Source organism: Corallococcus exiguus (assembly GCF_009909105.1).
GTDB lineage: Bacteria > Myxococcota > Myxococcia > Myxococcales > Myxococcaceae > Corallococcus > Corallococcus exiguus.
In genome coordinates this window covers 1,081,700-1,137,719 of the sequence record NZ_JAAAPK010000001.1, presented here as the reverse complement: position 1 = coordinate 1,137,719, position 56,020 = coordinate 1,081,700, and the positions used below count along the sequence as shown (strand labels likewise).

Here is a 56,020-nt window from a genome sequence, read left to right as displayed (position 1 = left end):
TCCACCGGTGCCTCCCTCCGTTACCGCTTCGACACCGCACCTCTCCTCCGGGGTCACCGGGCGCCGCCTGCTGGCGCTCGCCCGCCCTGAGCTGGGCACGCTGCTGGTCGCCACCGTCTTCCTGTTCATCAGCAGCGGCGCCAGCCTGGTCTACCCCCAGGGCGTCCGCATCCTCATCGACGAGGCCCTCAACGCGAAGAACCGCGGCCTCATCGACAAGGCCGCGCTCGTCATGCTGGCCGTCTTCCTGGTCCAGGGCGTGGCCACCGCCGTGCGCTTCTACCTCTTCACCAATGCCGGCGAGCGCGTGGTCATGCGCCTGCGCCATGACTTCTTCCGGCGCCTCATGGACCAGGAGGTGGCCTTCTTCGACACGCACCGCACCGGAGAGCTCACCAGCCGGCTCGCCTCCGACACCACGGTGCTCCAGAACACGGTGAGCGCGAACATCTCCATGGGGCTGCGCAACGCCGTGCAGGCCCTGGGCGGCATCGTGCTGCTCTTCTACACCTCGCCCTCGCTCACCTTCCTGATGCTCGCCATCGTGCCCGTCGTCGCCGTGGGCGGCATGGTCTACGGCCGCCGCGTGCGCGGGCTGTCGCGCAACGTGCAGGACGCGCTCGCCAAGGCCAGCGAGGTCGCCGAGGAGAGCCTGTCCGGCATGCGCACCGTGCGCTCCTTCGCGGCGGAACCCTCGGAGGTGGCGCGCTACGGCAACTCCGTGCGCAACGCCTACGAGGTCGCCCGCAACCGCGCGCGCCAGTCCGCCGCCTTCATGGGTGGCGCCTCCAGCGCGGGCTACATCGCCGCGGTGGTGGTGTTCTGGTACGGCGGCCGGCTGGTGGTGGACGGCGAGCTCTCCGTGGGCGCCCTCACCTCGTTCCTCATCTACACGATGCTCGTGGCCGTCTCCCTGGGCTCCCTGGCGGACCTCTGGGCGGACTTCATGCGCGCCTCCGGCGCCGCCGAGCGCGTCTTCGAGCTGATGGACCGCGCGCCCTCCATCCCCGCCAACGAGGGCGAGCGCCCCGCCACCGTCGAAGGCCGCGTGGAGCTGCACGGCGTGCACTTCGCCTACCCCACGCGTCCGGACGTGCCGGTGCTCCAGGGCATCGACCTCACCGTCAACGCGGGCGAGGTCGTCGCCGTGGTGGGCTCCTCCGGCGCCGGCAAGTCCACCCTCGCCGCCCTCCTGTCGCGCTTCTATGATCCGCTCCAGGGCGAGCTGCGCCTGGACGGCCGCCCCCTGAAGTCCCTGGACCCCAGCTGGCTGCGGCGCCACGTGGGCATGGTCGCCCAGGAGCCCCTGCTCTTCTCCTGCTCCATCGCGGACAACATCCGCTACGGCCGCCCGGACGCCACCGACGCGGAGGTGGAGGCCGCCGCCCGCGCCGCGAACGCACACGACTTCATCCAGCGCTTCCCGGACGGCTACCGCACGGAGGTGGGCGAGCGCGGCGTGCAGCTGTCCGGCGGCCAGAAGCAGCGCGTGGCCATCGCGCGGGCCGTGCTCAAGGACCCGCGCATCCTCATCCTGGACGAGGCCACGTCCGCCCTGGATTCAGAGAGCGAGCACCTGGTGAAGGACGCCCTGGACCGGCTGATGCAGGGCCGCACCACGCTCATCATCGCCCACCGCCTGTCCACCGTGGCCAACGCCCAGCGCGTGCTGGTGATGGAGCACGGCCGCGTGGTGCAGAGCGGCACCCACTCCACCCTCATGACGCAGGACGGCTTGTACCGCCGCCTCGTGGAGCGCCAGGTCGTCGCCGCCTGAACGCTCGTTCCTCGGACGACCCCCGCCCACCTCGCGGTCTTCATGGCGGGAAATGAGGGCGCGCATTATCTCTGCTGCCGCAAGAAAGGAGGTGATGCCTTGAACGACAGCAAGATCAAGGCGTCCACCTCCGTCGCGGTGGCCTGCTAACGCGGGTTGTCCCCGGCGGAAGTGACGCCTGCGGTAACGAGTCGCCCCCGTCCTTGCCGACGGGGGCGACTTTTTTCGTCCCCCTCCCTACCGGGAATGTCCTGTCCACCCACCGGTTCGTGGCCGCCGGGGGGAAGTGCCATCCACGACCGTAGGGGTCGCCTGCCGGAGAACTTCCGTGTCCATCACGCCATGTCCCATCCCGCTGCCCTCTGCCCTCCGTGACGAGGAGACGGTGGATGACCAGCGCAATCTTTTTTGTCCCAACTACGATGCCTGCCTGCACCAGGTCGTGAAGAAAGGCTGGGAAGGCTGGAGTTGCCGGGGGTGCGACCTGCGCCATTTCCGCGTCGGCCAGCCCACCGCCCAGCAGTTCGCCGTGGCCCGTCCGGGTGGTTGGGACGCGCAGTGAAGGGCTGACCCTGCGGGTCGGGGCCAGCCGGCCGTCCGTGCGTCAGAGAATATTTGACGCCCCCTGGCCCTCTTGGCAGGAAGGGACATGCGCTCCAAGAAAACCAAGTTCATCTTCGTGACGGGCGGCGTGGTCAGCTCGCTGGGGAAGGGACTGGCCTCCGCATCCATTGGCGCCCTCCTTGAGAACCGCGGGCTGGACATCACGCTCATCAAGCTGGATCCCTACATCAACGTGGATCCGGGCACGATGAGCCCCTTCCAGCACGGCGAAGTGTTCGTCACCGAGGACGGTGGCGAGACCGACATGGACCTGGGCCACTACGAGCGGTTCACCCACGCCCGGATGAGCCGCCTCAACAACTTCACCTCCGGCCGCATCTACAACGCGGTCATCACCAAGGAACGCCGTGGCGAGTACCTGGGCAAGACCGTCCAGGTGATTCCGCACATCACGGATGAGATCAAGGCCAGCATCCGCCAGGCCGCCCAGGACGTGGACGTCGTCATCGTGGAGGTCGGCGGAACGGTGGGCGACATCGAGTCCCTGCCCTTCCTCGAGGCCATCCGCCAGATGCGCTACGACGTGGGCAGCCAGAACGCCGTCTACATCCACCTGACGCTGCTGCCGTACATCGGCGCCGCGGGTGAAGTGAAGACCAAGCCCACGCAGCACTCGGTGATGAAGCTGCGCGAAATCGGCATCCAGCCGGACTTCCTCCTGTGCCGCACGGACCGGGAGATTTCGCGCGAGCTGAAGGACAAGATCGCCATGTTCTGCAACGTGGACAACGGCAACGTGTTCACGTCCCCGGACGTGCGCAGCATCTACGAGCTGCCCCTGGAGCTGCACCGCCAGGGCCTGGATGAGCGGCTGGCGGAGGTGCTCAACATCTGGAGCCGCGCCCCCCACCTGGAGAAGTGGGAAACCATCGTCCGCAAAATCTACGAGCCCGCGCGCGGTGAAATCACCGTCGGCATCGTGGGCAAGTACGTGAACCTCACGGAGAGCTACAAGAGCCTCAACGAGTCCCTGCTCCACGGCGGCATCGCCAACGACGTGCGAGTGAAGCTGCGCTTCGTGGACAGCCAGGACGTGGAGGCTCAAGGGCCGGAGAAGACGCTCGAGGGCGTGGACGCGGTGCTCGTGCCCGGCGGCTTCGGCGTGCGCGGCACCGAAGGGAAGATCGCCGCGGTCCGCTACGCGCGTGAGAACAAGATTCCCTTCTTCGGCATCTGCCTGGGCCTCCAGATGGCCGTGGTGGAGTTCAGCCGCACCGTGCTGGGCTTGAAGGGCGCCAACAGCCTGGAGTTCGACGAGCACACCGCGCACCCCGTGGTGACGCTCATGGAGAGCCAGGTGAAGGTGCAGGACAAGGGCGGCACCATGCGCCTGGGCAGCTACGCCTGCGCGCTCAAGCCCGGCAGCGTCGCGCACAAGCTCTACGGCCAGGAGGCCATCCAGGAGCGCCACCGCCACCGCTACGAGGTCAACAACTCCTACCGCGGCCGGCTCCAGGAGGCCGGGCTCGTCATCTCCGGCCACAACCCGGAGCTGAACCTGGTGGAGATGATTGAGCTCGCGGACCACCCGTACTTCGTGGGCTGCCAGTTCCACCCTGAGTTCAAGAGCAAGCCCTTCGCCCCCCACCCCCTGTTCTCCGGCTTCATCGGCGCGGCGCTCGCCCAGCGGGACGCCCACCGGACCCCGGCCCCCCCGGTGCGCTCATGAGCAACACCCCCTCCATCGAGCTGTGCGGCCACAAGGTCGGCCCCGGCCAGCGCCTCTTCGTCATCGCCGGCCCGGACAGCATCGAGTCCGAGGAGATGGCCCTGAGACACGCCCACCTGCTCAAGGGCATCACGTCCCGGCTGGGCGTTCCGTATGCCTTCAAATGTTCCTATGACAAAGCCAACCGGACCAGCGGGAAGTCCTTCCGCGGACCGGGTTTGAAGGAAGGTCTGAGAATCCTGGACCGTGTCCGTCGGGAGGTGGGAGTGCCCGTTCTCACGGACGTCCATGAAACCAGCCACGTCGGGCCTGCCGCTGAAGTCGTGGATATCATCCAGATACCCGCCTTCCTCTGCCGGCAGACGGACCTCGTGGAGGCGGTGGCCCGCTCGGGCAAGGGGGTGAACTTGAAGAAGGGACAGTTCGTGGCCCCCAAGGACATCGTCCACTCGGCGAAGAAAGCAGTGGAGGCGGGCAACCCCAACGTGCTCGTCACCGAGCGCGGCTCCTCCTTCGGCTACAACAACCTCGTCGTGGACATGCGCGGCTTCGCCCAGATGCGCGAGGCCGGCCTCGTGGTCTGCATGGACGCCACCCACGCCGTCCAGCTCCCCAGCTCCAGCGACGGAAAGACAGGCGGCGAGCGCCGGTTCGTCTCACTGCTCGCCCGCAGCGCCGCCGCCGCCGGGATTGACGCTTTATTCACAGAAGTCCACGAAGACCCCGACCGTGCCCTGTGTGACGGTCCGTGCTCGCTCAATCCACAGATGTTCGAGGACGTGCTACGAGATGTACTCAGCATCCGCCGCGCGCTGGGTCACGAAGCCAGTTGATGCATGCGAAAGGTGAGGAGGCCATGCAGACGGAAGCGCCTTCCAAGCCGGGCAAGGAAGAGCTGACGTCCCGTGCGTCGCGCGTGCGACTGCTCGTGTTCGACGTGGATGGCGTCCTCACCGACGGCGCGCTGTATTACGGCGACAACGGCGAAGTGATGAAGCGCTTCAACGTGAAGGATGGCCATGCGCTCGTCATGGCCCGGCTGGTGGGCCTGCCCGCTGCCATCCTCACCGCGCGCACGTCCCGCATCGTCGAGGCGCGAGGCCGAGAATTGGGCCTCGCCGCCATCTTCCAGGGCCGCAAGGAGAAGGGTCCCGCCTTCCTTGAATTGCTCGCCCAACTCCAGATACCCGCGAATCAGTGCGCGTATATGGGAGACGACCTGAACGACCTGGACCCCATGTCACTCTCAGGGCTGTCCGCCTGTCCGGCGGATGCTGTTCCAGAGGTGCGCCAGGAAGCAGACTTCGTTACGACGAACGTGGGCGGTCACGGAGCCGCCCGTGAGCTTGTGGAGCTGTGCCTCCGTGCCAGTGGCCGTTGGGATGACGCCGTGGGTCTGATGAGAAGCACAGATAAACGCAGCACGTCGTAGGGTGGGTTGATCAAACCCCGCATTCAAGGTAGGTGTTTATTTCCATGGCTAGTGGAACGATGCAGTCCGAGGGGAGTACGGCGATGACGGACCAGCTCTACACGACGCACGACATCAGTCGGTTGCTTCAGGTGGACCCGTCGACGGTGAGCAAGTGGATTGACCGCGGCATCCTGATGGCCTTCCGGACTCCGGGTGGCCACCGCCGGGTGCGTTCGACGGACCTGCGCACCTTCCTGGTCACCCACCAGATGCCCGTGCCCGAGGAGCTGGGTAGCAGCACGGTGCGCCTGCTGGTCGTGGACGACGAGCGCCCGGTGCTGGACGCCATCAAGCGCGCGTTCAAGCCGCACGCGAACCAGGTGGAGCTGCAGACCACCACGAGCGGCGTGGAGGCGCTGCTGCTGGTGTCGGAGCAGAAGCCGCACGGGATGATCATCGACCTCAACATGCCGGACATCGACGGCATCGAGGTCTGCAAGCGCATCCGCGCGCGCAAGCAGATGGAAGGCGTGCGTCTCATCACCATGACGAGCTTGCACACGCCCGACGTCGTGGAGGCATCCAAGCAGGCCGGCGCGGTGGCGTGCCTGGCCAAGCCGCTGGACGTGACTCAGGTGATGGAGCTGTTCCGGGTGCCGCTGGCGCTCAACACCAGCGCTGCTCGCAAGTGATGGGACGGGGGCTTCCGCCGGCCACCGCGGAAGCCCTCAGGTCGTACGGATGCTTGCGGGAGTCGCCGCGCCTCGCCGCAGCGAGGGCAGCGGCCTCCCTGATGGGGTGTTGATGCACGCGCATCAACCCTGGACCTTCACCTCGACGACGCGGGGCTTGGTCTCCTCGCGACGCGGCAGGGTGAGGGTTAGCACGCCATTGTCGTAGCGGGCCTCCACGCGGGTCGCGTCCACCGTCTCCGGCAGGCGGAACTGGCGCGCGTACACGCCCGAGGCGCGCTCCTGGCGCCGCAGGGTGCTGCCCTCCGGCACGGCTTCGGCCTTGCGCTCGGAGCGCACGGTCAACACACCGTCTTCCACCTTCACCTGGATGGCCTTGGCGTCATGGCCCGGCAGGTCCACGCGCAGCGTGATGCCGGACTCGGCCTCCAGGATGTCCGCCGCGGGCGTGACGGTGCGCTCGGCGTCCTCGCGGACGCCCGGCGAGGCCAGCTCGCGGAAGATGAAGTCGAAGTCGCGCAGCAGCGGGTGGGTGACAGCGGCGTTGTTGAAGGGATAGCGAGCGTTCAGCATGGTCGTCTCCTGTTCGTGACGTCCCTGGGGACGCACGTCGTGCGGGTTCACGGTCGTTGTTGAAGTGGGTGGCCGGGACCCTGTTTCCAGGAGCGCCCGGCAGCGCCTCACAAGTCTCAAGAGAACCATGCTTCGGGACGTGTCAAGGAACGGCCCCGCACGTCCTGGAGCCCCCGCGAAAGGCCTTCGTGCCCGCCTGCCTGTCCTCCTGGCGGGGGGCCAGGCTCAGTCGTCGTCGCGGCCCAACGTGACGGCGGCGCCGTCCTCCCCGCGGGTGACGTGCACCTGCCAGGGGCGGCAGCAGACGGGGCAGTCCTCCACGTAGGACTCGGAGGAGGCGCCCAGCGAGTCCACGTCCACTTCGACCTCTTCGCCGCAGTACGGGCACATCTGGGTGGCGGCGTCCGCGAACGGTTGCATGGTCCAGCCTCCTTGCCTTCAAGCCATGTTCCCCTGCCTTCAAGGCAGGTTCATCGACGTGGACTGAGCGTCCGCGCCATCAGACGCTAGAATCCCCACCCCATGGCTCCCCCTTCCCGGAATCGCATCGCGGACATCCTCGTCAAGGCGCGCGTCATCGACGAGTTGCAGCTACGCAGCGCGCTCGCCTCACTGGACCAGTGGGGCGGACGCGTGTCGCGCGTCATCGCGGACCTGGGGCTGGCGTCCGAGGAGACCATCACCCAGGCCATCTGCCAGGGCCTGGGAATGCCGCGCGTGCAGCTGGGCAACCTGACGAAGGATGCGGCGGCGCTCGCCCGCGTGGAGGTGGGGCTCGCCGAGCAGAAGGGCGTCTTCCCCGTGCAGCTCAAGGACAACGGGAAGACGCTGGTGCTGGCGATGTCCGACCCCACGGACCTGGCCACGTTGGACCAGGTCGCGGCGCGCAGCCGCGCCCGCGTGGTCCCCATGGTGGCGGGCGACCGTGAAATCGAGCACGCCATCCTGCGCCACTACCGCGGCCAGGAGCCGGTGGAGAAGAAGCGCTTCAAGCCCGACTCGAACAAGCAGCAGGACGCGGGAGAACTCCCGGAGGAGGAGGAGTTCAAGGTCGTGGACATGAGCGGCAAGACGGTCGTGAAGCGCATCAGCGACATCGTCGACCCGAACGCCGCGCCGCCGCCCCCCGCCGCCCCGGCCCCCGCCGCGCGCGCGGCCCCCGCGCCCGCCGCGAACGCGGGCTCCAGCGCCTCGGACATCCTGGATGAAATCCTCGCGGGCGGCGCGCCCACCTCCGAGTGGACGGAGGAGGACCTGGCCCGCCTGCAGACGGTGCAGCAGAACCAGGAGAAGAGCTCCAAAATCCTCCGCGCCCTGCTGGAGCTCGTCTTCGAGAAGGGCGCCGTGCAGCAGCGCGAGCTGGCCGCGCGCATGCGCCTCTGACCCTGGCTTGTTTCAGCCCACCTCGCGCAGCTCGCGCGCGGTGAGCCCCAGCAGCGTGAGGATGGTGTCCAGCCCGCCGGCGGAGATGGACGTGTCGGCGGCCTCGCGCAGCTTCGGCTTGGCGCGGAAGGCGATGCCCAGCCCCGCCTTCTCCAGCATCAGCAGGTCATTGGCCCCGTCACCCACGGCGATGACCTGCTCCAGCAGGATGCCCTCCTGCTTCGCCAGCGTCTCCAGCAGCTCCGCCTTCCGGCGCGCGTTGACGATGGTGCCCAGGGTGCGGCCGGTGAGCTTCCCGTCCTGGACCTCCAGCATGTTGGAGTACGCGAAGTCGATGCCCAGCCGCTTCTGCAGCGCTTCCGCCGCCACGGAGAAGCCGCCGCTGATGACCGCGGTGCGGTAGCCCAGGCGACGGAGCACGCGGATGAGCGTCTCCGCGCCTTCCGTGAGCGGCAGGTTCGCGGCCAGCTCGTGCAGCACGCGAGCGTCCAGCCCGGCGAGCAGCGCCACGCGCTGACGCAGGGACTCGTCGTAGTCCATCTCCCCGTGCATCGCGCGCTCGGTGATGGCGGCCACCTTCGCGTGGACGCCGTAGGCACGCGCCAGCTCGTCGATGACCTCGATGCGGATGAGCGTGGAGTCCATGTCCATCACCACCATCCGCTTGCCGCGCCGGTAGAGGCTCTCGCGCTGGAGGGCGACATCGAAGGTGGGGCTCGCCATGGACAGCTCCAGCAGCGCGCGCTTGAGCGCTGACGTGTCGGCATCCGGCGGCAGCGTGACGTGGAGCTCCACCGCCGCGAGCGGCGTCTCGCTCAGCCGGGTGATGCGCTCCACGCGCGCGTTCCCCGCCACCAACTTCTGCGTCAGCGCATGCACGTCGTGCACGCCCAGCGCCTTGCCCACCGCGGTGACGACGTAGCGCAGCGGCTCTGGCCCCGGCGCTGGAGACGTGACGGCCGGAGGCATCGCGCGGACGTCCACCGTGACGCCCAGCTCCCGGGCCAGCTCAGGGAGCGCCTGGAGGGATTCTCCACCCGGCAGACGCACCCACAGGGCCAGGGTGAGCAGGCCCTGCACCACCACCTGCTCCACGTCGAGCAGCTCCGCGCCCGCTTGCGCGAGCAGGCCGGTGAGGCGGGCGGTGGTGTCGGGGCCGTCCCTTCCGGTGACGGTGAGGAGGACGCTGTCAGAGGGGCGCGTGTGCATGACGCACCGCACTCTGACAGGTCCATGCCGGGAGGGGCGAGCCTCGCGAGGAGGCCCGCCTGCCCGGCCGACGGCTACTCCTGCGGATCCGACGACAGGACGAGCGAGCCGCGCTCCAGGTACTCGCGCTCCGGGAAGGCCTTGTAGAAGTCCGCCAGCATCGCGTCCACGTCCGGGTAGCGCTGCTCGCGCCGGTCCTGCGTGGCCTTGTCGAAGAGCTGATCCAACCCGCTGGGCGCCTCCGGGTTCACCTCCGACGGCAGCGGCGAGCGGCGGCCCGGAATCTGACCGGTGAACATCTCGTAGAGCAGGATGCCCAGGGCGTACACGTCCGCGGCGGGACCCGCCTCCTGGACGCCCTTGTTCATCAGCTCCGGCGCCATGTAGACCATGCCGCCCGTGCCCACGAACACCTGGGGCATGCCCTTCGTCGCGTCCACCTCCACCACGCGGCTCATGCCGAAGTCGGAGAGCTTCGCGTTGCCGTACGCGTCGAAGAGGACGTTCTCCGGCTTGATGTTGTGGTGGGTGAGCCCCGCGGCGTGCGCGGCCTTCAGGCCGTACGCCAGCTGCAGGAAGGTGCGCAGCGCGTGCTGCACGTCGATGCCCTTGCCGCCGGCCGCCTCCAGCTTCTCCTTCAGGCTGCCGCGCATCAACTCCACCACGAAGTAGGGCCGCGCCGAGTCCACGTTCTGGTCGAGGATCTGCACCACGCCCGGGTGGCGAACCTGCGCCTGCGCGCACAGCTCCTTCTTCAGGCGCTTGAGCACCTCACCGCGCTGCAGGAAGGAGAAGTAGCCGAAGATGTCCTTCAGCTCCTTGATGCAGATGTCCAGCCCCAGGGCGTTGTAGCGGCCCTTGAAGACCGTCCCCAGCGGCCCCGTGCCAATGGGGTCGAACTTCTGGTAGCGCAGGTCCAGGTCGCTGGAGCCCTTCGCGGCGGCCGCGGCGGCGGCGGCGTGGGGGACCGGGGCTGCGGGAGCGGGGGTCGAGGCGGGAGGGGGCATCGGAGCGGGCGCGGCGGCGAGCGGAGGGGTGATGATGAGCGGTTGGGACGCGCTGGGAACCGGCGCGGTCACGACAACGGGCTGGGACGCGGGCGCCGGCGGCAACCCGATGAAGGTCTCCCGGCGTCCTTCCGCCGGGCCGTCCTGCCGGAACGCCGGCTGGGGCTGCGGCGTCGCGATGGGCGGCGGCTGCGCGGGCTGCATCTGGGTGGCGGCCTGCGCCAGGTCCAGCGCCGGCATCGCCACGCGGTGCGTGCGCGACGGCGGCACCGGCGGCGGCCCCACCTGGGACTGGGAGGAGGCCCCGGCCGAGGAGGACGGATCCACCTCCGCCTCGTCCAGGAGCAGCTCCGGCGGCGGCGGCGGGACGTTCATCGGTTCGTCCTCGTCCAGCGGACGGCCGATGTGCGTGGCGTCCTCCGCCGGCAGGAGCTGATCCGCGAAGAAGTCGTCGACCTCCGACGCGAACCGGTCCTGCAGGTCCCCCTCCACCACCCGCTCACCCGTTTCGGTGAGCTTCAGCTGGGCCTCGCGGTCCATGGCGATGTAGTGGAACTTGCGCAGGAAGAAGAAGTAGTTGTCGAACTCCAGCGAAACGGACGGTTCGAGGGCGGCCTTCACGTCGGCCAGCTTGTTCGAGCGTCCCAGGCGGCCGTTCTCCCGCAGATTCTGCAGGATGAGCAGCGCCTCTCCACTGACGGTGTCACGATGGATGGCGGGCTTCGTCATGGGTGCGCGGACTCTACGCGGCACCCGCCCGGCGCTTCAACGTCTGGTGCGACGAAGAAGCGCCTGGGGAATCACCCGGGTCCTACCGGATGCGCAGGAGCTGCTTCACCGTCTCCAGCACTTCCACGAACCGCACGGGCTTGCGCAGGTAGATATCCACCCCCAGCTGCATCGCCCGGTCCTGGGCCTCCTTGCCACCCGCGGAGATCGCGATGACCGGGATGCCCTTGAGCTCCTCTTCCTCCCGGATGCGCTCCACCAGGGCGAAGCCGTCCATCACCGGCATGTAGAGGTCCAGCATCACCAGGCTGAAGCGGTCCTCGCGCAGCCGCAGCAGGGCATGGTGGCCGTCCGGGGCGAAGTGGACCTCCAGCGGCACCTTCCCGTGCAGGTCGTTGCTCGCGAGCTTCTTCAGCACGTAGCTGTACATCTCGATGATGTGCGGGTTGTCCTCGACGATGAGCACACGGAACCCGTCCTGCTCAGAGGGGGTCACCGCGTTGTCGTTGGGTCCCGCCGCACTCAAGATGTCACCCAGTCGCCGCCGGTCCTGCTCGCTCTCCACACGGATGCCCACGCCGCCCGGCTGATCGGGCGCGGCCAGGCGCACCCACGCCACCGTCCCGGCGACTTCTACCGGATCCAGCAGTCCCGGGAAAGAAAGAGCAAGCCGCAGCTCGTCCCCCACCGCGAAGAGCTGCTCGGTCTGGACGAAGAACCCTCCGGTGGAGAGGTTTTCCGTCACGTCCCGGACCGGACGCCCATGGGCGTAGTCCACCCGGAGGATGGTGGGGATGCGAGGGTGCTGCCGCTGGTCCGCAGGGTCCAGGCTCATAACAAGGGGTTGAAATCGCTCGGTAATTTGCTGAGGGCGGCCCAGTCTACCGCCGAGGGTTTATGTTGACAACGAAGCCATTGCGGCAATACGTACGGCCCGCCATGGCGGAGCCCCTGTTCACTCCTGAAGAGCAGAAGAAGTTCGACGCGGGGATCGCGGAAATCCTCTCGCACTACCCCTCTGATCGCAAAAGCGCCGGCATGCTTCCCGCGCTGCGCCTGCTGCAGGACCTCAAGGGGTGGTTGCCTCCTGATGGTCTGCGGCTGGTGGCGAAGAACCTGGAGGTCACGCCGGAGCGCGCCTACGAGGTCGCCAGCTTCTACGTGATGTACCACCTCAAGAAGCCGGGCAAGTACGTCATCGACGTCTGCACGAACCTCTCCTGCTCCCTCTGGGGCGCGGAGAAGATGCTCGCGTACCTGGAGCAGAAGCTGGGCCTCACCGCCGGGGAGACGAACGACAAGTTCACCCTGCGCGAGACGGAGTGCCTGGCGTCCTGCGGCACGGCGCCCTGCCTGCAGATCAACGAGGATCACCACGAGCGCCTGACCCAGGCGAAGCTGGACGCCATCCTGGCCCGGCTGTCGTGAGTCGCCCCTCCTCCTCCTCGCTTTCCTAGGACGTTCATCCATGGCCTCTACGGCAAAGGCGGTCGAACCCGTCATCTCGGCGGCCTGGGGCAAGCCCCAGTCCTGGACCCTGGACAGCTACCGCTCGCGCGGTGGCTATGACGGGCTCAAGCGCGCGCTCTCCATGGAGCCCGCCGCCATCATCGACGAGGTGAAGAAGTCCAACCTCCGCGGCCGCGGCGGCGCGGGCTTCCCCACGGGCATGAAGTGGAGCTTCGTCCCCAAGGACAGCCCCAAGCCCAAGTACCTGGCCGTCAACGGGGACGAGTCCGAGCCGGGCACCTTCAAGGACCGCTACATCCTGGAGAACGACCCGCACATGATGCTGGAGGGCATCGCCATCGCGTCGTACGCGCTGGGCGTGCACACCTGCTACGTGTACCTGCGCGGCGAGTTCAAGTTCCAGGCGGAGCGCACCCAGGCCGCCATCGATGAGGCCTACAAGGCCGGCATCTTCGGCAAGACGATGATGGGCAAGGACTTCGCGCTCGACTGCTACGTGGTCCGGGGCGCGGGCGCGTACATCTGCGGCGAGGAGACGGCGCTGCTGGAGTCCCTGGAAGGCAAGAAGGGCTGGCCCCGCCTGAAGCCCCCCTTCCCCGCGGTGGTGGGCCTGTTCGGCAGCCCCACGGTGGTGAACAACGTGGAGACGCTCGCCAGCGTGCCCCCCATCCTCGCCAAGGGCGCGGAGTGGTACGCGAAGCTGGGCACGGACAAGTCCGGCGGCACGCACCTGGTGTGCCTGTCCGGCTCCGTGAACCGCCCCGGCGTCTACGAGGTGGGGATGCACACCACCATCCTGGAGCTGATCCACGACGACCAGTACGGCCAGGGCATGCCCAAGGGCCGCAAGGTCAAGGCGGTCATCCCGGGTGGTTCCTCCGCGCCGGTGCTGGGCGCGGACGAGCTGGACGTGGCGCTGGAGTTCGAGGCGCTGAAGATGAAGCAGACGATGGCCGGCTCCGGCGGAGTCATCGTGATGGACGACGCCACCTGCATGGTGCGCAGCCTCTGGCGCGTGGCCCGCTTCTACGCGGAAGAGTCCTGCGGCCAGTGCACCCCGTGCCGCGAGGGCACGCCCTGGCAGACGCGCCTGCTGCGCAAGATCGAGGAAGGCCGCGCGGAGCTGAGCGACATCGACATGCTGTCGAACGTCGCCTCCTCCATCGCGCCCTACCCCCCCATCGGCCTGGGCAACACCATCTGCGCGCTGGGTGACGCGGCGGCGCTGCCCACGCACTCCTTCCTCATGCGGTTCCGGGACGAGTTCGAGGCTCACGTACGGGAGCACCGCTGCCCGTACGGTGACCACCCCTGGGGTTCCTTCGGAGACTGGTCTTGAACATCGAATTGGTCCTCTTCGGCGTCTTCGCCGTCATGACGCTGCTGTCGGCGGGGCTGGTCATCACCGCGCGGAGCCCCATCAACTCCGCCATGGCCCTGGTGTCGACGTTCTTCTTCCTGGCCGGCATCTACGTGCTGCTCTGGGCGCACACGGTCGCCGCCGTGCAGGTGCTCGTGTACGCGGGCGCCATCATGGTGCTCTTCCTGTTCGTCATCATGCTGCTCAACCTGGGTGACGCCCCGCACCGCGGAAAGCCCACGGCGACGCGGTTCCTGGGCGGCGCCTCCGCGGTGGGCCTGCTGGCCGTGCTGGCCGTGACGCTGGGCCGGCTGAACGCGCAGCCCGCGCAGCTGGACGCGCGGGGCCAGGCGGCGTTCGGCACCATGGCGGCCATCGGCGAGACCATCTTCACCACCTGGCTGTTGCCCTTCGAAGCGGTCAGCCTGCTCCTGCTGGTGGCCATGGTGGGCGCGGTGGTGGTGGCCAAGTCCCGCATCTGATCCTCGCGACCTTCCGGACAACCCAATGGTCCCCATCACCTACTACCTCCTGCTGGCCGCGGCCCTCTTCTGCATGGGCATGTTCGGCGTGCTGGTGCGCACCAACGCGCTGGTCGTCTTCATGTGCGTGGAGCTGATGCTCAACGCGGTCAACCTGACGTTCCTGGCCTTCGCGCGCATGCACGGCGAAGGCACCGGGCACGTGTCCGCCTTCTTCGTCATCGCCGTGGCGGCCGCGGAAGCGGCCATCGGTCTGGCCATCGTCATCGCGGTCTTCCGCAGTCGCGGGTCCGTGAACGTCGACGACATCCGGACGATGAAGCACTAACGCCCCGTCACCCCTGAGCACACCCATGGACGGATCCCTCGTCGAGTTCTTCAGAACCGCACCCATCCCCCCGGAGGTGTTTTCGCCCTCGCTGGGGTTGATCATCCTGCTGCCGCTGCTGGGCGCGTTCGTGTGCGGCGTGTTCGGCAAGTGGCTGGGCCGGGCCAACGTGCACCTGGTGGCGTGCTCCGCCATCGCAGGCGCCTTCGTGCTGAGCCTGCTGGCCTTCTGGGCCACCAGCGACGCGGCCGGCGGGCGCGTGGTGAGCATGGTCAACCCGTTCGGCATCGAGCGGGACACCATCCGCTACGCCATCGCGCACGACTACGGGACGTGGTTCGCCGCCGGTGACTTCCGGGTGAACTTCGGCCTGCTGGTGGACCACCTGTCGGGCATCCTGCTGCTCATCATCACGGGCGTCGGCTTCCTCATCCACCTGTACTCCACCAGCTACATGGAGCACGACGATGGGTACTGGCGCTTCTTCGCGTACCTGAACCTCTTCGTCGCCGCGATGCTCACGCTGGTGATGGCCGACAACCTGGTCCTGCTCTTCGTGGGCTGGGAGGGCGTTGGCATGGCCAGCTACCTGCTCATCGGCTTCTGGTACACGGACAGCGCGAAGGCGTGGGCGGGCCGCAAGGCGTTCGTCACCAACCGCATCGGTGACTTCGCGTTCCTCATCGCCACGTTCCTGCTCATCCTCACGGTGGGCGCCTTCAACCGCCAGGCGGACGCGCGGGACTACAACGCGGCGTCCACGTCGCGCGCCCGCTACGAGCAGGGCATCTCCCAGAAGGGCCCCGTCACCTTCAAGGGCCTGGAGAAGCTGGCCCTGGCCCTGCCGGAAGGCACGGGCGGCGCGGTGTCCCTGGCCACGCCCATCGAGTCCGGGCCGCTGGCGGGCTACACCTTCGGTGGCGTGATGACGTCCATCATGCTGCTGTTCCTGCTGGGCGCCGCGGGCAAGAGCGCGCAGCTGCCGCTCTACGTCTGGCTGCCGGACGCGATGGCCGGCCCGACGCCGGTCTCCGCGCTCATCCACGCCGCCACGATGGTGACCGCGGGCGTGTACCTGTTCTGCCGCATGAGCTCGCTCCTGGTGCTCTCTCCCACCGCCATGGCGACCATCGCCATCGTGGGCGCGCTCACGTCGCTCTTGGCGGCGCTCATCGCCTTCGCGCAGGACGACATCAAGAAGGTGCTCGCCTACTCCACGGTGTCCCAGCTGGGCATCATGTTCATGGGCGTGGGCATGGGCGTCTTCTGGGCCGCCGCGATGCACCTGATGACGCACGCGTTCTTCAAGGCCTGCCTCTTCCTGGGCGCCGGCAGCGTGATGCACGGCAACGGGGACGAGACGGACATCAAGAAGCTGGGCGGCCTGTGGAAGGAGATGAAGTGGACGCACGCCACGTTCCTCATCTCCACGCTGGCCATCACCGGCATCTTCCCCATCATGTCCGGCTTCTTCTCCAAGGACGCCATCTTCCACGGCGTGCACCACAACCACCTGCACGGCCTGGAGTGGGTCTCCACCTTCGTCTACGTGATGGGCCTGCTCATCACCGCGTCCACGGCGTTCTACATGTCGCGCGTCTACCTGCTCACCTTCACGGGCAAGCGGTCCCCGGAAGCGAAGCTGGCGCACGCGCACGAGAGCGCGTGGCACATGACGCTGCCGCTGGTCATCCTGGCGTTCCTCGCCTTCGTGACCTTCGCCTACGCCCTGCCCCTGATGCCTCGCGTGGGCGGCGGGATGCAGCCGGTGTTCGAGAACTTCCTGTCCCCCGTGCTGCGCCCGGCGGAGACGGTGGCCCGCGTGGCCAAGACGGTGCAGCTGGACACCAGCACGCCGACCCTCGGGGACTACGCCTTCGCGTGGATGTGGGCTCTCGCGGGCGGCGCGGCCGCGGCGTTCGCCTACCTGAAGTTCTTCCCCTCGCGAGTGGGCCAGCCCGTGCCGGCCTTCGCCCGCGCGGTGCGCCGCACGGCGCTCAACAAGTTCTACGTGGATGAGCTCTACGAGTTCATCCTCATCCGGCCGGTGAAGTTCGTGGCCTTCATCCTCTTCCGCGTGGTGGACGCGCTCGTCATCGACACGGTGCTGGTGCGCGGCACCGCGTACGTCACGGAGAAGGTGGGCCTCGGGCTGCGCCGGCTCCAGACGGGTGACGCGCAGACCTACGCCGCCATCATGGCGCTCGCCATCCTGGGCGGCGCGGTCTACGCCCTCGTGCAGGTGCTTTCATGAGCTTCTTCGACACCCACCTGTTGAACGTCGTCATCTACCTGCCGCTCGTGTTCGCGGCGCTGGTGCTCGCGCTGCCCGCCAGTGAGCACGGGCAGGTCCGCGCCATCACCTTCGTGGGCATGCTGCTGGACCTGGTGTTCGGCGTCTGGGCGTACTTCCGCTTCGAGCCCTCCGGCGCGGAGTTCCAGATGGAGTTCCGCGTCCCGTGGTTCCAGCAGTTCGGGATGAGCTACCACCTGGGCCTGGACGGACTCGCGGCGAGCCTGCTGCTGCTGACGGTGTTCCTGGGGCCGCTGGTGGTGCTCGCCTCCACCACGTACATCAGCCACCGCATCAAGGAGTTCCACCTGGCGCTGCTGGTGCTCCAGACGACGATGCTGGGCGCGCTGGCGTCGATGGACGTCCTGCTCTTCTACATCTTCTTCGAGGCCATGCTCATCCCCATGTACCTGCTGGTGGGCGTGTGGGGCGCCGAGGACCGGCGCATGGCGGCGGTGAAGTTCTTCCTCTACACGCTGGTCGGCTCGCTGCTGATGCTGGTGGCCATCGTGGCGGTATACTTCGTGAGCGGCGGCCCGGGTGTGCGCTCGTTCGACTACGGCACGCTCTACAACAACCTGCTCGCCGCCAATCAGCAGCTCGCCGCGTGCACCAACGGACCGGAGGGCGCGTGCGCGTCGCTCACGGGCCTGGCCGCCACGCTGCACACGTATGGGCCGTGGATGTTCGCCGCGTTCGCGCTGGCGTTCGCCATCAAGGTCCCCATGTGGCCGGTGCACACCTGGTTGCCGGACGCGCACGTGCAGGCGCCGGTGGCGGGTTCCATGATTCTGGCCGGCGTGATGCTGAAGATGGGCACCTACGGCTTCTGGCGCTTCGCCATCCCGCTCTTCCCCGTGGCGGCGCACGCGGCCCGTCCGTTCCTCGCGGTGCTCGCCGTGATTGGCATCGTGTACGGCGCGCTGATGTGCCTGGCGCAGCGGGACATCAAGAAGCTCATCGCGTACTCGTCCGTCAGCCACCTGGGCTACTGCATGCTGGGCCTGCTCGCCGTCACCGGTGAGGGCGCCACGGGCAGCGCGTACCAGATGCTCAACCACGGCATCTCCACGGGCGCGCTGTTCCTCCTGTTCGGCTTCCTCTACGAGCGCCGCCACACGCGCCTGATGTCGGACTACGGCGGCATCGCCAAGGTGATGCCGGTGTTCACCGCGGCGTTCGTCATCATCACCTTCTCGTCGGTGGCGGTGCCGGGCACCAACGGCTTCATCGGCGAGTTCCTGGTGCTGATGGGCACGTTCAAGAGCACCCTGCCCCTGGGCTTTGGCGCGTTCGCCACGCTGGGCGTCATCCTGGGCGCGGCGTACATGCTGTGGATGGTGCAGAAGGTGTTCTTCGGCAGCATCACGCACCGGGAGAACCAGCACCTGCGCGACATGAACCTGCGCGAGATGCTCACCACGGCCCCCTTCATCGTGCTGGTGGCGGTGATGGGCCTGATGCCGCAGCCCTTCCTGGACCGCATCGCTCCGTCCACGGACCGCTACGTGGCTCGCGCCAGCGTGGGCGCTCCGGGCGCCACCCAGGCGAAGGACGACCAACTGCGCGTGGAGGTGATGTCCCTGCCCTCCACCGCCGCCGCGGCCCGCCCCTCCGTTCCCGCCGCGCCGCTCGCCGTTCGCGAGTAGGCCCCGAAAGACTCCATGAACCTGCCAAATCTCACCCTGGCGGATTTCCTCCCCATGCTGCCCGCCATCATCATGGTGGTGGCAGCCTGCGTCCTGCTGTTGTCGGAGGTGTTCCTCTCCGCGACGGCGTCCCGCGGCTACCAGGCGGTGCTCACCGTCGTGGCGGCGCTGGCCAGCGGCGCCGTGGCCGTGGGCCTGATGTTCGAGCCGCCGCAGGAGGTGTTCCTCGGCTTCGGCGTGTTGGACCCCTTCTCCAGCTTCCTCACCCTGGTGGTGAGCGTGGGCCTGGGGCTGGCGGCGCTGAGCGCGGTGGGCTTCCTGCGCAAGCGCGGAGCGGAGCGCGGTGAGTTCTACGCGCTGATGCTCTTCGCCTCCGCGGGCATGAGCCTGCTGGCGATGTCGTCGGAGTTCATCACCATCTTCGTCAACATCGAGGTGCTCTCCATCGCGACGTACGCGCTGACGGCGTACCTGCGCCGCGGCACGCGCCCCAGCGAGGCGGGCTTCAAGTACTTCATCCTGGGCGCCTTCTCCTCGGCCGTCCTGCTGTACGGAACGGCGCTGCTGTACGGAGCCACGGGCACGACGAAGCTCAACGACATGGCGGGCCCGCTGCAGCAGGCGCTGTCCACGTCCCCGGCGCTCGTCTACGTGGGCGCGGTGCTCATCGCCGCGGGCTTCGCGTTCAAGGTGGCGGCCGTGCCGTTCCACATGTGGACGCCCGACGTGTACGAGGGCGCCCCCACCCCGGTGACGGCGCTCATGAGCGCGGGCGTGAAGGCGGCGGCGTTCGCGTCGCTGGTCCGCGTGTTCGTCACGGTGGGCAAGGACATGGACCCCAAGCTGCCGCTGATGCTCTTCGCCACGCTGGCGCTGCTCACGATGGTGGCCGGCAACCTGATGGCGATTCCGCAGCGCAACGTGAAGCGCATGCTGGCGTACTCCTCCATCGCGCACGCGGGCTACCTGCTCCTGGGCGTGGCGGCGCTGTTCGTCGTGGCCCCGGGCGAGCACTTCCGCCTGCTGTCCGCGTCCTCGCTGTCCGGTGGCACGCCGCTGGACGTGGCGCGCTCGGACGCGCTGCGCGGCATCCTGTACTACCTGCTGGCGTACACCTTCAGCGCGACGGGCGCCTTCGCCATGGTCTCCGCGCTGGAGCGCCGCGAGGACGAGGAGAAGGGAACCGCGTGGGACCTGGAGCGCTTCGCGGGCCTCGCGCAGCGCCGTCCGGGTTGGGCGTTCGCCATGGCGGCCTTCATGCTGTCCCTGGGCGGCATCCCCCCCACGGTGGGCTTCATGAGCAAGCTGCTCATCTTCCAGGCCGCCATCGACGTGGGCCTGGTGGGCCTCACGGTGGTCGCGGTGCTCAGCAGCGCGGCGGGCGCGTATTACTACCTGCGCGTCGTGGTCTACATGTTCATGCACCCCGTCCCCGAAGGCGCCCAGCCGCTGGAGCGCAACTGGGGCACCGAGGCCGCGCTGGTCATCTCCACCGTCGCCGTCGTGCTGCTGGGCATCCTCCCCGGCCACGTCACCGACTGGCTGGCCCAGGCCGGCACGCTGTTCGGTCAGTAGCCGTTCGCCGGCAGCTCGCGGCACCCGACGCCCGCCTCGGCCCCTGGCCCTGGCGGGCGTTGTCGTTGCGGGGCGTGGCTCACGGCGTCAAACGCCGCGCGCATTGCAGAAGTGAAATGGATCCGCGCCGCGTCATGCGGGCGGCTGCAACGCGGCGATGATGCAGAGAGCGGAAAAGAAGGCGGCCCGGCACCCGTGAGGGTGTCGGGCCGCGGGTCTTCTCAAGGTAACGCACCGGAAGTGCTGAAAGGGTGGGGGGGAACCACTTTCAACCTCGCTTCGATGCGTCCCGAGCCTAACCCTTAGCAGGTGCCATGCCAGAGCCCGTTTGGGACGAAACTCTAGAGTTCTCAAGCACTTGGACGACCGGGCAACATCTTCGCCCCATTGCAGCCCTGAAATCGCGTTTCAGGGATGAAAACAATCAACGAATTCAGGAGGTTGGTTTTTTCATCCCTGAACGCAGGTGATTTCGGATCTGCACTCGTACTGAGAGGCAGGTGCGAGTTCGCTGGCAGGCTATTCGCGGGCACCGGCGGGAGGCCGCAGGTTGAGCCGCTTCATCTTCCGCCACAGCGTGGTGGAGGAGACGCCCAGCTCGTCCGCCACGCGGGCCAGGTCCACGCCGTGGCGCTCCAGGGCCTGGACGATGGCCCGGCGCTCCGCGTCCTCCACCACCTCCGCCAGCGTGGGGCCCGTGGCCTCCGTGCTGGTGGGCCGCACGACGTCGGTGGGGGGCAGGCCCATGGCCTCGGGCAAAGGCGCTTCAGTCGGAGGCGCGGCGGCGGAGAGCACACGGCTCTGGGGGCGCAGCGGGAAGTCCTCGGGGAGCAGTTCGTCCGCTTCGGCGAGCGCGGCGGCCTGCTCCACCAGGTTCTCCAGCTCGCGCACGTTGCCGGGGAAGTCGTACGTCATCAGGTGCTCCACGGCGGACGCGGACAGGCGACGGGGCCGGGGGCTGCGGTTGTTGGCGCGAACCAGGAAGTGCTCCGCCAGCGCGGGCACGTCCTCCAGGCGCTCGCGCAGCGGGGGCACGCGCAAGAGCACCACGTTGAGGCGGTAGTAGAGGTCCTGGCGGAAGCGCTTCTCCTTCACCTCCAGCTCGATGTCGCGGTTGGTGGCCGCGGCGATTCTCACGTCCACGCGCAGCGCGGTGGATTCCCCCACGCGGCGCACCTCGCCGTCCTGGAGCGTGCGCAGGAGCTTGGACTGGAAGGTGGGGCTCGTCTCCGTCACCTCGTCGATGAAGAGCGTGCCGTTGTCCGCCTCCTCGAAGAGGCCGCGGCGAGCCTTCACCGCGCCGGTGAAGGCGCCCTTGGCGTGGCCGAAGAGTTCGCTCTCCAGCAGCGTTTCGCTGATGGCCGCGCAGTTGACGGGCACGAAGGGCTGGCCGCTGCGGCGGCTGTGCGCGTGGAGGGCGCGGGCCACCAGCTCCTTGCCCGTGCCGCTCTCCCCCTGGATGAGGACGGTGGCGTCGCTCTGGGCGACGCGCAAGAGGCGCGTGGTGAGCTCGCGCATGGCCTGGCTGCGGCCCACGAGCGCGGACAGGCCGTGGCGCTCGTAGAACTCCGTGGCGAAGTTGTCCACCGCCGCCTGGAGCTTCGCGCGCTCCAGGGCGCGCTCCACGCGGTAGCGCAGCTCGCCTTCCTTGAAGGGCTTGGTGACGTAGTCGTACGCCCCCATGCGCATGGCCTCCACCGCGCTCTCGATGGAGCCGAAGGCCGTCATCATGATGACCTGGAGGCGCGGGGCCACCTCCAGCGCGCGCTTGAGCAGCGTGAGCCCGTCCATGGGCTCCATCTTCAGGTCGGTGAGGAGCAGGTCCACGCGCCCCTGCGAGAGCACGCCCAGGGCCTCCTCGCCGGTGGCGGCTTCGTTGACGGTGTAGCCCTCCGCGCGCAGGAGCAGGGCGGTGGTGGCGCGCATGTTGCGCTGGTCGTCCACCACGAGGATGCGGCCTCGGGGAACCGGAGTGGTCGCGTCGGTCATGAGAAGGACTGGGGCTGCGTGAGCGGCAGCCAGAAGGTGAAGGTGGTTCCGCGTCCGGGGGCGCTCTCCACGGCGATTTCGCCGCGGTGCTCCTCCAGGATGCGCTTCACCACCGCCAGCCCCAGGCCGGTGCCCTGGGCCTTGGTGGTGAAGAAGGGTTCGAAGACGCGGTGGAGCAGCTCCGCCGGGATGCCCGGCCCCTGGTCCATCACGTCGATGCGCAGCTGCTCGCGGCCTCCGTGCGTGTCCCGGCGCCCACGCACCCGCACGTCGCCGCCCTGGGGCATGGACTGGATGGCGTTGACGGCCACGTTGAACAGGGCCTGGCGGATCTGCCGCCGGTCCATGGGCACCGCGGAGAGACCGGGATCCACCTCCACGGAGATGTACACCGGACGCTCCGTGGGAGCCTGCGCCCGCGCGGCCTCGAAGGCGTCCTGGAGCACGCGCAAGAGGTCCTCCGGCTGGAGCACCGGGTTGCGCGGGCGGGTGAAGTCCAGCAGGTCCGCCACCATGCGGTTGAGGCGGTCGCTCTCCTCCGCGACGATGTCCAACAGCATGGCCGTGTCCCCCCCGGGGTTCATGATGCGCCGGAGCGTGGCCACCGCGTTGAAGATGACGCCCAGCGGATTGCGCACCTCGTGGGCGACGATGGCGGACAGCTCGCCCAGCGCGGCGAAGCGCTCGCGCTTCACCATCTCCGCGCGGGTGGCGGCCAGTTCCGCGTAGCTGGCCCACAGCGATTCGTAGAGGCGCGCGTTGGCGATGGACAGCGCCAGCTGGCCGCACGTCGCCTCCGCCAGTTCAATCAGCTCCGGGCCGAAGGGGCGCGGGCCGCGCACGTCGTCCACCAGCACCACGCCGATGAGCTCCTCGCGCGAGGTCAGCGGCAGGCCCAGGAGCGCCTTCTCCCCCAGCCGGTCGATGAGCACCGCGCTCACGGAGGTGCTCGCGGACGTCAGGTCCTCCACCGCGATGGGCTTGCGCTCCTGCGCCACGCGCGCGGCCAGGTCGTCGCTGTCCAGCGGCACCACCACCGTGCGGAACATGTCCCGGTGGGTCGCCGACGCCGCCGCTCCGCGCAGCACCTTGGCCTGTTCGTCGTAGAGCAGGATGAAGCAGTTGGACACATCCAGCAGGTGCACCAGGAAGTCGGACGCGACGTCCAGGATGCTCGCCGTCTCCAGCACGCCGGACGTGGTGCGCGCCAGGTCCAGCAGGAGGCGCGTCTCCGTGAGCTGGCGCGCGGACTCGGCGCGGAGCCGGCGCTGTTCCAGGAGCGTCACCAGCAGCTCCGCGAGCGTGGACAACAGCCGCGCGTCTCGCTCGTCGAAGGGCCGCTCCTTCGCGCGCAGCGCCTGCACCACGCCCACGCTCTCACCGCCGCGGGTGAGCCGCGCCGCCGTCCCGCTGCCCAGGCGGCCCTGGGACAGGGTCTCCAGCGCGCGCCCCTGCGACTCGGAGGACAGCACGCCTCCGTCCTCCCGCAGCGACGCGGCCAGCAGCACGCCGGTGGCGCGCACGGCCTCCGCGTCACTCCCCTCCTCCAGCCCCACGTGGGCGGAGAGCCGGGGGGCCTCCCCCGGTTCGGGGACGACGTGCAGCGCCACCGCGCGGGCCTGGAGCAGCTCCGCCACGCGCGCGAGGAACGTCTCCGGCGGCGGGGGCACGGGCTGCGCCACGAAGCGCGCCATCTCCGCCACCGACTCCACCTCCCAGCGGCTGCGCGCGCCGTCCGCCTGGAGGTGGGCGTCCGCGAGCGCCGCGCCCACCACCTTCGCGAACAGCGTCAGCACCGAGCCGTGCCGGGGCGCCACCCACGGGCCCGCCACCCAGAGCACCTCCGACTGCGGCCCGCCCACCGGCAGGTACGCGTGCGTGGGCTGCGCATGGTCCGCGCCGCCGAACACCGGCCGCCCGTCCGACAGCGCCTCCAGCGCCAGGTGCGAATCCGCCGGGATGGACACGCCGTCGCGCACCACCCACCGCGTGCCGTCCCAGCGCAGGAGCCGCGCCCGGAAGCCCGCGGCCTCCAGGCCCGCCAGCGCCACGCGCCGCACGCCCTCCTCCGAGCGCGCGGACACCAGCCCCGCGGACGTGTCCACCAACCGCTCCGCCACCACCAGCTCCCGGGGGCGCTCCGCCACCACCATGCAGCTGAGCAGCAGGGCGAAGCGCCCGTTGTCCAGCCGCAGGGGGTTGGCCTGCACGTAGACCTCGCCCGTCGCCCCGTGGACGCTGAATATCTTGTAGAGCTGCGGACGCCCGTCCAGCGGCGCACCCGTGGCGACCCGGTGGAAGCGGTCTCCCATCCGGCTGCGCTCCTCTGGCTGGACGAAGTCCAGGAAGGAACGCCCCTCCACCTGCTCCACGGGCAGTCCCAGCAGCCGCGCGTACGCGGCATTGGCCACCCAGACGTGCCCCTCCCCCTCCACCACCAGCACGGGCTGGGTGAAGGCATCCACCAGGGCACGCAGTTCCGGCTCGCTGTAGGCCTTGTCACTCATCCGCGACGCAGCACCCGTTTGTCCCCCACCCTCAGCGTCACCTTCTCCCGGTCGAAGTATTCCGACAGGGGGATGGTGAACTTGCGGCTCTGGCCCACCAGTTCCTTGAAGCCCTGCGTGGAAATCTCCTTCTGGTCCTTCAGGTACGTCACCAGCCGTCCGCGCAGGTCCTCCAGCGCGCCCGTGTCGAAGCACAGTTCCTCGCTCACCCGCACGCCAGTGCCTGACGCCACCAGCACCTTCAACAACTCCTGCAGCTTCGCGGGCGGGAGCCCCAACTTCTGCGACAGCTCCGTGACGGTGGGCGGCGCGAGCCCCGCCGCGGACAGCTCCGCGGACAGGCGCGTGCGCGCGGCCTCGTCGCCCAGCGTGAGCGTACGGCCCCGGCCCTTGAGGCGCACCAGGTCCTTCTCCGCCTCCACGCCGCTGGAGTCCACCAGCGCCTGCACCACGCGTTGGAACAAGCGCGCGTCCAGTTGGGCGGAGAGCCGCTGACGGAGCTCCTCGCGGGACAGGCCCTCGCGCATGGGCTCGCGTTCATGGAACGCGGCGAGCAGCGCGAGCGAGCGCTGGCGCAGCCCCTCGAACACGTCCTGCGCCACGTAGAGCCGCCGGTCGCGGTCCACCAGCAGCACCTGCCCCTTCGCGCCCAGCAACTCCAGCGTGCGCGTGAGCACCTTGGGCGAAAGCCCCGAGCGGCCGAACAGCTCCGTCTGCGTGAGCCCCGCGTAGCCCGCCTGCCTGAGGAGCCACCCCACCTGCCCTGCCGCGTCCGCCTCCAGGAGCGGCCGCACCACCGACGACGCACCCTTGCGCCGGCGCGGCGGCGTGATGGAGAGCACGCGGCCCCCGGCCACCGTGGCGCCCCGTCCCGGCAGCGCGCGCGAGCCGCGCAGGATGAAGCGCTGGCCCACGAGCGCCCCCACCGGAGACTCCAGCCGCAGCTGCGCGAGCCCCGTCTCCCCGGGCGAAAGCGACTCCAGGTCCAGCAGCGCCACCGTGGCCTCCACCTGCGCGGTGCCCAGGTGCAGCAGCAGCTTGCGGCGCTTGGGCAGCGGGGCTTCCGCGGCGGGCAGCAGCGTCAGCTCCACGTCCAGCATGGACGTCTCCGGCAGCTCGCCCGCGCGCGTGAGCACCATGCCCCGGTGCACGTCCTCCGTCTGCACGTCCGTCACGTTCACCGCCGCGCGCTGCCCCGCCTCCACGCGCGCCACCGGCTGGCCGTGCACCTGCACGCCGCGGACGCGAAAGGGACCCGGACGCGCACCGGCCACCGAGGGAAGCAGCGACACCGCGTCATCCACCGCCAGCGCGCCGGACAACAGCGTGCCCGTCACCACCGTGCCGAAGCCCTTGATGGTGAAGGCCCGGTCCACCGGGAGGAACACGGGGCCCTCCGAGGGACGCCGTGGCAGAGAAGCGCCCGCGCTCGCGAGCGCCGCCTTCAGCTCCGGCAGGCCCTGCCCCGTGCGCGAGGACACCGGCACCACGGGCGCGGTCTCCAGGAAGGTGCCGACGGTGAGCGCGGCGAGGTCCGCCTCCACCAGCGCGCGCCAGTCGTCGCCCAGGCCCTCCAACAGGTCCGCCTTGGTGAGCGCGACGACGCCCGCCTTCACGCCGAGCAGGCGGCAGATGTCCAGGTGCTCGCGCGTCTGGGGCATGACGCCTTCGTCCGCCGCGACCACCAGCACGGCCAGGTCCACGCCACCCGCGCCCGCGGCCATGGCCTTCACGAAGCGCTCGTGGCCGGGCACGTCCACCACGCCCGCCACCTGTCCGTCCGGCAGCGGCAGGTGGGCGAAGCCCAGCTCCAGGGTGATGCCCCGCCGCTTCTCCTCCGGGAGCCGGTCGGTGTCAGTGCCCGTCAGCGCCTTCACGAGGGACGTCTTGCCGTGGTCGATGTGCCCCGCCGTCCCGATGATCATCGCCGCGTCAACGCCCTTCGGCTGGACTCAGGCCCCGGCCTTGTCCGGGTCGTCGTCGAAGTGCGCGTCGCCCATCACCGGCTGGTAGTCCCACGGGAAGACGAAGAGCGAGTCCGTGGACAGCCCCACGTGGTCCGGCGTGAAGCCCTCCGGCCGCGCGATGAGGCACGCGGTGCGGATCTCCTTCGCGCCCACCTTCTTCGCGAGCGCCGTGGCCAGCTCCAGCGTGTCCCCGCTGGACGCGATGTCATCCACGATGAGCACGCGGCAGCCCTTGATATCCAGGGGCATCTCCTCGCTCACCTGCGGCTGGCCACGCTCCGGGGTGCGCTCGGCCTTGTCGCGGCTGCGGCGGCTGATGCGCACGGGGAAGAACTTGCAGCCAAGCGCGCCCGCGAGCGCCCCGCCCACATACACGCCGCCGTGGGCCACGCCCACCACCGCCTGGGGCTCCCACGCTTGCCGGATGGTGCGCGCCAGCTGCTGCACCTTCCGGTCGAACTCCGCCCACGACAGCTCCACCACGCCCGTGGACTTGTGCCGGGACTGGTCGCGGCCGGTGGGTTGGCGAGGGGCCTCCACCTGGGGCGCCAGGATCATGTCATTGGGAATGGAGACGAGCTTCTCCGCCCCGTCCTTCTGGGCGGCGGAGGGCACGGCAGACTTCTGGGAAGGGTTGCGCTGGTCCTGGGACTTCGGCGGCGCTGCCCGCTTGATGGCCACGGCGAAAGCTCCGGGTGAGGTGCGGCCCTGTCATATCCCGAGCACCGCGACCCCGCCACAACCGCCGCGAGTGCCTCCCCTGAGGATGTGAGGCGCTGAAAAGTCCCCGGAACGAAGGATGTCTGTCTTCGTGACAGGCGCCTTGTCCACGGGGACAGGCTCAGGCGCTGCCCTCGGTGAGCATCTGCTGGATCTCCGCGCCGGGGATGACATAGCGCGTCGTGCAGAACTGGCAGGTGGCCTCCGCCTGGCCTTCCTTCTCCAGCAGGTCCTTCAGCTCCTCGCGGCCCATGGCGAGCAGCGCGAGCTTCACGCGGTCCCGGCTGCACGAACAGGTGAAGCGCAGCGGGTAGCGCGACATGACCTCCAGGTCCGCCTCCGGGACGAGCGAGCGCAGGAGCGTCTCCGCCCCAGCCTGCGCGTGCGCCTGCACGGCCGTCTGGAACTGCGCCTTGAGCCGGGTGCCCAGCGCCTTGAAGGCGTCCTTATCCCCGTTGGGCAGGGGCTGCACGAGCAGACCCACCACCGTGGCGAGCGGATCCTCCTGGCCGTCCACCTGGCCGGGCAGCTGCGCCACCAGCAGGTGCGAGGGCACCTGATCCGACTGGTGGAAGTAGCGCTCCAGGTCCGCCACCAGGTCGAAGTGCTCCAGCTCCACGGACGAGCGGTAGTACTCGCCGCCGCCCTGGTCGCGCAGCACGGACAGGAAGCCCTGGTTCCCCAGCACCGGGCGCCAGTGATAGCGCCCCTCCGAGCCGGAGTACTCCACCAGGGTGTTCTTCACGTAGCCGCGCACGACGCCGTTCGCGTCGCCGTCCACGAAGAGGCCGCGCAGGGGGCCGTCGCACTCCAGTTGCACGTTGATCCGGGAGTCCGTGCCCTTGCGGAGCGACCCCATGAGGGCGGCGACGGTGAGGCCCTGGGACAGGAGCGCGGCGGAGGCCGGCATGCTCTGGTGCGTGGCGCGGGCCTGGCGGGACAGGTCACCGGTGGTGGCCAGCACCAGGCGCAGGTCCGTCGCCTTCAACAATCCACTGACAAGCTCATCAGGCATAGGGCTGGTTAGCGTGCCCCACCCGTTCGCGCCCGCCAACGGAAGAGGGACGGAGACGGGCCGCCTGCCCGGCGGCCAGCAGTCAGGGCGGGGGGCTGGCATCGCCAGGGCTTATGAGTCGGTGTTCCCCCGCTGGCACGGGCGGATGCGGAAGAAATCCAGCCCGCGTGACGGAACGGCTATAAACCGCGTGATGGCCGTATCACCCAGGCCCTGACTTGGGCTCGCGGGGGTCTTCCACCCCACCCATCCGCGCGCCCCGCTGGAGACCCGATGAGCACCCAAGCCACCGCCGAAGCCCTCACCGACCGCAACCCCCTGTTGAAGTCGCGGCTGGGGTCGTTCCTCGCCGTGGTGCCCCTGAGCATCTGGGTCATCAACCATCTGTGGGACAACCTGTCCGCCTTCTACGGCGCGACGGCCTGGGAAAAGTCGGTGACGGAGTACGCGAACCCGTTCGCCCAGGCGTTCACGTTCATCATCGTCATGCTGCCGCTGCTCATCCACACGGCGTGGGGCCTGGTGCGCATCTTCACCATGAAGCCCAACAACCTCGCGTACAGCAACTACGGCAACCTCAAGTACATCGTGCAGCGCGTGGCGGGCCTGGGCGTGCTCGCGTTCCTGGGCGCCCACATCTGGCTGGCCTTCCTGCACCCGCGCCTGGTGGAGGGCCACGCGGAGCCCTTCATGGATATCGCCCGGGAGATGCACTACCACGGCCCCACGCTGATGGTTTACCTGCTGGGCACGCTGGGCACCGCGTACCACCTGGCCAACGGCCTGCAGACCTTCGCCATGGGCTGGGGCATCTTCGCGAGCGACCGCTCCATGCGCCGCTTCGAGCCCTTCTCCATCCTCATCTTCCTCATCCTGCTGGCCATGTCCTGGGGCGCCATCTACGCGCTCTACACGGCGGGCGCGGCGTACGGCCCTGCCGGCCTGGACGTCGGCTGAAGCAGTCCTGAAGAAGCGCCGGGGCCTTGAAGCCCCGGTGCCCGAAAACACGACCGGCCGCCCCTGACATCCAGGAGCGGCCGGTTCGCTTTTCAGGGGAATGGCCCCAGGGCGTTAGAACGGGATGTCGTCGTCCGTGCCGCCGTGGTTGCCGCCGCCCATGCCGCCACCGTCGTCCATGGGAGGGGGAGGCTGGCCGAAGTCGTCACGCCCCTGCCCGTAGCCGCCGTTGCCCTGCGGCTGCTGCCGGCGCCCACCGCCACTGCCGCCGCTGCCGCCGCTGTAGCCCTCACCGGCGTCACGGCCGCCGAGGAAGGTGACGGAGGTGGCGACGACCTCGGTGGTGTAGTTCTTCTTGTTTTCCTTATCCATCCACTCGCGCGTCTGCAGACGGCCTTCGACGAAGCACTGCCGTCCCTTCTTGAGGTACTCGCCGCACAGCTCCGCGAGCTTTCCCCAGACGACGATGCGGTGCCACTCGGTGCGCTCCTGCTTCTGGCCGTTCTTGTCGTTCCAGCTCTCGCTCGTCGCGATGCGGAAGTTCGCCACGGCCTGACCGCCCGGGGTGAAGCGCACTTCGGGGTCCGCCCCGAGGTTGCCGATGAGAATGACCTTGTTCACGCCTCCAGCCATGTTTCCTCCCGATACCTGACCCCTCTAGGGCCAGGAACAAACCTGCGAGGCCACACGCCCCGACAGGTCCTTCAGCCCATAGCATCCACCACTGACATTCCCCGGGCCACTAAACGGCCAGGGGTGCCGGGGACGCACGTCCGCCTGCTCCCCTGGCGGGAGGCTTCAAGGATTCCGCGATGTTGGGAGGTGCCGGGAGCCGGCAGCGGGGACAGCCCGCCCGGACGGGAACGTCCGGGCGGAGGGATGCCGAAGCGAGGGACTACCCGCCCGGGCGGAGGACCCCGGAGGCAGGGACCACGTTGGGCGTGGCGGAAGCGGGCGCGACCACCTGGACGGGCTGGGCGCGCTGGGAGGTCCGGGCCTCGGCCGTCTTGGTGGTGAGAGTGGAGTCCAGCCCCTTGGCGAAGGCGACGAGCTGGGCATCCGTCCCGCCAGCGCCCAGCTTGCGCAGGGACTTCCAGAACGGGTGGGTGGTGTCCCCGGTCTTCACCAGCCCCTGGGCCAGGAGCGGCACGGTCGCGTCGCGCTCCACGGTGCTGGCGGTGCGCAGGGCAACGACCAGCTCCTCGGGGGCGGTGCGGGCCACCTCGCCCAGGCCATCCGCCAGTTCGTCCTGCGCCTCGACGTCACGGGCGGTGCCGGCCGCGCGGCACAGCTCCAGCACGCGGGCCAGGGCCTCCGTGTTTCCGCCAGAGGCCAGCTCCACCATGCTGCTCACGCCGGGCACGCCCACGGACAGGGCGTGGGCCACCTGGCGCAGGCGGCCGTAGACGTCATCCGTGGCGGAGTAGCTGTCCAGCAGCGTGCGGGTGCCCAGGTAGTCGTGCGGGTTGGACTGGTAGAGGCTCTCCGCCAGCACGGCGCGCACGGCGGGGTCGCGCTCGCTGCGCCACGCGGTGCGCAGGAAGCCGATGTTGCGTTGATCGCGCTGCTTGCCCAGCTCCAGGTAGGTCTTCACGCGGTTGGCGATGTCCGGCAGACCGCCCTGCGCCTTCTGGCCCTCATTGAGGGAGGCCAGCGCGTTGCCCGGCCCCAGCGTGGAGCCGGTGGCGGCCACGGCGGCGCCCAGCGCGTCCATGCCCGCGACGACGGGACCGGCGCGGCCCGCGTAGTCGTTGACCATGATGGAGAAGGAGAACTTCTCACCGCCCGCGGACTGCACGTAGCCGCTGAGCGCGGAGACGCCCTCCAGGGTGCCCGTCTTGGCGCGCAGCCGGCCCACGGCGTCCGTGCCGTCGAAGCGGTACTTGAGCGTGCCGTCCTTGCCGGCGATGCCCAGCGAGGACAGGTACTCCGGGGCCAGCGGGAAGCGCTCGTACATGTGGCGCAGGAGCCGGTCCACCTGCGCGGTGGAGAAGCGGTTGGCGTCGTTGAGACCGCTGCCGTTCTTCATCACGTAGGTGCCGCGCGGGATGCCCACGTCGCGGTCCAGGAACTCCTCCACCACGTCGATGCCCTTGGCGAACGAGCCCGGCTGTCCACGCAGCTCCGCGCCCATCGTCTTGAGGAGCGTCTCCGCGACGAAGTTGCTGGAGAGCTTGTTGAGGCGCTTGAGGACGATGTCGAACGTGTCGGATTGCGCCACGTGCACGACCTTCGCGCGGGACGGCGTCAGGCCCAGCTTCACCTTGCCCTTCACCTTCACGCCGCGCGACACGAGCAACTGCTTGAGCGACCCGCCGAAGTACAGGGGCGGGCTGTCGATCTTCTTCCAGACGCTGACGGCGCCGCGCTCGTCGGGGACCTGGCCCTTGACGACGATCTTCTGCTTGTCGCCGTACGCGTCGGACTTCACGGACACGCGCCGCGCGCGGCCGGGGCCGCTGGTGACGGTGTTCTCCACGACGAAGAAGTCGCTGGGCGGCTCCATGTCCACCACGGCCTTGCCGCCGGGAGCGGCGCGCACGTAGACGGCGACCGCGTTCCAGTTGAGGCTCACCGCGCCAGTGGGCGCCATGTACGCGCGGTCGGAGTCCTCCTGGTCGTAGCCCGGCGGGGTGCGCTCGGCGTCGAACCAGGAATCGTCCACGACGATGTCCTGCACCTCCTTGAGGCCCGCGTGGAGCAGCTCGGAGGTCATGCCGTAGAGGCGCTCGGTGGTGACGGTGGGGTCGCCCTTGCCGCGCACGTAGAGCGTCTTGACCTTGCCGTCGGCGGGCATCTCCGCCTCGACGAGGAACTCCGTCTCGTAGCGGAACTCCGGCCCCAGGGCGACGAGCGCCGCGGAGGACGTGACGAGCTTCACGTTGGAGGCGGGGTTGAGCAGTTCGTCCGCGTTGTGGCTGAACACCACGGTGCCGTCGTCCAGGCTCTGCATGTGGACGCCGACGCGGCTGCTCTTGAGCGCGGTGCGCTGCATGACCTGCACGAGCGCGTTCTTCAGCGCCTCGCGTTCAGCCTTTTTGTCGGCGGACGGCGACGCAGCCAGGGTGGCGGAAGGGAGCCACAGGGCAATGACGGTCGCTGCCCAGAAGGGTCTGGTTCGAAAAACCTGCACGCACGCTCCAGGGAAGTCGCGATCCATTATGAAGAAGGGACGAAAGGGGCGGCAAGGGTGGGGGACGGATCCACGGTCGCTGTTACCCTGCCCGCCTGCCTGCTTCCTGGAAACAAGAAGAAGGCTGTCGCAGCATGGACGTCCCGCCTGACATCCACCTCGTGACAGACGCCATGCCCCCCCTGCCCTTCCGCGCCGCCCGGGTGTTCTTCATCGCGCTGGCGCTGGTGCTTGACTCCGGCTGCCGCGACCCGGCGCCCCCGGCGGGCATCACGGTGCTGTTGGAGGCCCCACCAGACAGCCTGGACGATCGCTTCGCCCTCACGGCCCATGGACAGCGGCTGGCGCAGCTCGTCAGTCCGGGGCTCCTCACCTTCGATGACGCGAGCCGGCCCGTGCCCCAGCTGGCGGAGTCCTTCCGGGAGGTCTCGCCCACGGTGGTGGAGTTCGTCCTCCGCCCGGGGCTGACCTTCCACGACGGGAGCGCTCTCACCGCCGAGGACGTGAAGGCCACCTTCGACGCCCTGCGAGACCCGAAGCTGGGCAGCCCCAAGCGCGAGCGGTACGAGCCGGTGGAGCGGGTGGAGGTGGTGGACGCCCGCGCGGTGCGCTTCCACTTGAAGCGACCCTATGCGCCGCTGCTCGCGGAGCTGTCCGCGGCCATCCTGCCCGCGGAGCGCGTGGGGCCCGGAGGCATCGAGGCGCAGGGAACGCACCCGGTGGGCGCGGGGCCCTTCCGGTTCGAGTCGTGGCCGGACGAGGAGCACCTGACGCTGGTCCCCTTCGAGGGCTGGCATGGAGGGAAGCCCGCGGTGTCGAGGCTGACGTTCCGGGTGGTGCGGGACGAGACGACGCGGGTGCTGGAGCTGCTCAAGGGCCGCGCGGACCTGGTGGTGAACGGCGTGTCCCCGGCGGTGCTGCCCGCGCTGCGCAAGTCGCCCCACCTGCGTGTGGTGACGAAGCCGGGCACGGGCTTCACGTACCTGGGCCTCAACCTGCGCGAGGGGCCGCTCGCGGACGTGCGCGTGCGCCAGGCGCTGTGTCACCTCATCGACGTGCGCCCGTTGGTGGAGCACAAGCTGCACGGGCTGGCGGAGCCCGCGTCCAGCATGCTGCCGCGCGAGCACTGGGCCTTCACGGAGACACCGGGATGCGGCTACGCGCCGGAGGAGGCGGCCCGGCTGCTGGACGCTGCGGGGTACCCGGATCCGGACGGGCCCGGGGGACAGCCGCGCCTGTCCTTCACCTTCAAGACGAGCACGGACCGCTTCCGGCGCGCGGTGGCGTTGGTGCTCAAGGAGCAGCTGGCGAAGGGGGGCATCGCGGTGGAGGTGCGGGCGCTGGAGTTCGGGACGTTCTTCGAGGACGTGCGCCGGGGGCGCTTCGAGCTGTTCACGTTGAAGTGGGCCGCCGTGATGGAGCCGGACCTGCTGAGGGGCGCGTTCCATTCCGCGAACATCCCCGGCCCTGAGAACCACTGGGGCGGGTTCAACCGCGGGGCACTGAAGGACCCGAAGCTGGACCGAGTGCTGGACGCGGCGACGCAGGCGTCTCGCGAGGAGCGGAAGACACTGTACGCGGAGGCGCAGCGGGAGCTGGACGCGGACATGCCCGTCATCCCGCTGTGGCATGAGGCCAGCGTCGCGGTGGTGTCCTCGCGGCTCGCGGACTTCGAACCCAGCGCGCATGGATTGCTGCTGCCGCTGGCGAAGGCGCGGGAAGTGACGCCCGAGCGTGGGGGCACGCCGTGACCCGGAGGCTCGTGTCCGCGCTCATCGCGATGGTGGGGGCGCTGCTGCTCGTGTCGCTGTTCCTGCACCTCGTGCCTGGGGACCCGGTGGACGTGATGCTGGGGGAGCAGGCGACGCAGGTGGATCGCGCGGCGCTGCGGCAGGCCGTGGGGTTGGACCTGCCGTGGTACGCGCAGCTCTGGACGTTCGCTCGAGACCTGGCCACCGGGGAGCTGCGCACGTCGCTGCCTCCGTTCCAGCGCAAGGTGCTTCCGGCCCTGGGCGCGGCGCTGCCGTACACGCTGCTGCTCACGGTGTCGGCGATGGCCGTGTCCCTGGTGCTGGCGCTGCCCCTGGGCGTGATGGCGGCGGCGCGACGAGGGACGCCCGTGGACGCGGCGGCGATGGGCGTGTCCGTGGCGGGTGTCGCCCTGCCCCGCTTCTGGTTGGGGCCGGTGCTCATCATCCTCTTCGCGCTGAAGCTGGACTGGCTGCCCGTGTCGGGCGCGGAGTCGTGGCGGCATCTGGTGCTTCCCGCGTTCACGCTTGGCACCGCGCTGGCCGCGTTCCTGGCGCGGATGACGCGCGCGACGATGCTCGAAGCGCTGCGTGAGGACTATGTCACGGTGGCCCGGGCCAAGGGCCTGTCGCCTCGCGTGGTGCTGTGGAAGCACGCGTTCCGCAACGCGCTGCTGCCACTGGTGACCGTGCTGGGCCTGGAGTTCGGCGCGCTGCTGGGCGGCGCCATCGTGACGGAGAAGGTGTTCGCGTGGCCGGGCATGGGCACGCTGCTGCTCACCGCCATCGAGAAGCGCGACTACAACACCGTGCGCGCCACGGTGCTCCTCTTCACGTTCTGCTACGTCGCGGTCAACACGCTCACCGACCTCGCGTATTCGTGGGTCGACCCGCGCGTGCGGAGGCGCTCATGAGCGCGGCCCATCGGTTCCGGCTGCACTCGTGGGGCGCCCGCTTCGGGCTCGCGGTGGTGTGCGTCTGGGTGTTCACGGCGTTGTTCGCGCCGTGGCTCAGCCCGCATGCGCCGGACGCCATCGACCTCACTCGCGAGCTGTTGCCCCCGACGCCCGGTCACCTGCTGGGCACGGGAGAGAACGGCATCGACGTGCTCACGCATGTGCTGTACGGCGCGCGCGTATCGCTGGAGGTGTCCTTCTTCGCCGTGGTGCTGTCCGCGGCGGTGGGCATCACGCTGGGCGGCATCGCGGGCTATGCGGGCGGGCTCGTGGACGAAGCGCTGATGCGGCTGGTGGACGTGCTGCTCGCGTTCCCCGGCATCTTGCTGGCGCTGTTCATCACCGCCGTGCTGGGTCCCAGCCTCGCCAACGTGGTGTTCGCCCTGTCCTTCACCGGATGGACAGGCTACGCGCGGCTGACGCGCGGACAGGTGCTCACCCTTCGAGAGCGCGACTACGTGCAGGCTGCTCGGGCGCTGGGCAGTGGGCCGGGCCGCATCCTCGTGCGGCACATCCTGCCCAACGCCGCGGGGCCACTGCTCGTGCTGGCGACGTTCGCGCTGCCGGGCGCCATCGTCGCGGAGGCGTCCCTGAGCTTCCTGGGGCTGGGCGTCCCGCCGGGCACGCCGTCATGGGGCGCGCTGGTGGACCAGGGGACGCAGTACCTGCTGGTGGCGCCGCACGTGGCCCTCTTCCCCGGCATCGCGCTGGCGGTCACCGTGCTGGGCTTCAACCTGCTGGGCGATGCGCTGCGCGACGCGATGGATCCGCGTCACGAAGGACGCTGACTTGAAGGCCTCGGGCGTCCCTGGCAGGAAGCAGGAACGCAAGGGAGTCAATCCATGAAGGCCGTGGTGCAGCGGGTCCTGGAAGCGTCGGTGACGGTGGACGGACAGCGCGTGAGCGAGATGGGGCCGGGCCTGCTCGTGCTGCTGGGCGTGGGCAAGGGCGACACCGACGCGGACATGGCGTGGATGGTGGAGAAGCTGGCCATGCTGCGCATCTTCGAGGACGCCGACGGCAAGATGAACCTGTCGCTGGAGGACACCTCCAAGCACCTCATCGTCGTCAGCCAGTTCACCCTCTACGGCGACGCGCGCAAGGGCCGCCGGCCCAGTTTCATCGACGCGATGGAGCCCGTCGCCGCCAAGGCCCTCTACGAGCGCACCTGCGAAGCGCTGCGCCAGCGCGGCCTCACCGTGGGCACCGGCATCTTCGCCGCGGACATGAAGGTCGCGCTCGTCAACGACGGGCCCGTCACCATCCTGCTGGAGAGCCCTCCGAAGGCCGCGGCTCCTGCCTGAGCCTCTTTGAAAGGTGATGCATCATGGAATCCTTCGAGTGGCTTGCAAACGTGCTCGCGCGAATCGACGCCTACCCGGTTCGGGGTCATGCGCTCTATGTCCGAGACAATCATCCGCTCGGATTGCAGACACCCACGATGGTTCTGCAACGGGACGTCTACTCGGATGAACTGCCAGAGCCAGCATGCAAACACGGCTTGCACAAGGCGCTCTCGGTTGCTGACACACGGTCGATTGTCGCGAATGCGAGGCTACAGAAAGAGGATGCCTCCCCGGCGGAGCTTGTTGAGGCATTCAACTTCTATTGGAAGCACGATGCGTTCATCGACTTGAGTCCTGGTGCCGCAAGGACTCTGGGCCGGAGAACGGATTGACGAGCCTCTGGCAACCGATTCAGTGCACGTCCAGGACGCGCCGGAAGAACGCTACGCCTTCCGCGTTGGTGCGCGCGTGCGAGGCCGGGCGCGTCCCCGCCACCGGGTCGCGGCACAGCATCGCGATGACGTCGAAGCCCTTCGGGTAGCACTCGGGCAGGAAGGTGAAGTGCCCCGCGTCGTCCAGGACCACCGTCGTCGTGGTTGCGGGCGACAGCAGCCCCGCCAGGTGCATGCCGTGCCCTTCGTGCGGCATCAGCTCGTCACCCTTCGCGAGCACCAGCTCCACCGGCTTCTGGACGTCGGCGGTATCGCGCGCCTCGAAGGAGGCCGCCATGCCCGGCGCCATCGCGAACGCGGCCTTCACTCGCGGGTCCAGGTACGACGCTCGCGAGTGCTTCATGTCGATGCGGCTGTAGTCCACGTCGCGCAGGCCCTCGCAGCCAATCTCCTCCCGGGTGCCCGGCGTCTTGCAGCGCTTTTCAATCCACTCCAGGTTCAGGTTCAGTCCCACCAGCGCCAGCGCCGTGTAGCCGCCCATCGAGTGCCCCGACGCGCCGATGCGCTCCGGATCCACACGCGGGCCCCACTTCGGATCCTTCAGCAGGTGGTCCAGGATGACCGTGAAGTCTTGCGGACGCTCGTACGCGCGCGCGAAGCCCTCCGGGCTCGTGTCGCCGAAGGTGTTGCCCGGGTGGTTCAACGCCACCACGACGAAGCCATGCGCCGCCAGGTTCGAACCGAACCAGGAAAGGTCCATCAACGAGCCCCCACTCCCGTGCGACAGCAACACCACCGGCCAGCGCTCCCGCGCGTCCGAAAGCGGTGCGTCCTTCGCTCCGTAGAAGGGCTTGAACAGGTCCGACGGCGCACGGTTGTCCATCGGCGTGCCGGGCGCCACCGGGTACCAGACCAGCGGCTTCAGCGTGCGGCGGCGGACCGCGTCCTCGTACGTCAGCGACTGCGTCACGCCCACCGCGTAGGCCGCGTCCGCCCCGTAGAGCGACGCATGGTCCGTACGCGGAGCCTCCGTCGCCTTCTTCGCGGAGGAACAGCCGCCCGTCAGCACCGCGACGGCGGCGAGGAGCATGGAACCCACGGGGAACAGGAAGCGGCGCATGGCCCCGGAGCATGACCGGGAACGGCAGGACAAGGAAACCCGGAAATCGCCGTCCGCTTCAGCCGAGCCGCACCAGGGACCCGGTGGCAGTCAGCTCACAGCCGCACGGTGGTCCCGCGCGTCACCAGCGCGGCCAGCCCTTGCTTCGTCTGCGCGGCGCTGCGCAGGTGCAGCGTGAGCGCACCCAGTTCGCGGATCCACGTGGCCGCGTTCGGGCCCAGGCCGGAGAACAGCACGGACAGGGGCGGCGGCTGGGGCAGCTTCCCCGTCCAGTAGCCCAGCACCTCGTCGCGCTCCGGCAGCACCGGCAGCTTCAGGCGCTCCTGCTCCCGCGTCAGCAGCCGCTCCAACTTGCGCGGCAGGTTCACCTGCCAGTGCAACACCGTCTTCGCCGGCCGCCAGGCCCAGTCCGCGAAGGCGAACCGCTCGCGGACCGCGTACTCCCCACGGCCCTGCGTGATGAAGACGCGGTCCGGCGGGAACTCCGGGAAGGGGTCCCACTGCCCGGCCAGGAGCGACGCCAGCCCCTGCTCGCCCGGGGGACGCCGGCGGAAGTTGTCCCGAACCACGCGCGCCGCCTTCGTGTCCCAGTAGGGATAGGCCGCGTCCTCCACCATCAGCGCCAGGTTCAGCGCCTCGTCCCACTCATCCGCGTAGCCGCCGGGGGACCCGCCCACCTCCCAGCCGCCGGGCGCCTCGCGCCAGGGCTGGAACACCAGCCTGTCCACCAGGTCCATCCACCCGTCCGAGTCCACCGACCCCACGCCCCCCGGCAGCGCCGACGAGGCCAGCCGCTGGCAGAGCGTGAACGCCTGCGCGTCACCCAGATGGTTGGAGAGGGCTTCCAGCGCGCCGGAGGCATCCCCCATGGCGCGCGTGAAGAAGGGCAGCACCTGCTCGTGGAAGAAACGGTCGTTGATGGGACGCAGGACGACGTCCATGCGGGGCGTCTCCTGTCAGGCCCTCAGGGCCGCGCGTCTTCCTGGACGATGAGGGCGTGGATGTCCGTGGCCGAGGGCGCCTCCAGGATGGCCGCCCGGAAGCGCGGGTTCTTGAACAGCCGCGAGATGCGCGCCAGCGCCTTCAGATGCACCCCCGCGCTGTTCTCCGGCGCCACCAGCGCGAAGAACAGGTGCGTGGGCTTGCCGTCGATGGACTCGAAATCCACCCCCGCGCGCGACACGCAGAAGGCCGCCTGGAGACTGTCCATGCCCGCCAGCTTGCCGTGGGGGATGGCCACGCCTTCGCCAATGCCCGTGCTGCCCAGCTTCTCGCGTTCCTGGAGCACCGCCACCAGCCGGTCCTCGCGCAGATTCGGATGCGCCCGGGCCAACGTGGCACTCAGCTCGCGCAGCACCTCCGGTTTCGTCCGGGCTTGCATGTCCGCGACGACCGCCTGGGGGCTGAGGAAATCGGCGATTCTCAATGGCGCTCCCGCACTGGCGCTCCGGGCCGGCAATGATTCCTCGGCCGGCAATTACTCCTCACACTGGATTCGCGCAAGGGTCGCCTGGGCGGTGGCAGGCGCTTCGCTCACTGCGCGTCAGCCCGGGCCGTTCCCCCCACCCCGGACCCGGGCCCGGGGATGTCCCGGACCCGGTTCCCCGGCACGGATACGACTGCCTGTCAGGTGCCGGTGGCGGCCACCGGCGCGTCAGGCAGGTGCGGCTCGATGAGCCCGAACCCTCCCTCCTTGCGCCGGTAGACGATGGACAGCGCCTGGGACTGCTGGTTCTGGAACACGTAGAAGTCGTTGTTCATCAGGTTCATCTGCATCACGGCGTCGTCCACGGACAGCGACTGGATGGCCAGATGCGTGGTGCGCACCAGGCGGGCGACACCCGACTCGGCCACCGGCGCCTGCGCGGCGGGCGCGGCCTGGGCGGCGGGCGTGGAAGCCTCCGCGGTCGCCTCCGGCTCGTGGACCTCGAAGACGTCGTGGCGGACCCTCACCAGGTCCTGGCGGTGATGGACCTTTTCCTTGCCGTGGTGCGACTTGAGCTTGTCGCGGTAGCGGCGCAACTGCCGTTCGATCTTGTCCATCGCCAGGTCGATGGACGCGTACATGTCATCGCTCTTCTCACGCCCTCGGAGGACCCAGGCGCCGGAGTGGATGGTGATGTCCGCGTGATGCAGGTGCCGCTCCAACGACAGCACCACGTGGGCTTCACCAGCCCGGTCCAGCAGTCGGTTCACCCGATCGACCTTTTCACGGGCGTACTCCTTCAGGGAATCCGACGCTCCGAACTGACGGAAGGTGATGTTGAGCTGCATGCGTGGCCGCCTCCTAGGGAGAGAGGTAAGCTCCGTGACAGATCAGAAACGGAGCCCACGCCGAAAGCAACCCGGCCCCCCAGGTTGGAAATCCCGTTCACGGATCGCGCTCGCGAAAGCGACCGCAATAGGACACGTCTGGTGTCCGCTGCATGGCACGGTGAGGGGATTCCGACCCGGGCCTCATTTTCCGGTCGGCATTCCCCCACACCGCGTGCGTGGCGCTCACGCCAGCAACATGCCTGCGGATCGCCCCGCGGCCCGGCGGAATCAGGGCACCACGGAGAGCACGTAGTCCTGCGAGTGGTAGATGGCGCCCGAGCACGACGCCACGCCCGTGCACTCGCCCACGACGCCCTCCAGGTCCGCGCCCAGCGTCAGGATGTGGTTCGCCTGCGGGGTGCCCGCGGGGATGGCGACGGTGGACGTGTTGCCGTTCTGCGTGACGGAGAGCACGCCGGGCGCGCGGCCCCCTTCGCGCAGGAGCAGCGCCTCCACCGGCCCGGGCACCTCCGTGGAGGGCTCCCAGAGGAAGTCGTAGGACTGCCCCACGCGCAGCTTGTCCGGGGTGCCCTCGCCCTGGAACGTGAACTTGCGCTTGGCCTTGGCGTTCTTCACCACCAGGCGCACGGTGCTGGAGGCGTCCTGCAACTGCACGACGATGTCCTCCACCGGCTCGCGGCCCCAGGCGGCCGGATCGAAGTTGAAGTAGACGCGGCTGTTCTCACACGCCTCCGAGCGCCCGCCCACGTCCGACGCGCCACCCGGCACCAGCGTCATGGGCTGGCCGTTGAAGGTGGCCGTCACGTCGTCGGCGAAGCGCGAGCACGGGCCGTCCGGCGACACCGTGTAGCTGGCGGTGAAGCGGTGCGCGCCCTGCGCGTCCGGCGTCTCCGCGTCATCCACGTCCGCCAGCGCGAAGATGAGCGAGCGGTCCGACAGCTCCGCCAGCGACATCACCTTCGTCTCGCCGCCGCTACAGCCGGTGAGCGCCACGAGCGCCCCCAGGACGGTGAAGCAGGACACGGTTCGACGCGGGCTCGATGCGGGGAAGGTCATGGCGGCCGGCACCCTATCACTCCCGCGCCAGCAGTCCTTCGAGCCGCGCCTTCACGCCGGGCCACTCCGTGTCGATGAACCCGAAGTACGCGCTGTCCCGCACCACGCCGCCACGCACCAGCATGTGGTTGCGCAGGATGCCCTCGAAGGAAGCACCCAAGCGCAAGATTGCCGCCCTGGAGCGCGCGTTGCGGCTGTCCGTCTTGAGCTGCACGCGCATCACGCCCAGCGTCTCGAAGGCGTGCGTGAGGAGCAGGTACTTGCACTCGGTGTTCACCCGCGAGCGCCACGCCCGCCGCGCCAGCCACGTGGAGCCGATTTCGAGCGTGCGGAACTCGCGGGAGATGTCCATGTAGCGCGTGGTGCCCACCACGGCGCCGCTCGCCAGCTCGCGAATGGCGAAGGGCCGCTCAGTGCCCGTGGCGGCCGCCTTCAGCGCGACGGTGATGTAGTCCGCGACGTCCGCTTCCGTGCTCAGCACGCGCGAGAAGTTGGCGAAGATTTCCGGTTCGCAGACCGCCGCGAGCGCGGGCACGTGCTCCAGTGACAACGGCTCCAGTCGCACTGCCCTCCCCTCCAGGGTGACGGGCGGGACGACGAGCGGCACGGGGTCACGACGGGGAACGCCGACATCGGTGGGGAGCACGGGGTCCATGGACCGCTTCATGCCCCAAACCGGCCCTGCTGTGCAGGGCCGGTACTTCAAGGACGGCTCAGAAGTACTTCTTGCGCTTGCTGCTGGGGAGGATGCCCAGCACCTCGCGGTACTTGGCCACCGTGCGGCGGGCGATTTCCGTGCCCTGCGAGCGCAGCAGCTCGACGATCTTCTGGTCCGAGTACGGGTTGCGCGAGTCTTCCTGCGACACCAGCTGCTTGATGTGGTGCTTCACGGCCTCGCTGGCCGTGTCCTCGCCGGACACGCGCGCGATGGACGAGTTGAAGAAGTACTTCAGCTCGAAGATGCCCTGCGGCGTGTGCACGTACTTGCTCGTGGTGACGCGGCTGACGGTGGACTCGTGCATGCCGATGTCCTCCGCCACGTCGCGCAGGATGAGCGGCTTCAAGTGCGCGATGCCCTTGTCCAGGAAGTCCCGCTGGAACTTCACGATGCTCTCAGTGACCTTGTAGATGGTCCGCTGCCGCTGGTGGATGGAGCGGATGAGCCACATCGCGCTGCGCAGCTTGTCCTGGATGAACTCCTTCGTCTGCCCGGGGCTCACCGCGCCGTTCTTGAGCGCGTTCCGGTACATGCCGGAGATGCGCAGCTTGGACAGACCGTCATCGTTGAGGACCACCGTGTAGTCCTCGTCCCCCAGCTTGTAGACGAAGACGTCGGGGGTGATGTACTGCGCGTCATCCCCGCTGAAGTTGCGGCCCGGCCGCGGATCCAGCTTCGGGAGCAGCTTCGCCGCCGAGACCACCTCGTCCAGGGTGACCTTGAGGTCCTTGGCGATGGCCGGCAGGTTCTTGCTCTCCAGGTACTTCATGTGCCGCTTGATGATGAGGCCCAGCAGCGCCGCGTTCGGGTCCTTCATCGCCTGCAGCTGGATGAGCAGGCACTCCTGCAGGTCGCGCGCGCCGCAGCCCCGGGGCTCCAGGTTCTGGATGCGGCGCAGGGTGCGCTCGGCCACGTGCATGGGCACGTCCGCCTCGTTGGACAGGCGGATGAGCGGGTCGCCTTCAATGTCGGGCAGCTTGAGGTAGCCGTCGTCGTCCAGGTTCCCCAGGATGAGCACCGCCACGCGGCGCTCGGCCTCGTTGAGCCGCAGCGTGCCCAGCTGCTCCTGGAGGTGGTCGACCAGGTCCTCCTTCTTCACCATGTTGGCTTCGAACGACGGCAGGTCGTCCGTGGCCACGTTGCCCTTGTTGGAGGCGGTGGTGGGCTCGTTGAACTGGTAGCTGTTGAGGTAGGACTCCCAGTCGATCTCCGGGGGGCCCTCGCCGTCCGCCTTGAACTCCTGGGCGTTCTCCGGCGTCGCCGACGGCAGATCCACGTCGCGCGCGATTTCCGCGTTGTCCGCTTCGAGCGAGGCCTCGCCAGGCTCCTTCTCGCTCACCTCCCCGGGCATGCCCTCCTCGGGCTGCTCCAGGAGGGGGTTCTGCTCCATCTCCTCGCGGACCTGGTCCAGGAGCTCCATGCGTGAGAGCTGGAGGAGCTTGATGGCCTGCTGCAGCTGGGGCGTCATCACCAGCTGCTGGGCGAGCTTCAGGCTCTGTTTGAGTTCCATCGCCATGTGGGGGCGTCTCCGGAAGGCTTGCGTGCCACCTGATTGGAGATTCCAATCAAGGACCGTGCCAACCTAACAAGGACCCCCGGCCACGTCCAGTGCCCCAGCGCGTGGTTTCTGATTTGCATCGTCAAAAATCCGCTGGAAATCCGACAGGTTGTCGTAACCCCCGCTCGCTTGGCAGATGTTCAGACGTCGACGCAAAAGCGGGGCCAACTTCACCGCGAGCATCTGGAGACATACGGAGAGAGCGGCTTTTCACGGAGCCTGGAGACGGAACCGGTCTCCCAGGTAGACGGCCCTCGCACGGGCCGAGCCGGCGATCTGCGCAGGGGTTCCCTCTTCGAGAATCTGACCCTGTGCGATGATGTAGGCCCGGTCACAGATGCCCAGGGTGTCCTGGACGTTGTGGTCGGTGATGAGGATGCCCAGGCCCCGCTCCCTCAGGAGGTGGATCTGCCGCTGGAGGTCGCCCACGTTGATGGGGTCCACGCCAGCGAAGGGCTCGTCGAAGAGGATGAAGCGGGGGGCGGGGATGAGGCTGCGGGCGATTTCGGCGCGCCGCCGCTCGCCGCCGGAGAGCGTCTCTCCCCAGGAGTCGGCGACGTGGGAGAGGCCGAACTCCTCCAGGAGGGTGTCCGCGCGCTGCTTGCGGTCCTGGGCGGTGAGCCCCTTCTGGAGCTCCAGCACGGCCAGGAAGTTCTCGCGCACCGTGAGCTTGCGGAAGACGGAGGCCTCTTGCGGCAGGTAGCCCACGCCACGGCGCGCGCGGCGGTGCATGGGCAGGTGGGTGAGGTCCTCGTCGCCCACGCGCACCCGGCCCGCGTCCGGCGTCACCAGGCCCACCACCATGTTGAAGCTCGTCGTCTTGCCGGCGCCGTTGGGTCCCAGCAGGCCGACCACTTCACCGGGGGCGACGTTGAAGGACACGTCACGCACCACCTGGCGCTTGCGGAAGGACTTCTGGAGCCCTTCGGCGAACAGCTTCGCGCCGCTCATGGCGTCGTGCCCGCCGGCTTCGGCGCGGGGGCCTTCTTGCGGGTGCCGGGGACGGCGGTGGTGGACGGGGAGTCCACGAGGATGCGGGCGTTCTCCACCTCCAGGCGCTCGCTGCCCAGGACGAGGCGCACCTTGGTGCCGGTGAGGTAGGTGTTGCCCTGGCGGGCCTCCGGGGAGCCCGTCACCACCAGCACGCCCGAGGGCACGTCGTAGTCGGCGCGCTCGCCCCGGGCCTGCCGGTCGCCGTCCACGGCGCGCACGTTGCCGGCGCACACCACGCGCGTCACCTGGCGGGTGGCGTTGTAGTAGCCGGTCATCTTCTCGCAGCGGATGTCCATGGTCTGGTGCTTCACCACCACGTTGCCGGTGAGCACCGCCTGGTTGCGGTCGCCGGTGACGTGGTCCGCGGACAGGTCCACCGGGTTGCGCAGGCCCGTGGGCGCCAGCGACGTGCCCGGCGCGGGCGGCGGAGCGGCCGGAGCGGCCGAGTCGGGAGCAGCGGGCTTCGCGGCGGGCGCGGTGGGGGCACCGGGCTTCGCGGGCGGAGTGGCCTGCGCGACGACCGGGGCGCCGGAAGCTGCGGGCGCGGCGGCCTGCGAGGACGCGGGCTGGGCCAGGAACAGCGCCATCACGAGGAACTCAATCACTCCGTCGCTCCACCCAGCACGGCTTGGACCGTGCCCTCGAAGGTGAACGTCTGGTCCGCGGAGGACAGCGTGAAGCGGTCCGCCCGCATCTGGTAGTCCGGGCCCCTCATCGTCACGCCCTCGTCGCCATGGGCCCGCCGCGCATCCGCGTCGTAGGTCAGCCGGGGAGTGTTGGCCACCAGTCCCTCCGCCGTCTGCACGACGACCCCGCCCGCCCCCACCCACCTCTTGGACGCGAGGCTGCCGTCCATATTCGGCGCGGTGATGATGGTGTCCGCCCGCGAGGCGCCAGGCGAGCCCTGCGCGCCCTTCCCAGGGGGCAGGCGCACGACGACCTCGGTGGCCTGAACCTCGCCGCCCGCGCGCCGGTAGAGGACGCGCGAGGCGGTGCCGGAGACCTGGAGCGTGTCGCCTTCGTAGGAGCGCAGGTGCGCGCCCTCCAGCACCACGTCCGGGCGCGGCTCGTTCGCGGCGCCCGGGGCCGGACGGCGCGGCGCGCAGGCGGTGGCGAGGAGTCCCAGGAAGCTCAAGGCAAGCAGGCGCGGCACAAGGCCCTCCTTATCACCGCGCCGGGGCGGACGGTGCGTCAGCGAGGGCCAGGGGAGCGTCCTCGGGAGGACGCGTCTTCCAGCGCTGATGCATCCACACCCACTGTTCGGGGGCGCGGCGGATGGCCGCTTCGATGCGCTGCGACAGCGCGGCGGTGAGCGCCTGCACGGCCGCCTCACGCTCCGTCGCGTCCGGGTGCGGCACCTCTTCCATGGTGAGCCGGTAGCCCTGGCCGTCGCGCTGGCAGAAGCCCACCACCACCGCCGCGCCGGTGCGCAGCGCCAGGTCCGCCGCGGCGCGAGGGGTGGCCGCCAGCTCCCCGAAGAAGGGCACGAAGACGGACTGCACCTTGGTGTCCTGGTCGATGAGGATGCCCAGGATTTCGCCGCTCCGGAGCGCGCGGAGCATGGCCCGGGCCGCGCCCTCCTGGCCGCGCCAGATGCTGCGCACGCCGCCCTTCGCCCGGAAGTCCTCCACCAGCGCGGTGAGGCGCGGGTCGCTGGTCTCCTTCGCGATGCTCTGGCTGGGGTAGCCCGCCCTCGCCACGCGCCGGGCGAGCAGCTCCCAGTTGCCCACGTGGCCGGACACGAAGACGACACCCTTCCCCTTCGCCAGCGCGGCCTCCAGCACCTGGCGGTCCGCGTCCGGCCAGGACACCAGGGACTCCAGCCCGGCATCCAGCGCCCGCGCGGAGGCGACCTCCAGGGCCGCGGCGGCCAGATGGCGGAAGGCGTCACGGGCGAGCGCGTCACGTTCCGCCCCGGTCCTCTCCGGGAAGGCGCGGGCCAGCGACTTGAGCGCCTTCCTGCGCTCTCCGCCCGCGAACGCGTAGGCCCAGCCGCCCAGGGTCATGCCCAGGGTGCGGGCCGTGTCCAGCGAAAGGAACTGGAGCAGGCGCAACATCCCGGCGATGAGCAGGTAGCGCAGGTAACGCTTGAGGCGCTTTGTTAAAGGGGGACGCTCCACGACGCGTCTCCATATCCCATGCGCGAATACAACTTCGACGGCCTCATTGGTCCGACCCACAATTACGCCGGCCTCTCGCCGGGCAACCTGGCGTCACAGCACCACGGCGGCCAGCCCAGCCACCCCCGGGAGGCGGCGCTCCAGGGGCTGGAGAAGATGCGCTTCGTGTCGGAGCTGGGCGTGGGCCAGGCGGTGCTGCCGCCCCAGCCGCGCCCCTCCCTGCGCACGCTGCGGGCCCTGGGCTTCACGGGCTCCGACGAGGAGGTCATCACCCGCGCCGCGCGCGACGGGGAGCACCTGCTGCGCCTCACCTCCAGCGCCTCCGCCATGTGGACGGCGAACGCGGCCACCGTGGCGCCCTCGGCGGACACCGCGGACGGCCGGGTGCACCTGACGCCCGCGAACCTCACGCAGATGTTCCACCGCGCCATCGAGGCGGACACCACGCACGCGGTGCTGCGCGCCATCTTCGCGGACGCGAAGCACTTCCAGGTGCACGCGCCGCTGCCGGGCGCTGCTCACTTCGCGGACGAGGGCGCGGCCAACCACACGCGCCTCTTCACGCCGGGGCACAAGGCCGTGCACGTGCTCGCCTGGGGGCGCAGCGCGTGGCAGGACGTGAAGGGGCCGCAGCGCTTCCCCGCGCGCCAGACGCTGGAATCCAGCCAGGCCCTGGCGCGGCTGCACCAGCTGGCGCCGGAGCAGGTGGTGCTGCCGCAGCAGCATCCGGACGGCATCGACGCGGGCGCGTTCCACACGGACGTGCTCGCGGTGGGCAACGAGCGCTTCCTCATGCTGCACGCGCTGGCCTTCGTGGAGCACCCGAAGCTCCTCCAGACGCTGCGCGAGAAGCTGGGCGACGCCTTCCGTTTCGAGGTCGCGACGGACGCCGAGCTGCCGGTGAAGGACGCCGTGCGCGCCTACCCGTTCAACTCGCAGGTGCTGTCGCTGCCGGACGGCTCCATGGCCATCATCGCGCCCATCGAGAGCCGCGAGACGCCCACCGCCCACGCCTTCCTGGAGCGCGTCGTCGCCGGGGACAACCCGGTGAAGGCGGTGCACTACCTGGACGTCCGGCAGTCCATGAACAACGGCGGCGGCCCGGCGTGCCTGCGTCAGCGCATCTCGCTCACGGACGCGGAGCGCGCCGCCATCACCGCGGACGTCTTCTACTCGCCGGCCCTGCACGAGGGGCTCGCGGCGTGGGTGCGCAAGCACTACCGCGACGTGCTCAAGCCAGAGGACGTGCGCGATCCGCAGCTCGCGCGCGAGACGATGACCGCGCTCGACGAGCTGTCGCGCCTGCTCAAGCTGGGCAGCGTCTACGACTTCCAGCAGTGACGTGAGGTAGCCCGCCCGCCTGCCCTCCGGCGCACCCGACGAGGGCAGGCAGCCCTGGCCGTCCCGTTCGGGTGGCGAATGGCCGCCCGCGTCGTCCGGACACACCTTCTACGCGAAGGAGGTGATGTCCCCCATGATTCCGAGTGCCATTCAAAGCTATCTGCGGCGCCATCGCGTCCCCTTCGAGCGGTACGCCCACGCTCGGGCCGTGACCGCGATGGAGCTCGTGGACGCCCTCAACGTGCCCGCCTGGCGCGTGGCCAAATCCATCATCGTGCTGGCCGACCGGCAGCCGTGGATCGTCGTCGTGCCCGCGATGGCGACCGTGGACCTGCGGCAGGTCCGCCACACGCTGGGCGTCCGCACCGCGCGGCTCGCCGCCGAGTCCGAGTTCGCCGACCACTTCCCCGACTGCGAGACGGGCGCCGAGCCTCCCTTCGGCGAGCTGTACGGCCTGCCCGTCGCGATGGACGAGTCCCTGAGCGCCAACGAGCGGCTGCTGTTCCGCGCCGGTTCGCACGAGGAGGCCCTGGAGATGCGCTTCCAGGACTTCGCGCGCCTGGAGTGGCCGCTGGTCGCGTCCTTCATCCAGCCGCTCTCGCGTGAAGAAGAGAAAGCGTCGTCGTACGGAGCGCCCGTGGAGGACTCAGGCGCGTCGGCCTGATGTCCTCATGGAGCGGGAGCGTCGCTGACCGCCGGTGAACCCGGCGGTTCCACTTCCCGCCCCTTCGCGTCCTCCAGCAGCCCGCCCTTGTGTGCGTCCTGCAGCGCACGCTCGCGTTCTTCCAGCCGCGCCGCCCAGGCTTCACCCTCCGCGCGCCGTGCATCGTTAAGTGGCATGAGCCGCAGGCCCTCGTGCACCGAGCGCGCCGCCGCGTCGTAGCGCGACAGCAACTCCTGCAACCGGGCCACCTCGAAGTGGCTCTCCGGACCGGGCAGCAGCCCCACGACCGAGCGGCGCTGCTCCAGTGCGCGGGCCAGCAGGCCTTCCTGTTCGAAGCTGTCCGCTTCCAGCGACAGCAGGCGTGCGCGCTGCCGCAGGTCGGTCAGGTACGGCGCCATGGCGGCCAGCGTGTCCCGGGACCTGCGCGTGAGCCCGGCCTCCTGCTGCCGCGTGGACAGCGTGAAGGCCAGTTCCACGTCGTGAGGGAAGCGCTTCACGAGCGCCTCCAGCGACTGGAGTGCCTCCGCGCGCTTTCCCTGCGCAAGCCACACGTCCGCGCGCAGCAGGTGCGTGGCCAGTGCGTCCGGGGCGCGCCGCTCCACCTCCGCACAGGCCGCCTCCGCCGCGGGGAGTTCTCCCTGGGCCAGCCGTCCGCGCGCTTCCTGCATCCACAGCGCGGTGGCTTCGGACCGGCCCTCGAAGTGTTCACGCGCCCAGGTGAGCCATTCGAGTCCCAGCGCTCGGCGTGAGGGCCCGGCGAGCAGCGCCTCCGCCAGCTCCACCCCCTGCCCGGGCGCTTCGGACGTGAGGGTCTTCAATTCCTCGACCGTGCGGGCACGGGGCATCGCCTCGCTGATCAACACGCGCGTGTCCCCGGCCTCGTGCGCGAGCCGGTACTCCAGGAAGGCCTGCTCGCGCCGGCCCAGGTGCAGCAGGGCCCGTGCGGCCACGCGGTGCGCGGGCGCATCCAGGGGCCGCAGGTACAGCGTGTGATTGACGAAGCTCAGCGCGTCCTTCGCGCCCTCGGCGCCATTCGACACAGAGGCCATCGCCATCAGCCGGTACAGCAGGTAGTCCGCCGGGTGCACGTCGATGAGCTGGAGCCCCAGGGCTCGAACCTCCGCGCCTGGCGCCCTCGCCGCCACGCGCTCCGCCAGCAGCGCCTCCGCGTCCGCCATCCTCCGCCGTCCCGGCACGAGCGCGACGAGCATCACGACCGTGAGCCCCGCCGCCAGCGCCAGCGCGGGACCGACGGGCAGTGTGCCCAGCTTCGTGCGGCGCGCTGCCATGCGCTCGGCTTCACGGGGCCGGAACACCGCGCCCAGCACCACCGCGACCGCCACCGCGCACGCGGGCAGCTCCAGGCTGAAGTCGAAGAGGTTGTGCAGCGCCAGCGCAGCCACGCCGGACAGCGCCGCCAGCTCCACCGGCCCGTGGTCCTCGCGCCGCACGCGCTTCACGAAGGCCCAGACACCCAGCCCGAGCAGCAGCAGCCCCGGCACGCCCCACTCCGCCGCCACCTGCAACACCGCGTTCTCCGGGTGCGTGAAGGTGTTGGGGTTGGGCTCGGTCTGGTAGCGCGGGAAGGCGGCTTCGAACGCGCCGCGCCCCATGCCCAGCACCGGGAAGGCGCGGGCCGCACGAGCCATCATCGGCCAGGGCTCCATCTTGCCGCGGCGCAGGGACTCCACGCCGTCCACGGTGCGAGCCTCCGCCCACAGCTGATCCGCCGCCAGGTACGCGCCCACGGACAGCGTCGCCAGCAGCCCCAGCAGCACCGCCGCGCCCCGCCCCCACGCGGGCCTGGCGGGAGTGCGCGCCTCGCGACGCTGCTTCATCAGCCACGCTGCGAGCAGCACCTGCCCGAAGACGAAGAACACGATGCCCGCGCGAGACAGCGACAGCAGCACTCCCGCGCCGGAGACGAGCGCCGCCATCGCGAAGGGCCACGCGCGCGAACGCGGCTGCTTCGACAGCGCGAGCCCCACCGCCACCGTCGCGCACAACCCCAGGAAGCCCGCCAGGTGGTTGGGATTTCCGAACGGCGTCACCAGCGGCGGCCGCGCATGCACGTACGCCCGCAGCCCGAACAGCGTGTCCACGCCGAACAGCGCGTGGCCCAGGCCCACCGTCGCCACCGCCGCGCCCGTGAACGCCAGCACCGAGAGCAGCCGCTGCCGAGACGCGCGAGCGCGGCACACCTGCACCGCCGCGACGAACGTGAGGAGGTAGGCCACGTGCTTCGCCAGCTCGCGCCAGGTGGCGGAAGGCTCCAGCGACACCGGCCGCCAGCCCGTGAGACCCAGCGGAACGAGCACGTCCTCGCGCAGCGCCGCGGCCTCCGGACTCACCCATGCGAGCAGTCCGGGTGGCAGTGGCACGAGCTGCGACACACACAGCACCACGGCGCCCACCAGCGGCGCGGCCAGGAGCGGCACGCGCGGGGTCTCTCCCTGTCGCCGGGCCCCCACGAACGCCAGCACCGCCGCGGCCCCTGACAGCACGCCCAGCGGCCAGGACACCCAGTGCGCGGCGCCACCGAGCGCCACCGGGCCCAGCACCACCAGCGCCGCGAGCGCCACTTCCGCGTAGACGGTGTACCGGGAGACGCGGTGGGAGCCAGGAGCCATGCGCGGCGCGGGAGTATGTCACGCTCCTCACGAACCTCCGGGGCTCGTCCCCTCGACCAGCGGACGCGGCGCCTGGATGCCTCCTCCCCCGGCGCGGCCTTCCGGGGCCATCGAATGAACGCCCCGCCCGGGACACCGCTTGCATCCGGGGAATCATCTGGCATCTTCCCCCGACCCCATGCGTCGCTTCCTGCTCACTGCCGCCGTCCTCTGCGCCTCCCTCTCCGGACTCACCGCGTGCAAGGGCGCGTGCCGCGAGCTGTCCGAGAAGCTCTGCGATTGCGCCTTGAACTCGGTGGAGAAGCAGGCCTGCCAGCAGCGAGCCGCCGACGAGGAGGGCCGCGTGGAGCCCATCGCCGAGGACGAGGCCGTCTGCGAGGCGAAGCTCGAAGGCTGCGACTGCCGCACCATCGAGACCGAAGAGGGCAAGAAGGCCTGCGGCCTCGCCCGCTGAGGACGCTGTCGCGAGGCTCGACCTTCGCGGCCACGTAGGCCCCAAGGCCTCAGCCGCTGAGGACGCTGTCGCGAGGCTCGACCTTCGCGGCCCCAAAGGGCCCAAGGCCTCATCCGCTGAGGACGCTGTCGCGAGGTTCGACCTTCGCGGCCACGAAGGGCCCAAGGCCTCATCCGCTGAGGACGCGCTGTCGCGAGGCTCGGGCCTCCGCGCCCCGGAAGGTCCTACGGCATCACCTGCTGAACGCCGCCCGCTGAGGACGCGCTGTCGCGAACCTCAGGTGCCCGGCACCACGGGAGCCGGAGCCGGCCGCGAGGGCGAGCCATCCACCCACGGCTGAAGCCCGCGCCGCACCCGCGTACGCCACGGCGTCTCCACCCACCGGTGCACCGCCACCGACGCGGGCACCAGCAACACCAGCAGCACCGCCAGGAAGCGCGTGGGCGACGACGGGCCCACGAACCGCTCCATCCAGTGCACCAGCTCGCTGACGGGGTACTGTAGCAGGTACAGCGCGTAGCTGGCCCCGCCCAGGTGCACCAGCCACGGCCTCGCCAGCACCTGCCCCAGCGGACCGCCGCCGCGCGCCAGCCCGTACACCAGCAGCGCCGACGCGGGCGCCAGCAGCGCGTTGTGCATCAGCGGATACGGAATCCACGCGCCCTGCGAGAAGCCCGCGACCAGCAGCGCCGCGCCAGCCAGCGCCATCACCGCGCCGGAGCGCTGGGACGTCACCGTCGCCGCCGCCCGCTCCCGCACGAAGACGAGCCCCAGCAGCACGCCCAACAGGAACTCCGGCAGGCGCATCAGCGGGTTGAGCTTCACCACCGCCAGCCACATGCCACCGGACGCCGCGTTCAGCGTGCCCGGCCCGTCCGGCCGCAGCACCAGGTAGAGCACCGGCGGCAGCAGCCCCAACAGCCACACGCCCACCAGAGCGGCCTTCATGCGCGCGCCCCGGAAGCGCTCCAGCCGCCCGGCCAGCGCCGGGAACACCGCGTAGAAAAACGCCTCCACCGACACGGACCAGGACGGCGGGTTCCAGTACAGCGCCAGCTGCGGCACCCACGACTGGAGCAGCATCAGCGTGGTGAGCCCCGCCGTGGTCAGCTTCGCCGCGGCCACCGGCACGGAGTTCGCCGCCAGCGAGCCTTGCGCCGTGGGCACCGCCGACAGCAGGAACATCAGGAGGAACACCGGGTAGACGCGCGCCACCCGCGCGCTCCAGAAGGCCCGGGGCGGGGTCTGCATCCCGCCGGCCGTGTCCACGTAGTTGTACGCGAGCACGAAGCCGGACAGGAGGAAGAAGACCCCCACGGAGGCATAGCCGGAGGCCACCACCTGCACCATCCACTCCGGCGCCACGCCCTGGATGCACGGGGTGCCGAAGTGGAACAAGACGACGTGCAGGGCCGCCAGGAAACGCAGCCCTGTCAGCGCATCCAGCGAGCCTCCGGACTGCTGCTTCATCTACTTGCGACCGATGCCGAAGTAGGTGAAGCCCTGCTCACGCATGCGCGCGGGCTGGAAGATGTTGCGGCCGTCGAAGATCACCGGCGACTTCATCAGCGACTTCATGCGCGCGAAGTCCGGGTGGCGGAACTCGTTCCACTCCGTCACCACGAACAGGCCGTCCACGCCCTCCAGCGCGTCGTACGGCAGGTCCGCGTAGCGGATGCGGTCGCCGAAGACGCGCTTGGACGCGTGCGCGGCCACCGGGTCGTGCGCGATCACCGTCGCGCCCTTGCCGATGAGGCCCTCGATGACCTCGATGGACGGCGCCTCGCGCATGTCGTCCGTCTTCGGCTTGAACGCCAGACCCCAGACGCCGAACTTCTTGCCCTCCAGCGTCCCGTAGTGCTTCACGGCCTTGTTCACGAGCAGCTTCTTCTGCCGCTCGTTGGTGCGCTCCACCGCGCGCAGCAGGTCCAGCTCCAGGCCGTACTCACGCGCCGTCGTGACGAGCGCCTTCACGTCCTTGGGGAAGCAGGAGCCGCCGTAGCCCACGCCGGGGAAGAGGAACGGGTAGCCGATGCGCTTGTCCGCGCCCAGGCCCTTGCGCACGAAGTCCACGTCCGCGCCCACCTTCTCGCAGAGCGCGGCCACGTCGTTCATGAAGGAGATGCGCGTCGCGAGCATCGCGTTCGCCGCGTACTTCGTCAGCTCCGCGGAGCGCGTGTCCATGAACAGGATGGGGTTCTCCGTGCGCACGAACGGCGCGTACAGCTCCCCCATCAGGGTCCGGGCGCGCTCGGTGTCCGCGCCAATGACGACGCGGTCCGGCTTGAAGAAGTCGTCCAGCGCGGCGCCTTCCTTCAGGAACTCCGGGTTGGAGACGACGTCGAACTCCACGTCCGTCACCTTGGCGATGGCCTCGCGAACCTTGTCCGCGGTGCCCACCGGCACGGTGCTCTTGTCCACCACCACCGTGTACTGCTTCATCGCGCGGCCCACCGCCTGCGCCGCCGCGAGCACGTACTGGAGATCCGCCTCGCCGCTCTCCCCTTCAGGGGTGCCTACGGCGATGAACACGGCCTGCGCGTTCTGCACGCCTTCGGCCAGGTTCGTGGTGAACGTGAGGCGCTTCTCCTTCACGTTCTTGCGGATGAGCTCCTCCAGACCCGGCTCGTAGATGGGGACCTGTCCATCCTGGAGCATGCGGATCTTCCGCTCGTCGATGTCCACGCACGCGACGTCGTTGCCCGAGTCCGCGAAGCAGGTGCCCGCGACGAGTCCGACGTAACCCGATCCGATAATGGCAATGCGCATTCTTTGAGTGTCCTGGTTTCGACAGGTGGCGTCATGAACTCATACGCCGACCGGAGCACTGAAAGAAAGCCCGGGCACGAAGGACCGCCGAGCGACCAGACAGCCTTATCGCCCCGTGAGGAGGCGACGCAGTCTGTCCACACCCCGTAGGGCGGAGGAACGTCCGGGGGTGCTCACCGGACCCACCACGCCCCGGTCCAGAAGTTCACGAGTCGCGCGGCGCAGCGGCGGGAACGCGGCGGTGGCCTGCGCCTCCGCTTCCGGGAATAGCCGCGCCACGATGGCCAGCGACGTGTAGAGGGCGCGCTCCAGGCCGAACGCCTCCGCGCGCGCGAGCAGCGCCGGGACATCCATCGGGCGCGAATAGATGCCGCCCATCCAGGTGGCGCCGGTGATGAGCTCGCGCAGGTCCACGAACGACAGCCAGGGCACGTCATACCCGTGGTGGGCCTGGTCCAGCGCGGTGAGCAACAGCGCGTCCTCCAGCTCCGGGCGGAAGACGGACTGTCCGTAGACCTTCATGGGTCGGGCGCGCTCGAAGATGCCGGCCAACTGCTCACGTCGGTTCGCGCCCAGCACGTCCGCGTAGATGTGGATGGGGGTGCGGCCGTCGGACACGACGCGCGCGGCGCCGCTGTTCGTCGTGTCCTCCTCTGGGACGAACTCGTGGTTGGACAGGTAGCCGGCGAAGCCGTCCACGTCCATGCGGCGCACCAGCACCTGGATGTCCAGCACGGGCCGGAAGCCCACGTGCGGATAGAGCGCCTCCGCGAAGGCCGCGCCGCCCAGGAGGAGAATCTTGCGGCCCTCCAGCTGATCCACGATGCGCTTGAAGTGGACCAGCTTCATGACGTTGTCGTTCACGGAGCCGGTGTAGATGGACATCATCCGGTCGCGGGCCCACTCCGGCGCCTCGCCCCCGCCCATCCGGTACTCCAGGTTGTACGCCGCGAGCGGCGCCAGTCCCTGCGCGATGGCCCAGTCGACGTACGCCTCCCATGGCGCGCCCCGGAGCTTTCCGCGCGGGGGCTCGAAGGAGGACAGGACCCGGAAGGTGTCGAGGAGGCTGGGCGCCATGGTGCGGCACCTTTAATGGGCCGGGCCTGCTCGCCGCAATCACCGTCTTCCAGCGGGCGACCGGACGGGCCGTGGTGCCCCTGGCTCCGCTCCCGTTCCGGGAGGGGGCCGGGCGCCGCGCAGCCGCCGCAGCGCGTACCGCACCATGGGCCGGGCCCGGGGCGCCAGGGCCAGCTTCGCGGCGACCCATGCCGGCTTGTTGCGCGCCAGCTCCGCGCCCATCAGCCGGGGGCCGGAGAACAGCCGCGTCGCCAGCGCGCGCTGCCACCGGGGCGGGGCCAGCGCCTTGAGCACCCAGGCGGGCACGGGCGCGTCCAGCAGCCGGTGCGCCGCGTCCCA

At 69.7% G+C, this 56,020-nt stretch carries 51 protein-coding genes (1 of these 51 only partly in view); 23 read left to right on the top strand and 28 right to left on the bottom strand.

Going from position 1 to position 56,020, the window contains the following annotated elements; translation table 11 throughout:
* Window positions 1–7 precede the first annotated feature (7 nt).
* From GTZ93_RS04655 to GTZ93_RS04630, 6 genes are all read left to right on the top strand, one after another.
* Window positions 8–1,777, top strand: a complete 1,770-nt coding sequence (locus GTZ93_RS04655) for an ABC transporter ATP-binding protein (RefSeq protein WP_120577855.1) — start codon at window positions 8–10, stop codon at window positions 1,775–1,777.
* 328 nt (window positions 1,778–2,105) lie between these two features.
* On the top strand, window positions 2,106–2,339 hold the full coding sequence (locus GTZ93_RS04650; RefSeq protein WP_014393887.1) for a hypothetical protein: 234 nt from the start codon (window positions 2,106–2,108) through the stop codon (window positions 2,337–2,339).
* Between the two features lie 87 nt (window positions 2,340–2,426).
* On the top strand, window positions 2,427–4,070 hold the full coding sequence (locus tag GTZ93_RS04645) for a CTP synthase (protein ID WP_161662650.1): 1,644 nt from the start codon (window positions 2,427–2,429) through the stop codon (window positions 4,068–4,070).
* Window positions 4,067–4,903 (top strand): 3-deoxy-8-phosphooctulonate synthase, encoded by an 837-nt coding sequence (kdsA, locus tag GTZ93_RS04640; protein ID WP_120581567.1) that lies wholly within the window; start codon window positions 4,067–4,069, stop codon window positions 4,901–4,903. The genes GTZ93_RS04645 and kdsA overlap by 4 nt, the downstream gene beginning before the upstream one ends.
* A 23-nt stretch (window positions 4,904–4,926) precedes the next feature.
* The gene (locus GTZ93_RS04635) at window positions 4,927–5,502 is read left to right on the top strand and encodes a KdsC family phosphatase (protein ID WP_120581569.1); all 576 of its coding nucleotides are present in this window, start codon (window positions 4,927–4,929) and stop codon (window positions 5,500–5,502) included.
* Between the two features lie 44 nt (window positions 5,503–5,546).
* A complete protein-coding gene (locus GTZ93_RS04630) occupies window positions 5,547–6,176 on the top strand; it encodes a response regulator (RefSeq protein ID WP_120600224.1) in 630 nt (209 codons plus the stop codon).
* 123 nt (window positions 6,177–6,299) lie between these two features.
* On the opposite strand, the gene GTZ93_RS04625 is transcribed toward GTZ93_RS04630, so the two are convergent.
* Window positions 6,300–6,749, bottom strand: a complete 450-nt coding sequence (locus tag GTZ93_RS04625) for an Hsp20/alpha crystallin family protein (protein ID WP_233601272.1) — start codon at window positions 6,747–6,749, stop codon at window positions 6,300–6,302.
* Between the two features lie 225 nt (window positions 6,750–6,974).
* Window positions 6,975–7,169 (bottom strand): CPXCG motif-containing cysteine-rich protein, encoded by a 195-nt coding sequence (locus GTZ93_RS04620; protein WP_120581566.1) that lies wholly within the window; start codon window positions 7,167–7,169, stop codon window positions 6,975–6,977.
* A 102-nt stretch (window positions 7,170–7,271) separates the two neighbouring features.
* Between GTZ93_RS04620 and GTZ93_RS04615 the strand changes: the two genes are divergently transcribed.
* The gene (locus GTZ93_RS04615; protein WP_121758468.1) at window positions 7,272–8,132 is read left to right on the top strand and encodes a GspE/PulE/PilB domain-containing protein; all 861 of its coding nucleotides are present in this window, start codon (window positions 7,272–7,274) and stop codon (window positions 8,130–8,132) included.
* A gap of 12 nt (window positions 8,133–8,144) precedes the next feature.
* Here the strand turns inward: GTZ93_RS04615 and serB are convergent, their stop codons facing one another.
* The 3 genes from serB to GTZ93_RS04600 form a co-directional block, all read right to left on the bottom strand.
* Entirely contained in the window at window positions 8,145–9,341 is a 1,197-nt protein-coding gene (gene serB / locus GTZ93_RS04610) for a phosphoserine phosphatase SerB (RefSeq protein ID WP_139924084.1), read from the bottom strand.
* 74 nt (window positions 9,342–9,415) lie between these two features.
* The gene (locus GTZ93_RS04605) at window positions 9,416–11,077 is read right to left on the bottom strand and encodes a serine/threonine-protein kinase (RefSeq protein ID WP_161662649.1); all 1,662 of its coding nucleotides are present in this window, start codon (window positions 11,075–11,077) and stop codon (window positions 9,416–9,418) included.
* Window positions 11,078–11,159: 82 nt separating this feature from the next.
* On the bottom strand, window positions 11,160–11,912 hold the full coding sequence (locus GTZ93_RS04600) for a TIGR02266 family protein (protein ID WP_120579120.1): 753 nt from the start codon (window positions 11,910–11,912) through the stop codon (window positions 11,160–11,162).
* A gap of 104 nt (window positions 11,913–12,016) precedes the next feature.
* Between GTZ93_RS04600 and GTZ93_RS04595 the strand changes: the two genes are divergently transcribed.
* The 7 genes from GTZ93_RS04595 to GTZ93_RS04565 are packed head-to-tail and all read left to right on the top strand — an operon-like array spanning window position 12,017 to window position 20,234.
* The gene (locus tag GTZ93_RS04595; RefSeq protein WP_120579121.1) at window positions 12,017–12,505 is read left to right on the top strand and encodes an NADH-quinone oxidoreductase subunit NuoE family protein; all 489 of its coding nucleotides are present in this window, start codon (window positions 12,017–12,019) and stop codon (window positions 12,503–12,505) included.
* A 40-nt stretch (window positions 12,506–12,545) separates the two neighbouring features.
* Window positions 12,546–13,886, top strand: coding sequence for an NADH-quinone oxidoreductase subunit NuoF (gene nuoF, locus GTZ93_RS04590; protein ID WP_120579122.1), 1,341 nt, complete (start codon window positions 12,546–12,548; stop codon window positions 13,884–13,886).
* Window positions 13,883–14,389, top strand: coding sequence for an NADH-quinone oxidoreductase subunit J family protein (locus tag GTZ93_RS04585; RefSeq protein ID WP_120579123.1), 507 nt, complete (start codon window positions 13,883–13,885; stop codon window positions 14,387–14,389). Before nuoF ends, GTZ93_RS04585 begins: the two co-directional genes overlap by 4 nt.
* 25 nt (window positions 14,390–14,414) lie before the next feature.
* On the top strand, window positions 14,415–14,717 hold the full coding sequence (gene nuoK / locus GTZ93_RS04580; RefSeq protein WP_120527355.1) for an NADH-quinone oxidoreductase subunit NuoK: 303 nt from the start codon (window positions 14,415–14,417) through the stop codon (window positions 14,715–14,717).
* Window positions 14,718–14,742: 25 nt separating this feature from the next.
* Window positions 14,743–16,971 carry an NADH-quinone oxidoreductase subunit L gene (nuoL, locus tag GTZ93_RS04575; protein ID WP_139916769.1) on the top strand — a complete coding sequence of 743 codons (2,229 nt, stop codon included), beginning with the start codon at window positions 14,743–14,745 and terminating at the stop codon, window positions 16,969–16,971.
* A complete protein-coding gene (locus tag GTZ93_RS04570; RefSeq protein ID WP_139916767.1) occupies window positions 16,968–18,659 on the top strand; it encodes a complex I subunit 4 family protein in 1,692 nt (563 codons plus the stop codon). The genes nuoL and GTZ93_RS04570 overlap by 4 nt, the downstream gene beginning before the upstream one ends.
* Before the next feature lie 15 nt (window positions 18,660–18,674).
* Complete coding sequence (locus tag GTZ93_RS04565; RefSeq protein WP_120579126.1) at window positions 18,675–20,234, top strand: NADH-quinone oxidoreductase subunit N; 1,560 nt, start codon at window positions 18,675–18,677, stop codon at window positions 20,232–20,234.
* Window positions 20,235–20,753: 519 nt separating this feature from the next.
* Here the strand turns inward: GTZ93_RS04565 and GTZ93_RS04560 are convergent.
* The 5 genes from GTZ93_RS04560 to GTZ93_RS04540 form a co-directional block, all read right to left on the bottom strand.
* Window positions 20,754–22,223, bottom strand: coding sequence for a sigma-54-dependent transcriptional regulator (locus GTZ93_RS04560; protein ID WP_139916765.1), 1,470 nt, complete (start codon window positions 22,221–22,223; stop codon window positions 20,754–20,756).
* Window positions 22,220–24,730 (bottom strand): ATP-binding protein, encoded by a 2,511-nt coding sequence (locus GTZ93_RS04555; RefSeq protein ID WP_139916763.1) that lies wholly within the window; start codon window positions 24,728–24,730, stop codon window positions 22,220–22,222. Before GTZ93_RS04555 ends, GTZ93_RS04560 begins: the two co-directional genes overlap by 4 nt.
* The gene (gene selB / locus GTZ93_RS04550) at window positions 24,727–26,655 is read right to left on the bottom strand and encodes a selenocysteine-specific translation elongation factor (protein WP_139916761.1); all 1,929 of its coding nucleotides are present in this window, start codon (window positions 26,653–26,655) and stop codon (window positions 24,727–24,729) included. The genes GTZ93_RS04555 and selB overlap by 4 nt, the downstream gene beginning before the upstream one ends.
* A 27-nt stretch (window positions 26,656–26,682) precedes the next feature.
* On the bottom strand, window positions 26,683–27,378 hold the full coding sequence (locus tag GTZ93_RS04545; protein WP_139916759.1) for a phosphoribosyltransferase: 696 nt from the start codon (window positions 27,376–27,378) through the stop codon (window positions 26,683–26,685).
* Between the two features lie 160 nt (window positions 27,379–27,538).
* Window positions 27,539–28,432 (bottom strand): Hsp33 family molecular chaperone HslO, encoded by an 894-nt coding sequence (locus tag GTZ93_RS04540; RefSeq protein WP_139916757.1) that lies wholly within the window; start codon window positions 28,430–28,432, stop codon window positions 27,539–27,541.
* A 273-nt stretch (window positions 28,433–28,705) separates the two neighbouring features.
* Here GTZ93_RS04540 and GTZ93_RS04535 point away from each other — a divergent pair, with 273 nt between their 5' ends.
* Window positions 28,706–29,389, top strand: coding sequence for a succinate dehydrogenase (locus GTZ93_RS04535; protein ID WP_139916755.1), 684 nt, complete (start codon window positions 28,706–28,708; stop codon window positions 29,387–29,389).
* Between the two features lie 114 nt (window positions 29,390–29,503).
* On the opposite strand, the gene GTZ93_RS04530 is transcribed toward GTZ93_RS04535, so the two are convergent.
* Together GTZ93_RS04530 and dacB are read right to left on the bottom strand one after the other, a co-directional pair.
* Window positions 29,504–30,022 (bottom strand): single-stranded DNA-binding protein, encoded by a 519-nt coding sequence (locus GTZ93_RS04530; protein WP_120579133.1) that lies wholly within the window; start codon window positions 30,020–30,022, stop codon window positions 29,504–29,506.
* Window positions 30,023–30,284: 262 nt separating this feature from the next.
* Window positions 30,285–32,522 (bottom strand): D-alanyl-D-alanine carboxypeptidase/D-alanyl-D-alanine endopeptidase, encoded by a 2,238-nt coding sequence (gene dacB, locus GTZ93_RS04525; protein WP_390624850.1) that lies wholly within the window; start codon window positions 32,520–32,522, stop codon window positions 30,285–30,287.
* 134 nt (window positions 32,523–32,656) lie between these two features.
* On the opposite strand from dacB, the gene GTZ93_RS04520 reads away from it, so the two are divergent.
* The 5 genes from GTZ93_RS04520 to GTZ93_RS04500 are packed head-to-tail and all read left to right on the top strand — an operon-like array spanning window position 32,657 to window position 36,904.
* On the top strand, window positions 32,657–34,273 hold the full coding sequence (locus tag GTZ93_RS04520) for an ABC transporter substrate-binding protein (RefSeq protein ID WP_139916751.1): 1,617 nt from the start codon (window positions 32,657–32,659) through the stop codon (window positions 34,271–34,273).
* Window positions 34,270–35,184, top strand: a complete 915-nt coding sequence (locus tag GTZ93_RS04515) for an ABC transporter permease (RefSeq protein ID WP_219629056.1) — start codon at window positions 34,270–34,272, stop codon at window positions 35,182–35,184. The genes GTZ93_RS04520 and GTZ93_RS04515 overlap by 4 nt, the downstream gene beginning before the upstream one ends.
* Window positions 35,181–36,014 (top strand): ABC transporter permease, encoded by an 834-nt coding sequence (locus GTZ93_RS04510; protein WP_139916749.1) that lies wholly within the window; start codon window positions 35,181–35,183, stop codon window positions 36,012–36,014. Before GTZ93_RS04515 ends, GTZ93_RS04510 begins: the two co-directional genes overlap by 4 nt.
* A 54-nt stretch (window positions 36,015–36,068) precedes the next feature.
* Window positions 36,069–36,530, top strand: coding sequence for a D-aminoacyl-tRNA deacylase (gene dtd, locus GTZ93_RS04505; RefSeq protein ID WP_120594076.1), 462 nt, complete (start codon window positions 36,069–36,071; stop codon window positions 36,528–36,530).
* 23 nt (window positions 36,531–36,553) lie between these two features.
* A complete protein-coding gene (locus tag GTZ93_RS04500; protein ID WP_139916747.1) occupies window positions 36,554–36,904 on the top strand; it encodes a DUF7716 domain-containing protein in 351 nt (116 codons plus the stop codon).
* A gap of 19 nt (window positions 36,905–36,923) precedes the next feature.
* Here the strand turns inward: GTZ93_RS04500 and GTZ93_RS04495 are convergent, their stop codons facing one another.
* The 11 genes from GTZ93_RS04495 to GTZ93_RS04445 all read right to left on the bottom strand — a co-directional run bounded on the left by GTZ93_RS04495 (window position 36,924) and on the right by GTZ93_RS04445 (window position 46,746).
* A complete protein-coding gene (locus GTZ93_RS04495; protein WP_139916745.1) occupies window positions 36,924–38,024 on the bottom strand; it encodes an alpha/beta hydrolase family protein in 1,101 nt (366 codons plus the stop codon).
* 95 nt (window positions 38,025–38,119) lie between these two features.
* Window positions 38,120–38,965: a hypothetical protein gene (locus tag GTZ93_RS04490; protein ID WP_139916743.1), complete on the bottom strand. Its 846-nt coding sequence runs from the start codon at window positions 38,963–38,965 to the stop codon at window positions 38,120–38,122.
* 23 nt (window positions 38,966–38,988) lie between these two features.
* Window positions 38,989–39,450 carry a PTS sugar transporter subunit IIA gene (locus GTZ93_RS04485; protein WP_139916741.1) on the bottom strand — a complete coding sequence of 154 codons (462 nt, stop codon included), beginning with the start codon at window positions 39,448–39,450 and terminating at the stop codon, window positions 38,989–38,991.
* A gap of 200 nt (window positions 39,451–39,650) precedes the next feature.
* A complete protein-coding gene (gene hpf, locus GTZ93_RS04480) occupies window positions 39,651–40,298 on the bottom strand; it encodes a ribosome hibernation-promoting factor, HPF/YfiA family (RefSeq protein WP_120576834.1) in 648 nt (215 codons plus the stop codon).
* 270 nt (window positions 40,299–40,568) lie between these two features.
* Window positions 40,569–41,357, bottom strand: a complete 789-nt coding sequence (locus tag GTZ93_RS04475; RefSeq protein WP_139916739.1) for a hypothetical protein — start codon at window positions 41,355–41,357, stop codon at window positions 40,569–40,571.
* A gap of 16 nt (window positions 41,358–41,373) precedes the next feature.
* Complete coding sequence (locus GTZ93_RS04470) at window positions 41,374–42,012, bottom strand: GNAT family N-acetyltransferase (protein ID WP_139916737.1); 639 nt, start codon at window positions 42,010–42,012, stop codon at window positions 41,374–41,376.
* A 58-nt stretch (window positions 42,013–42,070) separates the two neighbouring features.
* Window positions 42,071–43,591 (bottom strand): RNA polymerase factor sigma-54, encoded by a 1,521-nt coding sequence (gene rpoN / locus GTZ93_RS04465; RefSeq protein WP_120576832.1) that lies wholly within the window; start codon window positions 43,589–43,591, stop codon window positions 42,071–42,073.
* A gap of 252 nt (window positions 43,592–43,843) precedes the next feature.
* Window positions 43,844–44,584, bottom strand: a complete 741-nt coding sequence (lptB, locus tag GTZ93_RS04460; RefSeq protein ID WP_120554202.1) for an LPS export ABC transporter ATP-binding protein — start codon at window positions 44,582–44,584, stop codon at window positions 43,844–43,846.
* The gene (locus GTZ93_RS04455) at window positions 44,581–45,231 is read right to left on the bottom strand and encodes an LptA/OstA family protein (protein ID WP_139916735.1); all 651 of its coding nucleotides are present in this window, start codon (window positions 45,229–45,231) and stop codon (window positions 44,581–44,583) included. The genes lptB and GTZ93_RS04455 overlap by 4 nt, the downstream gene beginning before the upstream one ends.
* Window positions 45,228–45,779, bottom strand: coding sequence for an LptA/OstA family protein (locus tag GTZ93_RS04450; protein WP_161662648.1), 552 nt, complete (start codon window positions 45,777–45,779; stop codon window positions 45,228–45,230). The genes GTZ93_RS04455 and GTZ93_RS04450 overlap by 4 nt, the downstream gene beginning before the upstream one ends.
* Before the next feature lie 13 nt (window positions 45,780–45,792).
* Window positions 45,793–46,746: a lysophospholipid acyltransferase family protein gene (locus tag GTZ93_RS04445; RefSeq protein ID WP_120576829.1), complete on the bottom strand. Its 954-nt coding sequence runs from the start codon at window positions 46,744–46,746 to the stop codon at window positions 45,793–45,795.
* An 18-nt stretch (window positions 46,747–46,764) separates the two neighbouring features.
* Between GTZ93_RS04445 and astB the strand changes: the two genes are divergently transcribed.
* Both astB and GTZ93_RS04435 read left to right on the top strand, forming a co-directional pair.
* Complete coding sequence (gene astB, locus GTZ93_RS04440; protein WP_139918372.1) at window positions 46,765–48,087, top strand: N-succinylarginine dihydrolase; 1,323 nt, start codon at window positions 46,765–46,767, stop codon at window positions 48,085–48,087.
* A 133-nt stretch (window positions 48,088–48,220) separates the two neighbouring features.
* Window positions 48,221–48,751 carry an aminoacyl-tRNA deacylase gene (locus GTZ93_RS04435; protein ID WP_139918374.1) on the top strand — a complete coding sequence of 177 codons (531 nt, stop codon included), beginning with the start codon at window positions 48,221–48,223 and terminating at the stop codon, window positions 48,749–48,751.
* 5 nt (window positions 48,752–48,756) lie between these two features.
* On the opposite strand, the gene GTZ93_RS04430 is transcribed toward GTZ93_RS04435, so the two are convergent.
* Window positions 48,757–51,381: an O-antigen ligase family protein gene (locus GTZ93_RS04430; protein WP_139918376.1), complete on the bottom strand. Its 2,625-nt coding sequence runs from the start codon at window positions 51,379–51,381 to the stop codon at window positions 48,757–48,759.
* A gap of 178 nt (window positions 51,382–51,559) precedes the next feature.
* On the opposite strand from GTZ93_RS04430, the gene GTZ93_RS04425 reads away from it, so the two are divergent.
* Complete coding sequence (locus tag GTZ93_RS04425) at window positions 51,560–51,835, top strand: hypothetical protein (RefSeq protein ID WP_139918378.1); 276 nt, start codon at window positions 51,560–51,562, stop codon at window positions 51,833–51,835.
* Window positions 51,836–52,111: 276 nt separating this feature from the next.
* On the opposite strand, the gene GTZ93_RS04420 is transcribed toward GTZ93_RS04425, so the two are convergent.
* The 4 genes from GTZ93_RS04420 to GTZ93_RS04405 all read right to left on the bottom strand — a co-directional run.
* Window positions 52,112–53,305 carry an acyltransferase family protein gene (locus GTZ93_RS04420; RefSeq protein WP_139918380.1) on the bottom strand — a complete coding sequence of 398 codons (1,194 nt, stop codon included), beginning with the start codon at window positions 53,303–53,305 and terminating at the stop codon, window positions 52,112–52,114.
* Window positions 53,306–54,604, bottom strand: coding sequence for a UDP-glucose dehydrogenase family protein (locus GTZ93_RS04415; RefSeq protein WP_120576823.1), 1,299 nt, complete (start codon window positions 54,602–54,604; stop codon window positions 53,306–53,308).
* Between the two features lie 105 nt (window positions 54,605–54,709).
* A complete protein-coding gene (locus GTZ93_RS04410) occupies window positions 54,710–55,681 on the bottom strand; it encodes a nucleotidyltransferase domain-containing protein (RefSeq protein ID WP_139918381.1) in 972 nt (323 codons plus the stop codon).
* A gap of 39 nt (window positions 55,682–55,720) precedes the next feature.
* On the bottom strand, window positions 55,721–56,020 hold the 3' end of the coding sequence (locus GTZ93_RS04405) for a nucleotidyltransferase domain-containing protein (RefSeq protein WP_180946062.1). The gene runs 777 nt beyond the window's last position; only the last 300 of its 1,077 coding nucleotides appear in the window; its start codon lies beyond the right edge, outside the window — the gene reads right to left on this strand; the stop codon is at window positions 55,721–55,723.

Excerpts from the sequence above, each read along its gene's own strand:
- GTZ93_RS04645 (WP_161662650.1), top strand. The coding sequence starts at position 2,427 with ATGCGCTCCAAGAAAACCAAGTTCATCTTCGTGACGGGCGGCGTGGTC.
- kdsA (WP_120581567.1), top strand. The coding sequence starts at position 4,067 with ATGAGCAACACCCCCTCCATCGAGCTGTGCGGCCACAAGGTCGGCCCC.
- GTZ93_RS04635 (WP_120581569.1), top strand. The coding sequence starts at position 4,927 with ATGCAGACGGAAGCGCCTTCCAAGCCGGGCAAGGAAGAGCTGACGTCC.
- GTZ93_RS04630 (WP_120600224.1), top strand. The coding sequence starts at position 5,547 with ATGGCTAGTGGAACGATGCAGTCCGAGGGGAGTACGGCGATGACGGAC.
- GTZ93_RS04625 (WP_233601272.1), bottom strand. The coding sequence starts at position 6,749 with ATGCTGAACGCTCGCTATCCCTTCAACAACGCCGCTGTCACCCACCCG.
- GTZ93_RS04620 (WP_120581566.1), bottom strand. The coding sequence starts at position 7,169 with ATGCAACCGTTCGCGGACGCCGCCACCCAGATGTGCCCGTACTGCGGC.
- GTZ93_RS04615 (WP_121758468.1), top strand. The coding sequence starts at position 7,272 with ATGGCTCCCCCTTCCCGGAATCGCATCGCGGACATCCTCGTCAAGGCG.
- serB (WP_139924084.1), bottom strand. The coding sequence starts at position 9,341 with ATGCACACGCGCCCCTCTGACAGCGTCCTCCTCACCGTCACCGGAAGG.
- GTZ93_RS04605 (WP_161662649.1), bottom strand. The coding sequence starts at position 11,077 with ATGACGAAGCCCGCCATCCATCGTGACACCGTCAGTGGAGAGGCGCTG.
- GTZ93_RS04600 (WP_120579120.1), bottom strand. The coding sequence starts at position 11,912 with ATGAGCCTGGACCCTGCGGACCAGCGGCAGCACCCTCGCATCCCCACC.
- GTZ93_RS04595 (WP_120579121.1), top strand. The coding sequence starts at position 12,017 with ATGGCGGAGCCCCTGTTCACTCCTGAAGAGCAGAAGAAGTTCGACGCG.
- nuoF (WP_120579122.1), top strand. The coding sequence starts at position 12,546 with ATGGCCTCTACGGCAAAGGCGGTCGAACCCGTCATCTCGGCGGCCTGG.
- nuoK (WP_120527355.1), top strand. The coding sequence starts at position 14,415 with ATGGTCCCCATCACCTACTACCTCCTGCTGGCCGCGGCCCTCTTCTGC.
- nuoL (WP_139916769.1), top strand. The coding sequence starts at position 14,743 with ATGGACGGATCCCTCGTCGAGTTCTTCAGAACCGCACCCATCCCCCCG.
- GTZ93_RS04570 (WP_139916767.1), top strand. The coding sequence starts at position 16,968 with ATGAGCTTCTTCGACACCCACCTGTTGAACGTCGTCATCTACCTGCCG.
- GTZ93_RS04565 (WP_120579126.1), top strand. The coding sequence starts at position 18,675 with ATGAACCTGCCAAATCTCACCCTGGCGGATTTCCTCCCCATGCTGCCC.
- GTZ93_RS04560 (WP_139916765.1), bottom strand. The coding sequence starts at position 22,223 with ATGACCGACGCGACCACTCCGGTTCCCCGAGGCCGCATCCTCGTGGTG.
- GTZ93_RS04555 (WP_139916763.1), bottom strand. The coding sequence starts at position 24,730 with ATGAGTGACAAGGCCTACAGCGAGCCGGAACTGCGTGCCCTGGTGGAT.
- selB (WP_139916761.1), bottom strand. The coding sequence starts at position 26,655 with ATGATCATCGGGACGGCGGGGCACATCGACCACGGCAAGACGTCCCTC.
- GTZ93_RS04540 (WP_139916757.1), bottom strand. The coding sequence starts at position 28,432 with ATGCCTGATGAGCTTGTCAGTGGATTGTTGAAGGCGACGGACCTGCGC.
- GTZ93_RS04535 (WP_139916755.1), top strand. The coding sequence starts at position 28,706 with ATGAGCACCCAAGCCACCGCCGAAGCCCTCACCGACCGCAACCCCCTG.
- GTZ93_RS04530 (WP_120579133.1), bottom strand. The coding sequence starts at position 30,022 with ATGGCTGGAGGCGTGAACAAGGTCATTCTCATCGGCAACCTCGGGGCG.
- GTZ93_RS04520 (WP_139916751.1), top strand. The coding sequence starts at position 32,657 with ATGGACGTCCCGCCTGACATCCACCTCGTGACAGACGCCATGCCCCCC.
- GTZ93_RS04510 (WP_139916749.1), top strand. The coding sequence starts at position 35,181 with ATGAGCGCGGCCCATCGGTTCCGGCTGCACTCGTGGGGCGCCCGCTTC.
- dtd (WP_120594076.1), top strand. The coding sequence starts at position 36,069 with ATGAAGGCCGTGGTGCAGCGGGTCCTGGAAGCGTCGGTGACGGTGGAC.
- GTZ93_RS04500 (WP_139916747.1), top strand. The coding sequence starts at position 36,554 with ATGGAATCCTTCGAGTGGCTTGCAAACGTGCTCGCGCGAATCGACGCC.
- GTZ93_RS04495 (WP_139916745.1), bottom strand. The coding sequence starts at position 38,024 with ATGCGCCGCTTCCTGTTCCCCGTGGGTTCCATGCTCCTCGCCGCCGTC.
- GTZ93_RS04490 (WP_139916743.1), bottom strand. The coding sequence starts at position 38,965 with ATGGACGTCGTCCTGCGTCCCATCAACGACCGTTTCTTCCACGAGCAG.
- hpf (WP_120576834.1), bottom strand. The coding sequence starts at position 40,298 with ATGCAGCTCAACATCACCTTCCGTCAGTTCGGAGCGTCGGATTCCCTG.
- GTZ93_RS04475 (WP_139916739.1), bottom strand. The coding sequence starts at position 41,357 with ATGACCTTCCCCGCATCGAGCCCGCGTCGAACCGTGTCCTGCTTCACC.
- GTZ93_RS04470 (WP_139916737.1), bottom strand. The coding sequence starts at position 42,012 with ATGGACCCCGTGCTCCCCACCGATGTCGGCGTTCCCCGTCGTGACCCC.
- rpoN (WP_120576832.1), bottom strand. The coding sequence starts at position 43,591 with ATGGCGATGGAACTCAAACAGAGCCTGAAGCTCGCCCAGCAGCTGGTG.
- lptB (WP_120554202.1), bottom strand. The coding sequence starts at position 44,584 with ATGAGCGGCGCGAAGCTGTTCGCCGAAGGGCTCCAGAAGTCCTTCCGC.
- astB (WP_139918372.1), top strand. The coding sequence starts at position 46,765 with ATGCGCGAATACAACTTCGACGGCCTCATTGGTCCGACCCACAATTAC.
- GTZ93_RS04435 (WP_139918374.1), top strand. The coding sequence starts at position 48,221 with ATGATTCCGAGTGCCATTCAAAGCTATCTGCGGCGCCATCGCGTCCCC.
- GTZ93_RS04430 (WP_139918376.1), bottom strand. The coding sequence starts at position 51,381 with ATGGCTCCTGGCTCCCACCGCGTCTCCCGGTACACCGTCTACGCGGAA.
- GTZ93_RS04425 (WP_139918378.1), top strand. The coding sequence starts at position 51,560 with ATGCGTCGCTTCCTGCTCACTGCCGCCGTCCTCTGCGCCTCCCTCTCC.
- GTZ93_RS04420 (WP_139918380.1), bottom strand. The coding sequence starts at position 53,305 with ATGAAGCAGCAGTCCGGAGGCTCGCTGGATGCGCTGACAGGGCTGCGT.
- GTZ93_RS04415 (WP_120576823.1), bottom strand. The coding sequence starts at position 54,604 with ATGCGCATTGCCATTATCGGATCGGGTTACGTCGGACTCGTCGCGGGC.
- GTZ93_RS04410 (WP_139918381.1), bottom strand. The coding sequence starts at position 55,681 with ATGGCGCCCAGCCTCCTCGACACCTTCCGGGTCCTGTCCTCCTTCGAG.